This window comes from Mycolicibacterium sp. XJ662, assembly GCF_053484035.1.
In genome coordinates, this window is record NZ_JBEFTL010000001.1 from 568,480 (window position 1) to 626,150 (window position 57,671).

Sequence of the window (57,671 nt, forward strand, 5' to 3'; positions counted from 1 at the left end):
GAGTTCCGACGTCGACCGACTCACCGACGCTCGGCCCGTCGAGGCCGAGGCCCGGCATCATGCGTTCGCCCCAGGCGCCGATGCCGGGAAAGAAGCGTTCCAGGGTGTGGCCCTGCACCTGCCCGGCGGGATAGTCGACGATCGACCGGTCCAGTCCGGGGAACCAGTCGGCGCCGGTGCGCATGATGTATTCGTCGTAGGGGATCCCCGAGACGTGGGCGCCGCCCAGCGCATAGCCGCGCCCCGGGGTGCCCAGCGCCGGCTGACCATCAGAGGGTGCCGGGTCCGGCGGTTCGTCGGCCGATGCCACCCCGAGACCCAAACAGCCTGTGGCGCATAGAGTTACCAGCGCAGTGCCGAATGCCAGCCTTCGCTTCATGTCTGCCGCAGCCCTCCCCGCGCCACTCACCTGCACCCTACTCCGCCGCGTCCACACGGACCCCGTTTGCGGTATCGAGCCGGGGAAATCCGTTCTGCCGGTACTGCTCGACGCAGGCGGCACGTCGGATCTTGCCGCTCGTCGTCGTGGGGATCGAGCCGGGCGCCACCAGCACGAGGTCCTCGACGCTCAGGCCGTGCACGTTGGAGATCGCGGAGGTGACATCGCTTTTCACCGCGCTGTACCAGCGCATCGCGTCGCCGTCGGGATCCGCCGGTTTCTTGAGCTCGATGACGGTCACCAGCGTCTCGGTCCCGTTCACCGGCACCGCGATCGCCGCGACCCGGCCGCGGGTGAGTTCGTGCACGGTGGCCTCGATGTCCTCGGGATAGTGGTTGCGGCCCCGCACGATCAGCAGATCTTTGATGCGCCCGACGATGAACAACTCGCCATCGTGGAGGAAACCGAGGTCGCCGGTGCGCAACCAGGGCCCGTCCGGCGTCCCCGCTGATGGTTCGACGAGCGTTGCGCCGAAGCAGCTTTGCTCCGCGGGCGGTTTGCGCCAGTACCCTTCCGAAACGTTCTCCCCGTGCAACCAGATCTCGCCGACCTGGTCGGAGCCGCATTCGCGGTAAGTCTCGGTGTCGACGATCCGCAGCGTGGGGCCGTGCGGCACCCGATACCTGACCAGCGCCGTGCCTTTACCGGCGCAGGGGCGGACCCGGCCCGCGCCCAGTTCTGCGGTGTCGAAGTGCACCGCCGGTGCGGATTCGCTCCAAATGCCCGCCGCACCGAAAACCGTCGCTTCGGCCAAACCGTACGCGGGACGCATCATGTGGTCGCGAAAGTTGAAGTGCGCGAACCGGTCCACGAAGCGATGCAACGTGGCGGGCTCGACGCGTTCGGCGCCGCTGGCGATGCCCACCACGCCGCCGAGATCGAGCCCGTCCAGGTCTTCGTCGGTGGTCTTGCGGGCGGCCAGGTCGAACGCGAAGTTCGGCGCCGACGAGAACGCCGGGGTGTTCTCGGCCAGCGCGCGCACCCACCGGGCCGGCCGCTCCAGGAACGCCTCCGGGCTCATCAGGTGGGCCCGACGGCCGCACAGGATCGGTGCGCAGACGCCGAGCACCAGGCCCATGTCGTGGTAGAACGGCAGCCACGACACCAGCGTGGCGTCCTGCGGCAGCGGGAAGTCGGCGAACAGGCCACGCATCAGCTGCTCGAAGTTCACCGTCAGGTTGCGGTGCGAGAGCATGACACCCGCGGGTGTCCTGGTCGATCCCGAGCTGTACTGCAGGTAGGCGATGCTCGGCCACTGCGCCGGCGCGAAACCGGGCTCGGCGTCGGCCTCGGCGACATCCAGGTTCAGCGCGTCGACCGCGACGATCGTCGGCGTCGGCGCTGTGCCCGCGGCGACGAGACCGTCGACCCCGGTGGCGGCATCCGCGGTCGTCAGGATCACCGTGGGCTCGGTATCGGCGAGGACCGCGCTCACCCGTTCGTGCCCGGCGCCGGGATGCGGCAGCGGCAGCGGCACCGCCACCCGCCCGGCCTGCATGGCGCCCAGGAAGGCCAGCACATACTCCAGGCTCTGCGGCGCGAGGATCACCGCCCGGTCCCCGACCGACCCGTGCCGCGCGATCTCGCGGGCCAGGTTCATCGTTCGACGGGCCAACTGCGACCACGTCAGGCTCTCGGCGCGGCCCGCCGGGTCGCGGCGGTAGTCGGTGAACGTGAACGCGACCTCGTCGGGGCGCAGGCTGGCGCGCCCGTGCAGCATCGACAGGATCGACGACTCAGACGTTGTTGTTGTCACGCTATGTCCGTATCAGCTCGTCGGGCTCGGTTGCAGACGCTCGGCCCGGCGCGGCCCAATGCGCGACGGCCACCAGTTCGCACGCCCGACCAGGGTCGCGATCGCGGGAACCGTGATGGTGCGGACCACGAAGGTATCCAACAGGATTCCCACCCCGATCACGAAACCTCCCTGCACCACGACGCCGATGCTCGAAAACAGCAGACCCGACATCGAGGCGGCGAAGATCAGCCCCGCCGCGGTGATCACACCACCGGTCGAGCCCAGCGTGCGGATGACGCCGTAGCGCACGCTGTGCGGTGATTCGTCGCGTAGCCGCGACACGAACAGCATGTTGTAGTCCGCGCCGACGGCCACCAGCACCACGAACGCCAACGGCGGCACACTCCAATGCAGATCCTGACCGAGGACCACCTGGAACGCCAGCACCCCGAGGCCGACCGCCGCGAAGTAGGAGATCACGACGGAGCCGACGAGGTACAGCGGCGCGATGATCGCGCGCAGCAGCACCATCAGCGTCAACAGCACGACGATGATGGTCGCGGCGATGATGAACCGGATGTCCTGCTGGTAGTAGTCGCGGGTGTCGCGCAGCGCGACGGGAAACCCGCCCATCGAGATCGTGGCGTCGGCCAGCATGGTGTTGGGTTGGGCGCCCCGCGCGACGTCGTAGATCTGGTTGACCTGGTCCATCGCCTCGGGGCTGTACGGATTGAGCTCGGTTTGGATCAGGTACTGCACCGAGCGGCCATCGGGTGAGATGTAGGCCTTTGCGGCGTCCTTGAAGTTGGGCAGGTTCAGCACCTCGGCCGGAATGTTGAAGCCCGCCTGCGCCGGGTCGGCGGCGTTGGATCTCAGCGTGAGCAGGAACGTCGACGCCTCGTTGAGCCCGGCGGCGATCACCTTGACCTGCTCGACGAGTTGGTCGACGCCGCCCGCGACTTCGCGGCTTCCGTCGGCGAGCCGGTTGGCGCCCTGCTGCAGCTCGGTCAGCCCGGCTTCGGGGCCGCCGGGCTGATCCAGCCCCATCGCGTCGACCGCCTTGGCGACGTTGGCCATGGCCGCGTTGAGCTTGGCCACCGCCTCGTTGAGGGTCTTTCGGTCGTCGACATCCTGTAGCTGGTGGGCGAGATCGTTGATCTCGTCGAGGCTTCCGTCTTCCCGCGCGGCGACGAGGCGCTCAAACTGCATGCGGGTGTCCCGACAGGACGGGTTGGCGTCGCAGATCGCGTTGCCCTGCAGCGCGGCCAAGACCGGGCCGATCCAGGCGAACATGTCCTTGACGGCGTTGAAGTTGAAGCCCATGGAGTTGCCGAGTGCGTTGACGCTGGCGACCAGCTTGGCCGCGATCTCGACGTCGCGCACCAGCCTGTCTCCGCCGTATTCGGTCCGCATCGCAGAGAACGTCGTCACCAGGTCGCGGATGCTGGGCGCGATCGCGTTGATCTGGCCCCGTACGTCGGCGAGACTGTCGGCCAGCGTGTCGGCACCGTCGGTCAGCCGGTTGAAATCGCCGGCGTGATCGCTGATCCGGTCGGAGCCGTCGGCCAGCCGGTCGCCGACGAGGCCGGCCTGGTAGGTGGCCCGGAACTCGGCGGGCACTTCGCCGAGGGGCCGGGTGATGCCGCTGACCAAACCGACGCCGGGCAGTTGCGCGATGCGCGACGCCAGCTGTTCCAGATCCGCCAGCGCCCGCGGGTTGCGGAGATCGTGCGGGGACTGGATCAGCACGTATTCGGGAACGGACTGGCTGACCGGGAAGTGGCGTTCCAGTGCGGCGTAGCCGACCGAACTCGGCGCCGACGCCGGGAGGACCTTGCGGTCGTCGTAGTTGTAGCGCGCGATCACCGCGATCCCACCCAGCAGGGCCAACACGATCAGGCTGGTGACCAGATGCGTCACCGGTCTGCGCACGATCCGGATGCCCGAACGCCGCCAGAACCGCGCGGTCAGTTCGCGCCGCGGCTGAATCCAGCCGCGCGGTCCGGCCAACACCATGATCGCGGGAAGCAGGGTCACCGCGGCGAGGAAGGCGACGCCGATCCCGATCGAGGCCGACGCGCCGACGGTCTTGAACACGCCCATCTGCGCGAAGTTCAGGAGCAGAAAGGTGAGTCCGACGGTGGCCGCCGACGCGGCGATCACCTTGCCGATCGAGATCATCGCCGCCTTGACCGCGTGATCGTAATCGTCCCCGGATCGCAGATAGTCGTGGTAGCGGCTGATCAGAAACACCGCGTAGTCCGTTCCGGCCCCGGCCATGATCGCGCTGAGAAACACGACCGACTGGTTGGAGACGCCCGCGCCGGTCAGCTCCGACAACCCGGCCACCACCGACTGGGCGATCAGCAGCGACGATCCGATCGTCACCAGCGGCAGCAGCATCGTGACCACGTTGCGGTACACCAGCAGCAGCACGCCCAGAACCATGACGGCGATCGCGATCTCGATCGGCAGGCGATCCTTCTCACCGGCGACGGTGAGGTCCGCGACGGTGGCGGCGGGCCCGGTGAGGTGCACAGCCAACGGACCGTCGGGGATCTCGTGCCTGACGACGTCGGCCACCCGGTTGAACGCGTCGTAGGCCCGCGGCGTGCCCAGCTCCCCCGCGAGGCCCACCGGCAGCACCCAGGTCGTCTTGTCATCGCTGGTCAGGAACGGCCGCAGCTGCGGTGTGCTGACGAAATCCTGCACGGACACCACATCGGAGGTGTTATCGCGCACCACATCCACCACATCGCGGTAGACGGCTTCGTCGGCGGGCGTGAGACCGGTTTCGTTGATGAACGCGACGACCAGAAGGTTGTCCGAACCCGGCTCCGGGAAAGCCTCCGCCATTTTCGCCGCGGTGATGCTCGACGGTGCATCGCTGGGCAAGATGCTGAGCGGATGCTTCTGCGCCATCTCGCCGAGCGACGGCAGCGCCAGCGGCAGGGCGATCGCCATGGCGACCCAGACGCCGATCACCGCCCAGGGCCACCGCACCACTACGTCTGCTAACCGCCGCATGACGCCCTCACCACCGCACGGCCACCAAGTCGATCCACGCTATGCGACACGCCCCCAGTTGCCGCGGTCGGCGACCAGCCCGCACACCGACCGCATTGTCGCCATATAACGAGCAACCGACTTTTCGGCGACCGGATTGGCGGGATGCATGATCGCCATGACCGTGCCCTCGCCATACCGGAAGAGATAAATGGTGAGCTGATATGAATACCGGTCATCCGAATAGACCCCGATATTGTCCGCGATGCCCATGTCGGCGGCGGCCAGCACCGCGTTGAGCGGAGCGGCACCGGCATGAAAGAAATTCGACACGGGGAAATTCGGCTGCGGCCAACTCAGCCACGGCGCCAACTCCAGAACGCGGTAATAGGGCACCTTGGCCATGTTCAGGTTCGCGTCGAAGGAATCCTGTGCGAGCCAGGCGGCGTCACCGAATGCGGCCGCGCCTATCGGCACGGTGATCGGAATCAATCCGGTGAACCAACCTTGCGTCATGAAATTGTCCGCGGCGGAGCGGGAATCGCGTGGGGTGAGCCCGTAATACGTCAGCGCGCCGGTCAGTTCGTGCTCGACTTGGGCCAGACAGGCGAATAAACCGCCGACAAAGCGCGCACCGGATGCCGAACACGCCGCTTCGAAGCGTTCGGTCTGGGCCGGGTTCATCAGGATTTCGGTGGTGATGTCGCTGCTGGTCGACTCCGCCGGATCACCTAGCGGCAACGGGAATTCGGGAAATCCACCGCCATTGCTGTCTGCGAAATCAATCCATGCCTGTACATCAGACGAATCCACGGTCAGCGGCGAAGTGCGCTCTCGTTCGCGGATACAGAATTCGGCATAACTACCGGCGTCGGGCAGTGCGAGCGCCTCACCGCCGCCGCTGTACGCCGAATACATGCCGTTGGCTTCAAGCATTGTGGTGCCGATCAATGTGGCGTCTCCATGGACATGGTCCATGGCGGCAAAAAAGGTGAAGTGGTCTTCGTTCTGGATGATCCCGAAAGTGAAGCAGCCCCATTCCAACGGGCTCGGAATGTCGACCACATGCGCGCGAATCTCGTCCACGGTCAGCGCGCCGTGCTGGATGGGCACGAATTCGATGTCGGCCGGATTCTCGATGGCGTGCCGGATGAACTCACCGTCACCGCTGCGTTCGAACCAGCTGCGGAAGGTGTCGTGCCGACGCAAGTAGGCATTGACGGCTTGATCCATCGCCGAAATGTCACATTGCCCGTTCACCTCGCAGCTGGTGATCATCTGCCGCGAGAAACTCAACCCCGCAGCGGTGCGCTCGTAGTAGTTGCGCAGATGCTGACCCTGCATGTAGCTGACGGGTGTCGAACTGACCGGTGCGCGCAGCGCTTTCTGGGCGGCCGCAGGGGTCGGATGCCAGGACGTGAGACGACCCGGCTTCAACGTCCAATCGTCGAGTGCGCCGATCGTGATCTTGCCGATTTGCAACCCGGCCCCCAATCCATACTGCTTCTGCCGATTGCCGATCCGGCATCGAGTCGCTGCCGCACCAACATACGTCTGCAGGCGCCCGGCACCGACCGAATCCCAGTCGTTAGCGGATCCAACCATGCGGCGCGCCGACATGCCATAGTCTGCCGAGGGGCCACGCTCAATTGACGGGCACGACACTTTGCCAGGGGGGCGTGTTCTGGCCGCCGATCAAGGGAGGACTCTGACGGCATGGAATCTGCGGGACATCTCAACGAGCCGACTGCTCGCATCGCAATCGTCGGCTACGCAGCGCGGTTTCCAGGCGCCCAGGACGTCGACGACTTCTGGGACCTGCTACGCGAGGGCCGCGACGCGATATCGGAGGTGCCCGAGGATCGCTGGGACGTCGACGACTTCTTCGATCCGGAACCGGGAGCGCCCGGCAAGATCGTGACCCGTCGCGGCGGTTTTCTCGACGACCCCACCGGGTTCGACGCGCCGTTCTTCGGGATCTCCACCCGTGAGGCCAGACAGGTCGACCCGCAGCACCGGCTCCTGCTGGAGACGGCGTGGCGCGCGGTGGAGCACTCGGCCATCGCGCCCAGCGCCTTGGCCGAAACCACCACCGGCGTGTTCGTCGGCCTGTCCACCCACGACTACCTGGGCATGGTGTCCGACGGGCTGAACTATCACGAGATCGAGCCCTACACGTCCATCGGATCCTCCAACGCCGCGGCGGCCGGCAGGATCAGCTACCGGCTGGGGCTGCAGGGCCCGTCGGTCGCCGTCGACACCGCCTGCAGCTCGTCGCTGGTGGCAATCCACCAGGCGTGTCAAGCACTTCGCTTAAACGAATGCGATCTCGCCCTTGCGGGCGGCGCCAATTCGCTGCTCTCGCCGGCCACCATGGTCACCTTCTCCCTGGCCCGCATGCTCGCACCCGACGGCCGCTGCAAGACCTTCGACGCGGCCGCGGACGGCTACGTGCGCGGCGAGGGGTGCGGCGTCATCGTCCTCAAGCGCCTCGACGACGCGATCCGCGACGGTGACCGGATCCGTGCGGTGATCCGGGGCAGCGCGGTCAACCAGGACGGCGCGTCGGGCGGGTTGACGGTGCCGAACGGCGTTGCCCAGAAACGGGTTATCGCCGATGCGCTCAAGCGGGCCGGCCTCGACCCCAGCGCCGTCGGATACCTCGAGGCGCACGGCACTGGGACATCGCTGGGCGACCCGATCGAGGCCAAGGCCGCCGGCGAGGTGTTCGGCGCCGGCCGCAACGCCGACGATCCGCTGTTGATCGGGTCGGCGAAGACGAACATCGGGCACCTGGAAGCGGCCGCGGGCATCGCGGGCGTCATCAAGGTCATCCTGGCGCTCGAGCACAAGACGCTGCCCAAACATCTCAACTTCGAGAACCCGTCGCCCCACATCCCGTGGGACCGGCTGCCCATCGAGGTGGTCAAGGAGACCATCCCGTGGGAACGCGACGGGCGTTCCCGCATCGCGGGGGTCAGTTCGTTCGGGTTCGCCGGCACCAACGCGCACGTGATCCTCGAAGAGGCGCCGGCCATGGCCGACGCTGCCGCACCCGGCCCCGTCGTCGAACCCGTCGATCCTGCACGGTTTGCCCTCCTACCCCTGTCGGCCCGCACGCCCGCCGCGCTGGTGCAGTTGGCCGATCAGTACCGCGGCTGGCTGACGAAGAACACCGACGCCACCTTGGCCGACGTGTGCTTCACCGCCGGGGTGGCGCGCGCGCATCTGGAGCACCGGGCCGCGCTGGTGGTCAACTCGCGGGAGTCGGCCATCGAACTGCTCGGCGCGCTCGCCGACGACCGGCCGGCCCCGGGTCTGGTGCGCGGCGAAACGCAGGCCAAACCCAAGACGGCGTGGCTGTTCACCGGACAAGGCAGCCAGTACCCCGGTATGGCGCGGGAGCTGTTCGACACCGAGCCGGTGTTCGCCGAGACCCTGAGACGGTGCGCGACCGCGGTCGCCGACGTCGTTGAAAAGCCGTTGCTCGACGTGATCTTCGACGTGGACAGCCCCGACTGCGAAGAGACGCTTCGGCAGACCTCCTATGCGCAACCGGCCCTGTTCGCGGTGGAGATGGGTCTGGCCCGGCTGTGGCAGTCGTGGGGCCTTGAACCCGATGTGGTGCTCGGCCACAGCGTCGGCCAGTACGCGGCGGCCTGCGTCGCCGAGATCTGCAGCCTCGAAGACGGCGCGCTGCTGATGGCCGAACGGGGCCGGCTTTTCGCCAGCTTGCCTGCGGGCGGGCGGATGGCGGCGATCTTCACCGCGGCCGAGCGCGTCGAGAACCTGGCCGACGAGTACCCGATCCTGTCGGTCGCCGCGTACAACGGCACCAACACCGTATTGTCCGGGCCGGCAGCCGATTTGGAGAAGGTCGTTGCCACGCTGGAATCCGACGGGACCCGCTGCGACTGGCTCGACACCAGCCACGCGTTCCACTCCGCGCTGCTCGACCCGATCCTCGACGAGTTCGAGGCTTGTGCGGGCCGGTTCGAATTCGGTGCGCCGCAACGTATTCTGATCGACAACCGCACCGGGGCCGCGCTCGGCCAGAGCGTACGGCTCGACGGCTCCTACTGGCGCCGCCACGCGCGGCAACCGGTGGAGTTCGCCAAGAGCGTGCGCACCCTTGCCGAGATGAACTGCAAGCTGCTGCTCGAAATCGGCCCGCGGCCGGTGCTGACCGCCGCGGCCATGGGCGCCTGGCCCGATCCCGCCAGCGCGCCGCGCGCGATCGCCTCGCTGCGCCAAAACACCGCCGACCACCGGCAGATCACCGAAGCCCTCGCCGACGCCTACGTCCTCGGACACGTTCCGGACTTCACCGCGGTCGGGCCGGGACGCGCCCGCAAGGTCGATCTTCCGACGTATCCGTTCGAGCATCGGCAGTACTGGTTCCTGGACAACCGGCCGGAGCGCCAGACCGACGACCTGTCGGAGGCCGACGCGCCAAGGCATTTCGCCGCGCGCACACAGGCTTTGGGTCTTTTGGAGGACGGCCGCATCGAGGAACTCGCGGCCCTTCTCGACGGGTCCGGTGCCGATCAGCAGACCCGCGACGTGCTGGCCAGGTTCGCCGCACAGCACAACCGGCAGCTGTCGACGCAGACCATCGCAGACGACCGCTACGAGATCCGCTGGGCAGAGGCGCCCGCCCCACCTGCGGGTACCCCGCAAGCCGATACCGGCGAGGCGCCCACCTGGATCCTCGTCGGCGAGACCACCGCCGCCGTCACACCCCTGATGGACGAGTTGAGCGCCCGGGGTCACCGGTATGAGATCGTCGGCCTGCCGACCTGCGACGCCGACGAGACACAGTTCACCGACATGCTGCGCGCCGCGGCCCAAACCGATCTGCGGATCGTGCACGTCGCTGCCCTCGACACGGACCCGGCCCGTCGGCCCGCGGCCTCGATGCGCTCACTGCTGCGGATCCAGCACCGGGTGCTCGGCGGAACACGCCGGCTCTTCCGTGCTGCCGGCGCCGCAGAGCTTCGGGTGCCGATCTGGGTGGTGACCCGCGGCGCACAGCGCGTCACCGACGCCGACACCGTCGCACCGGATCAGAGTTGCCTGTGGGGCTTCGGCCGGGCCGCATCGTTGGAGCTGCCGCAGGTCTGGGGCGGGCTCGCCGACCTGTCCGAGGCGACCGGCGGGGAATGGTCCCGGCTCATCGACCGGATCGCCACCCCGCGCGACTCCGGGGTCGTCGAAGACCAGGTCGCGCTTCGCGACCGGGCCCTCTTCGTCCCGCGCTTGGTCCGGCGCACCTCGCCGCCAAGCACGGAACCGTTGCAAATGCGCGCTGACGCAACGTATCTGGTGACCGGCGGGCTCGGCTCCCTGGGTTTGGAGATCGCCGGCTACCTGGCCGCGCACGGCGCCAAACAACTGGTGCTGACCGGCCGACGGGCGCCCAGCGAGGCCGCCAAGCAGCGCATCGACGCGCTGACCGAACAGCACGGCTGCGAGTTCCGTGTCATCGCCGCCGACGTCGCCGACGCCCACGACGTCGCGCGGCTGCTGGATCGGGTGGCTGCCGAACTGCCCCCGCTGGCCGGCATCGTGCACGCCGCCGGCGAGGTCAGCACGATTCGGCTGAGCGACCTGGACGACGCCGAAGTCGACCGCGTGTTCGCCGGAAAGGTCTGGGGCGCATGGTATCTGAGCGAGGCCGCGCTGGACCTGCAGCTCGACTTCTTCATCAGCACGTCCTCGATCGCCTCGGTGTGGGGCGGGTTCGGTCAGACCGCATACGGTGCGGCGAACGCATTCCTCGACGGGCTGGCGTGGCGGCTGCGTGAGCAGGGCGTCGCCGGGATCAGCGTCAACTTCGGTCCGTGGTCGGCGGGCATGGCCGATGCGGAGTCCCGTGCGCGCCTTGACGAGCGCGGCGTCAAAACGATGTCACCCGCCGACGCCTTGACCGGCCTGGCCGATGTCATCTCGACGTCCGACGGCCCGGCCCAGGCGGTGGTGGCCCGGATCGATTGGGCCCGTTTCCTTCCGCTGTATCAGCAGGCGGGCCGGCGTGCCTTCCTCGCCGAGCTGGAGCCCGAGGTGCCCAGCCAGGCCGCGGGCGCAGACGTGGCACCGTCCGGCAAGACGCAGCTGGTCGAGCGGCTCAGCAACGCACCGGTGCAGCAGCGCAAGCGGCTGCTCACCAACTACCTGCGCGACGCTGTCGCCGAGGTGACCCGGGTGGAGGCCGCCGAGATCCGGGAGGACACCGGGTTCTTCGACCTCGGCATGGACTCGCTGATGGCCGTCGAGCTTCGGCGCCGCCTCGAAACAGCGACCGGCAAGGAGATACCCGTCACCCTGGTGATGGATCATCCCCGGCTGTCGGACGCGGCCGACTACCTGCTCGGCGAGGTGCTCGAACTGGCCGAGCCCGCGCCCGTCGACATCGAGCTCCAGCCCGGCGCTGTGGCGCCGACGCGTACCGACGAACCGGTCGCGATCATCGCGGTGTCGTGCCGCTTCCCCGGCGCATCCGATCCGGAAGCGTTCTGGGAGCTGCTTTCCGGCGGGGTCGACGCGATCCGGGAGGTCCCCGAGGATCGATTCGACATCGACGAGTTCTACGACGCGGACCCCGACGCCCGAGGTAAGACCTACACCCGCTGCGGCGGTTTCCTCGACGCAATCGACGAGTTCGATCCCGAGTTCTTCGGGATCTCCCCGCGCGAGGCGGTCTGGATCGAACCCCAGCAGCGGCTGATGCTCGAAACCGTGTGGGAAGGCTTAGAGCGAGCCGGATACGCACCGGCCGCCTTGCGGGGCAGTCGAACCGGGGTCTTCACCGGTGTCGCGGCCAACGAGTACGCGCATCTGCTGTCCACCGAGTCGATCGACAAGATCGAACCCCACTTCATCACCGGCAACGCGCTCAACGCCGTGTCCGGGCGGGTCGCGTTCGCGCTGGGCCTCGAGGGTCCCGCGGTCGCCGTTGACACCGCATGCAGTTCGGCGTTGGTGGCCGTCCACCAGGCTCGCCAGGCGCTGCAGTCAGGTGACTGTGATCTGGCACTGGCCGGCGGGGTGAACGTCTTGCTGAGCCCGGTGACCACCGTCGCCGCGTCACGGGCCCGGATGCTCTCCCCCGCCGGACGATGCAAGACGTTCGACGCCTCCGCCGACGGCTACGTGCGCAGCGAGGGCTGCGGTGTTCTGGTGCTCAAGCGGCTGAGCGACGCAGTGCGCGACGGCGACCGGATCTCGGCCGTCATCGTGGGCAGCTCGGTCAACCAGGATGGCGCGTCGAGCGGTCTCACGGTGCCCAACGGCGGTGCGCAGCAACGACTTATCGAGGCGACGCTGAACCGGGCCGGGTTGTCCGGTGGTGACATCGACTATCTCGAGGCGCACGGCACAGGTACGCCGCTGGGTGATCCGATCGAGGTGCAGGCCGCCGCGGCCGCCTACGGCGGCTCGCGCGATGCGGACCGGCCGTTGCTGATGGGTTCGGTGAAGACGAACATCGGTCACCTCGAATCGGCCTCCGGGGCCGCGGGTCTGATCAAGGTGGTGTTGTCCCTTCAGCACGGGCTGCTGCCGCAGAGCCTGCACTTCGACGAGCCGTCGCCGCACATCCCGTGGGATGCGCTGCCGGTGCGCGTCGTCGACGCGGCGCTGCCATGGCAGACCAACGGGCGAACCCGCCGCGCCGGGGTGAGCTCGTTCGGGTTCACCGGCACCAACGCGCACGTGTTGATCGAGGAGGCGCCGGCCGAGCCGAGCGCCGAACCCGATGCTGGGGACGAGAGGTCCGTGCACGTGCTTCCGCTGTCGGCCCGGTCGCCGGAAGCGTTGGTGCAGTTGGCACGACGCTACGAGGGGTGGTTGAGCACCCACGCCGACGTCGACCTCGCCGACGTGTGCCGGACTGCGGGAACCGGCCGTTCCCATTTCGAACACCGCGCTGCGCTGGTGGTCGATTCCGTCGACGCCGCGCGCCAGTGCCTGGCCGACGTCACCGAGAACCGCACCCGCCCCGGTGTGGTGCGCGGCGAGCACACCCACCCGCCGACGACCGCGTGGCTGTTCACCGGGCAGGGCAGCCAGTATCCCGGGATGGCGCGCGAATTGTTCGATGCCGAGCCCGTTTTCGCCGAGACGGTGACACGGTGTGCGGAAGCCGTTCAGGACATTCTGCCGCAGCCGTTGCTCGAGGTGCTGTTCGCCACCGACCGGGAGACCGCCGGCAAGTCCACCGAGCGGTTGCGGCACACGTCGTATGCGCAACCGGCATTGTTCGCCCTCGAGATGGGGTTGGCCCGGCTCTGGCAGTCGTGGGGTATCGAACCCGACGTGGTGCTGGGACACAGCGTGGGCCAGTACGCGGCGGCCTGCGTGGCCGGGGTGTTCAGCCTCGAAGACGGCGCACGGCTGATGGCCGAACGCGGCCGGATGTTCGGCAGCCTGCCCGAAGGCGGGCGCATGGTGGCGGTATTCACCGACGCCAAGCACATCGAGGAAGTCGCCACCGAGTTCCCGCGGGTCTCGGTCGGCGCCTACAACGGGCCCAACACCGTCCTGTCGGGCCCGGGCGAGGATCTCGAGCAGATCGTGGCCAGGTTCGCCGGCGAGGGGATCCGCTGCACCTGGCTGGAGACCAGCCACGCCTTCCACTCCGAGCTGCTCGAGCCCATACTCGACGAATTCGAGAGCTACGCCGGGCAATTCACGTTCGCCACGCCGACTTTGCCGCTGGTGTGCAACCGCACCGGCACGGTGCTCACGGCGCAGACTCCGCTCGACGCGTCGTACTGGCGGCGGCACTCACGCCAGCCCGTGCAGTTCGCCGAGAGCGTGCGCACCGTGGCGGCGCTGGGGTGCTCGGTCTTGATGGAGATCGGGCCGCAACCGGTGTTGACCGGTGCGGCGGTGCAGGTCTGGCCGGAACACGTGCCGGCGCCCAGGGCGATCGCGTCGCTGCGTAAGGGTGTCGGTGACCGGCGCCAGATCGCCGACGCGTTGGCCTCGGCCTACGTCGGTGGGCACCTGCCCGATTTCGCGGCGCTGCACCGGCGGCCACGCCGGCGGCTGGAGCTGCCGACCTACCCGTTCCAGCGCCGCCGGTTCTGGCCGCAGACCACCAGCATCGCCGTCGACGGCGCCCCGGTTTCGGGAATCCTCGGTAGCGCAAAGGAACTCGCATCCGGGGACATCGTCTACACCAGCAGGCTGTCGGTGAAATCACTGCCGTGGGTCGCCGACCACGTCATCTACGGCACGGTCGTCGTGCCTGGCGCGACGTACGCGACGATGGCGCTGGCCGCGGCCGGTCCGCCCGCGCGGGTGCAGAACATCTTCTTCTACGAGCCGATCATTCTGCCCGAGAAGAGCTCTCGTGAGGTGCAACTCACGTTGCATCCCCTGGATAACGCGGGCGAGAACGGTGGCGAGTGGAAGTTCCAGATCCACAGCCGCCCGTACGGGGACCGCGGCGGCGACTGGTCGCTGAACGCCGACGGCACCGTCACCCGCGACGCCGCAGGCATCGCCGGCGATCCGGCGTCGCCCGAGGAGTCGATCGAGGACATCGTCGAGCGGTGCACGCGTTCGCGTCCGCAGGAGCTGTTCGAACTCGTCGCCGATGCGGAGTTGGAGTGGGGCCCGACCTGGTCGGGCTCGCTGAAGTCGCTGTGGGTCGGCGAGGCTGAGGCGCTCGGCGACATCCTCGTCGGCGAGGAACTGGCCGAGCATCTGGGCACCGAACCCATGCACCCGGTGTTGTTGGACCTGTGCACCGGAATCACTTTCCCGGCATTCCCGACCCGCGAGGCGATGGACCAGGGCGTCGACGATCTGCTCTTGCCGCTGCGTTACGGGCAGCTGACCGTGCAGGAGAAGATGCCCCGGCGCTTCTACTGCCACACCAAGTGGCGGACCAGCGCCGTCGATGCCGAAACCCAGATCTTCGATTTGGATTTCTTGGATCGAGAAGGCCGCCGGCTGGGCGGAATCCGCGACTTCACCGTCAAACGCGCACCCCGCGAAGTGCTGCTGCGCGGGCTGGGCGGCGATGCCACCCGGACGCTGTACACCCTCGGCTGGCACGAGGTCCCGGCGCCGGAACCCGCAGCGGTGAACGGAACTTGGCTGGTGGCCGGCATGGACGAACTGGCCACCCTGCTGCCTGGCTGCATGCCGTTGGACCGCGACACCGACCAGCAGCCCCTGGGACAGCTGCTGACCCAGGCGCATGCGCGGGGTGAGGCGTTCTCCGGGGTCGTCTGGCGCTGCGCCCCGCAAGCGGCCGACGAGTCGAGCGCCGACGCCGCCGCGCGGATCGAGAACGAGATCGCCAACCTCCTCGACGCCGTGCACACGGTGCAGCAGAGGGAGGTGAAACTGCCTGGCGGGCTGTGGATCGTCACCGAGCAGGCGGTGGCCACCGACTCAGGTGAGCCGGTCGACCCGGTCCAGGCCGCGATGTGGGGCTTCGGGCGCACGGCCATCAACGAGGAACCGGCACTGCGGTGCAGGCTCGTTGACTGCGACGGATCACCGGAGGCTGTGCAGGTGCTCGCCGACCTGATCGCGGCGCCGGTGGACGAACCGGAACTGGCTGTGCGCCAAGGAAAGCTGCTGGCGTCGCGGTTGTTGCCGTGGGCGCGGGGCGGACATCTCACGGTGCCGCGCACCACCGACTACGTGCTGGCGCCCACCGAACGCGGTGCGATCGACAACCTGCGGCTGACCGAGACGGATGTGCCGCCGCCGGAGCCCGGCTGCGTCCAGGTCCGGGTGGAGGCCGCGGGCCTCAACTTCCGCGACGTGCTCAACGTGCTCGGGCTGTATCCGGGCGACCCCGGTCCGATCGGCGGCGACTTCGCAGGCGTTGTCACCCAGTTGGGTGCCAACGTCGAGGGACTCGAGGTGGGTCAGCGGGTGTTCGGCGCCATGCAGGGCGCGTTCTGCAGCCGGTTCAACGTGCCCGCGCAGTTGCTCGCGCCCACGCCCGAGGGCGTGGGCGCCGTGGAGGCCGCGACCGTCCCGGCTGCGGCGTTGACGGCCCGCCTGGCGTTCGACTGGGCGCAGTTGCGGCCCGGCGACCGGGTGCTCATCCACGCCGCCAGCGGCGGCGTCGGCATGGCCGCCATCCAGATGGCCCGCCAGCACGGCGCCACGGTCTTCGCGACCGCTAGCACCTTCAAACGCGCAACGCTGCGCAAGATGGGTGTGGAATACGTATATGACTCGCGCACCACGGATTTCGCCGACCAGATCCTGGCCGACACCGGCGGTGCGGGCGTCGACGTGGTGCTCAACAGCCTGACCAACGAAGGGTTCATCGAGGCCACCGTGCGGGCCACCGCACAAAACGGTCGCTTCGCCGAGATCGCCAAACGCGACATCTGGACACCGGAGCAGATGGCGGCCATTCGACCCGATATCGCCTACGAGATCGTCGCGCTGGACACCGTGACGTTCGACGACCCGGTGCGCATCCGCGGCCTGCTCGGCGAGATCTCGGAGGGGCTGGGCAAGGGCGAGTGGGCGCCACTGCCCGCCGAGGTCTACCCGCTGACGGAGGCCAGGGCCGCGTTCCGCCGCATGCAACAGGCACGCCACATCGGCAAGATTGTGCTGCAGATACCCGCTCCGTTGCAGCCGCGTTCGGACCGCACCTATCTGGTCACCGGCGGGTTGGGCGCGGTCGGTTTGCACACGGCCGCCCACCTCGCCCAACTCGGCGCCGGCGACATCGTGTTGACCAGCAGGCGCGGACCCGACACCCAGACACAACAGGCGATCGACGCGATCAGCGAACGGCACAAGTGCCGCGTCCACGTCAGAACAGCAGACGTCAGCGACGAATCCGAGGCGGCCGAACTGCTCGAGCGGATCCGCGCGGAGTTGCCGCCGCTCGCGGGGGTGGCTCACCTGGCCGGCGTGCTCGATGACGGGCTGTTATCGGCGCAAAGCGTCGAGCGGTTCCGGGTGACGTTGGCGCCCAAGGCGTTCGGTGCCCGCCATCTGGACCGCTTGACCAGGGACGACGACCTCGACTTCTTTATCGTGTCGTCGTCGGTGTCCAGCCTGTTCGGCTCGCCCGGTCAGGCCAACTACGCCACGGCCAACGGTTTCCTCGACGGTCTGGTCGCGCAGCGACGGGCGCAGGGGCTGCCGGCCACCGGCATCAACTTCGGCCCTTGGGCGCAGGGCGGGATGGCGTCCTCGGGTGCGGCCGACGCCAACATCAGAGCCCAGGGGCTGGTTCCGTTGGAGCCCTCGTCCGCGCTGCGGGCGATGGCCGAGGTCGTCGCGAACGGCACCGGGCAGGCGGCGGTCATCAACGCCAACTGGCAGCGCGCGGCGAAGATGCTGGGTGCCTCGCGGCCACCGATCCTGGACCTGGTGTTGCCGCGCGCAGGCGGGGACGCCGACGGTGACAGCGAGATGCTTGCGCAGCTGATCGAGATCCCCGCACCTCAGCGGGCCGGTTTCGTCACCGAGTTCCTCCAACGCGAGGTGCAGACCTTCCTGCGTCTGGCGCAACCGCCGGCGGCGACCAGCCGGTTCCTCGACCTCGGCACCGACTCCCTGATGGCGATCGAACTCCGCAACCGGCTGCACAGCCAGTTCGGCGATGCGTTCACGATCGACGTGACCGCGGTCTTCGACTATCCGACGATCGGGTCGCTCGCCGAGTACCTGGTGGGGCAGATGCCCGATGTAAAGCAGCCGCCGGAGGCCCAGTGACCTCAGTCGGCCCAACGCTGTGCCTCCACCTCCGGCGGTAGCGCCGACTGCATCGGCACATCGAGGCCGTCGTAGATACCGGGCTTCTGGTCGGCCAGCCAGTTCAGCGCGCCGAGCAGGCGGTTGGCCGCGGTCGTGTTGCCGCCGTCGGCGCGGGTGCCACCCGGCACGTCGGCGCGGCTCACGAGCGTCAACTGCGGGTCGCCGTCGATGATCACGCGGTGATCGCCTGCGCCCTCGTCGGGTTGGGGCCAGTCGGGTGCGCACGAGGGATGGATGCGGGTGATGTGGTCGATGACGATGCGTTCGCGCCCGTCGGCCTTGCCGATCACCTTGAGCCAGAACGCACCCTGCGTGCCCTTCTCGAACCGGCCCATCACGGTGTCGACGGACGATTCCAGCGGCCGGCGCTGGACGTCCTCGGCGATCTCGTCGATCTGCAGCCCCAGACCGCGCCCGATCAGCCGCAGGTTGCCACCCCACACCATCGTCGGGATGGACGGCAGCAGCATCATCGGCGTCTCCTCCATCGGGCCGCCGAAACCACAGAGCACCTTCACCGCGTGCGGCTGGTCATATGTCGAGTAGTCGAAGATCTCCTGGCAACGGATGGTCCGGATGCGCGTGCACAGCCCGGCCGCCAGGACGGCGAGGGCGTCATTACCCCAGCCGGGGTCCACGCCGCTGACCAACAGCGTGGACCCGCCGTCGGTGGCGGCCCTGGTCAACCGCTCGACCCAGTCCGGCGGCGCCGAACGCGGGTCGTAGAGGGAGTACAGCGACGGCGTCACCACGTGCTTGCCAGCGCGCAGGCAGCGCTCGATGTCGGTGACGGCGTCGTCGGGGCGGATGTCGCCGGAGGCCATGTAGGCCACCGCGTCGCATTGCGCAAGAACCGCGTCGACGTCGGTGCTGGCAGTGACGCCGGTCGGTCGATCCAGCCCGGCAAAGCTCGCCGCGTCCCGGCCGGCCTTGTCCGGTGACGAGGTGACGATCCCGCACAACCGCAACCCCGGAAACGCCACCGTCGACCTGATGGCCGCCGACCCCATGTTTCCCGTTCCCCACACCGCCACCCGCTGCACCCGCACACCCTAACGGGCGTGTCCGTGATGATCGTCACAGAGTGGTGAAACCGCAGGTGAAACACGTGTCAACTGCCACTTTGGCACCTCTGGAACCGGCCCGGACCACCAGCAGATTGAAATAGCTCACACCTGCTTTGTGTTGAAGTTACTGAACGGTATAGTTTGGGCCAGTTACTGGTGGGTAACTTAGGACTAAGTACCCAACCGCAAGTGGCCGTCTCGATGAGGAGGAACCGTGAGCCACTACAAGAGCAACGTTCGCGACCAGGTGTTCAACCTGTTCGAGGTATATGGCGTCGACAAGGCGTTCGGCGAAGGCGACTACGCCGACCTGGACCTCGACACCGCCCGCGAAATGCTGGCTGAGGTGGCGCGGTTGGCCGAAGGCCCGATCGCGGAGTCGTTCGCCGACGCAGACCGCAATCCGCCGGTGTTCGACCCGGAGACCCATTCGGTGACGCTGCCGGAGTCGTTCAAGAAGTCGATGCACGCGCTGTTCGAGGCCGGCTGGGACAAGGCCGGCATCGACGAGGAGCTCGGCGGTATGCCGATGCCCCGCGCGCTGCAGTGGGCGCTGATCGAGCACATCCTCGGCGCCAACCCGGCCGCGTACATGTACGCGATGGGTCCGGGCATGGCCCAGATCTTCTACAACCTGGGCACCGAAGAGCAGAAGAAGTGGGCCAAGATGGCCGCCGAGCACAACTGGGGCGCCACCATGGTGCTGACCGAGCCGGACGCCGGCTCCGACGTCGGCGCGGGCCGCACCAAGGCGGTCGAGCAGCCCGACGGCTCGTGGCACATCGAGGGTGTGAAGCGGTTCATCACGTCCGCCGACTCCGACGATCTGTTCGAGAACATCATGCACCTGGTGCTGGCCCGCCCCGAGGGCGCAGGCCCGGGCACCAAGGGGCTGTCGCTGTTCTTCGTGCCCAAGTTCCACTTCGACCCGGAGACCGGTGAGCTCGGTGAGCGCAACGGTGCCTTCGTCACCAACGTCGAGCACAAGATGGGCCTTAAGGTTTCGGCCACCTGTGAGTTGGCGTTCGGTCAGCACGACGTGCCCGCCAAGGGCTGGCTGGTCGGCGAGGTGCACGACGGCATCGCGCAGATGTTCGAGGTCATCGAGCAGGCCCGGATGATGGTGGGCACCAAGGCGATTGCCACGCTGTCGACCGGTTACCTCAACGCGCTCGAGTACGCCAAGGAGCGTGTGCAGGGCGCCGACATGACCCAGATGACCGACAAGACCGCACCGCGGGTGACCATCACGCACCACCCGGACGTGCGGCGGTCGCTGATGACCCAGAAGGCCTACGCCGAGGGTCTGCGTGCGCTGTACCTCTACACCGCCACCTATCAGGACTCGGCGGTGGCCAAGACGCTGCACGACGTCGACGCCGATCTGGCGGTGCGGGTCAACGACCTGATGCTGCCGATCGTCAAGGGTGTCGGCTCGGAGCAGGCCTACGCCAAGCTGACCGAGAGCCTGCAGACGTTGGGCGGTTCGGGCTTCCTGCAGGACTACCCGATCGAGCAGTACATCCGTGACGCCAAGATCGACTCGCTGTACGAGGGCACCACGGCCATCCAGGCGCAGGACTTCTTCTTCCGCAAGATCGTCCGCGACAAGGGTGTGGCGCTGTCGCACGTGTCCGGGCAGATCGAGCAGTTCGTCAAGAACGAATCCGGCAACGGGCGGTTGAAGGCCGAGCGCAAGCTGCTGGCGACCGCGCTCGAGGACGTCCAGGCCATGGCCGCCTCGCTGACCGGTTATCTGATGTCGGCGCAGGAGAACCCGGCCGAGCTGTACAAGGTCGGCCTGGGCTCGGTGCGCTTCCTGATGAGCGTCGGCGACCTGGTCATCGGCTGGCTGCTGCAGCAGCACGCGGCGGTGGCGATCGACAAGCTCGACGCCGGCGCCGAGGGCGATGAGCGCGCCTTCTACGAGGGCAAGGTCGCGGTGGCGTCGTTCTTCGCGAAGAACTACCTGCCGATGCTGACCAGCACCCGCCACATCATCGAAAACCTCGACAACGATGTGATGGAACTCGACGAGGCGGCCTTCTAAAGCCTTCCCAGTCGTCTCGTACCAAATGGCCCCCGGTCTCTTCCCGGGGGCCATTTGCGTTGCGGGGGTCTCCCCCGGTCGCCGAGTGTTGGGTTATGCCACGCGAAGCGCTCCAGGGCGTGACACAAGTCCACACTCAGCAAGCCCCGTGCGGCGTGTCGGCCGATCGTCGGAACCTATGATGGGCGGAAATCAACGACGAGGACGAGGCCAGTGCAGCAAGGGGGCAACGCCCGGGCCCGTAGGACCATCGAGCGGATCCGTCGGCGCATCAGCCGAGCCGCTCGCAGCCCGGCCGCCGGGGCCGGTGTGGTCGCTCGGATAGTCGTGACCAGCGCCGTCGCGACGGCGCCGAGCCTGCTCGTGGCCGTTCACGACGGCGTCGCGGTACGCCCGTTGGCCGCCGTCGCGCCGCAGCCCTTCATTCCGGGCGGTCCGCTGGTACCGGCGCGTTCAGAGGGCACGTCGACCGTTTCACATGTCATCGGGCCGCCCCCGCCTCCCGCCGTCAGCGCGCCCGGCGTCGTCAACATCCCCGCGATCGCGCTGACCGCGTACCGCAACGCCGACGGCCTGATGGCCCGCGCCGCACCGGGCTGCGGCCTCAGCTGGAACCTGCTGGCCGGCATCGGGCAGATCGAATCCCGGCACGCGTTCGGCGGCAAGGCCGATCACCGTGGCACGGCCGTCGAACCGATCTTCGGGCCGACGCTCGACGGTTCGCTGCCCGGCAACGAGATCATCGTCGCGGCCCGCAACAGTGGTCGCACGGTGTACGCCAGGGCGATGGGTCCCATGCAGTTCCTGCCCAGCACCTGGGACCTGTTCGGCGCCGACGGGAACGGCGACGGGCACGCCGAACCGCAGAACCTGTTCGACGCCACCCTGGCCGCCGCGCGCTACCTGTGCAGCGGAGGACTCGACCTGCGCGATCGGTCCCAGCTGATCACCGCGGTGTTGCGCTACAACAACTCGATGCCCTACACCCTCAACGTGCTGGGGTGGGCCGAGGCCTACGGCACCGGCGAGCCACCCGGTTACCTGCCGCCGATCAGCGGGCCGACACGGGCGGTCGGCAGCACCCGCGCGGTCGCCCGCCCGACCAACGCCGCTGCAGCCGGAAGCCCCTCCGGCGCAACGCAATCCGCCCCGGAGCAAGAGACGCGCACCGGAACCTGGGCCGAACGCAACGCCGGCAGCAGCCGCTCGGGTTCGATGACCAGCCCATCGGGTTCGTCTTCGGCGGGCTCGGACTTCTCCACCGGGTCCACGGGGTCCAGCGGCTCCACTGGCTCCGGCAGTGTGCGCTCGGGCAGCAGCGGTAGCTCATCGAGCGCCGGAACTGGGTCCGCCTCGACACCGCGGGTCAAGATCGGCAACGGCCGCACCGGCGGGGCACGCGGCGGCGACTAGTTCTCGACGCCGACTGCCCGCACAAATAGGGCGGGTTCGGGAGGACACTTAGGTGCGCCGCGTATTAGTCTCGCGCGACCGGCTTTCAACCTTTGCCAGCTCTTCGGATCAGTCACTCCCGAACCCGTCGTGCGACCGATCGTACGCCTGTGTCCGGCGTCACACCAGAGGCTATTTCGGGGCTTCAGGAGTCGATCGAGCGCAGCAGCGCGCGGGTGCGCGCGCGGCCCTCGGGGTCGGTGTCGAAGACGCCGCCGACGAACTCGTCGACGCCCGACGAGCCCAGTTCAGCCAGGCGGTCGGCCACCGTTTTCTCGTCGCCGATGATCGCCGCGTCCTCGGGTCCGGCGTATCCCTCCCGGTCGAGCATCGCCCGGTACGACGGCAGCTGCCCGTAGATCGCGAACTGTTCGGCGGCGACGGCCCGCACTGCGTCGACGTCGTCGGTGACCGCGACCGGCAGTGACGCGACCACCCGCACCGCGGACTCGTCGCGTCCGGCTTCCGCGGCCGCGGTACGCAGGGCCGGCACGATGTGGCCGGCCAACGTCTTGGGCCCGGTCATCCATGTCATCGTGCCCGCGCTGCGCCGCCCCGCCAGGCGCAGCATCTGCGGGCCAAGCGCGGCGAGGTAGACGTCGGGCGTCGGCGCACCGGGGATCTGCAGCGAACCACGCGTCGTCCAGAACTCCCCGGAGGCGTCGGCGGGCGCACCGGACAGCAGCGGCAGCAGCGCGTCGAGGTACTCGCGCATCTGGCGCACCGGCCGGTCATACGAAATGCCCCACACCCCTTCGGTGACCATCCGGTGGCTCAGGCCGACGCCGAGGTGAAAGCGGCCGTCGGCGATGGTGTTCAGCGTCAGCGCCCGTTGCGCCAACTGGGTGGGGTGCTGGATCTGGATCGGGATGACACCGGAGGCGATCTCGATCGTGTCGACCTCGCGGAACACGACCGCCAGCACGGTCAACAGGTCGGGGTCGTAGGGCAACTGCGCCATCCACACCCGACGAAACCCCTCGTCGCGCAACGACGCCAGCCGCGCCACGGTCGCGTCGATCGGGGAACGGCCGTCGGCGTCGGGTAGGAGTCCGGTGAGGGCGAGGCTGGTCTGCATCCCACCATCGAAGCACGGCCTGAAAAAGTTAAGAGCCCCGTATTGCCATCGGGTCGGGGGGTCAGACGGCAATACGGAGCTATCCGGACTATCGACCGACCCGACGGAAGCGTTACAGCCCCCGCGAAAACAATTTTCGATCTAGTTGTTTTACGCCTCGAGGATGGCGGTAACGCCCTGTCCACCAGCGGCGCAGATCGAGATCAGGCCGCGCACGGGCTGCCAGGTCTCCTTTTTCTTCTCGCTGAGCTGCTTGGCCATCTGCGCGACGATGCGCCCGCCGGTGGCCGCGAACGGGTGTCCCGCGGCGATGGAGGAACCGTTGACGTTGAGCTTGGAGCGGTCGATGCTGCCCAGCGCCTTGTCCAGGCCCAGCCGCTCCTTGCAGTACTCCTCGGACTCCCACGCCTGCATGTGCGCGAGCACCACCGACGCGAACGCCTCGTGGATCTCGTAGAAGTCGAAATCCTGCAGCGCCAGATTGTTGCGGGCCAACAGCCGCGGCACCGCATACGTCGGCGCCATCAACAGGCCGTCGCGGCCGTTGACGTAGTCGACCGCCGCGGTTTCCGCGTCGACCCAGTAGGCCATCGGTTCGATGCCGCGTTCGGCGGCCCACTCCGGCGTCGCGAGCAGCGCGACCGAGGCGCCGTCGGTCAGCGGCGTCGAGTTGCCCGCGGTCATCGTCGCGTCACCTTGTTTGGCGCCGAACACCGGCTTGAGCTTGGCGAGCTTCTCCGCCGAGGAGTCCGCGCGCAGGTTGTTGTCGCGGTACAGCCCGAGGAACGGGGTGACGAGGTCGTCGAAGAAGCCGCGGTCGTAGGCGGCGGCCATGTTGCGGTGGCTGGCCGCGGCAAGCTCGTCCTGATCGGTGCGCTTGATGCCCATCTCCTTGGCGGTGACGGCGGCGTGCTCACCCATCGACATGCCGGTGCGGGGTTCGCTGTTGACGGGGATTTCCACGCCGATCGCGGCGGGCAGCTTGCCGACCAGCTTGAGCCGTTCCAGGTTGGACTTGGACCGGCGCAGACCCAGCAGCACGCGCCGCAGGTCGTTGCCGAACGCGATCGGAGCGTCGGAGGTGGTGTCAACCCCGCCGGCAGCGGCGACGTCGTAGCGTCCCGCCGCGATGCCGTCGGCCGCCGAGATCGCGGCCTGCAGCCCGGTGCCGCACGCCTGCTGCAGGTCGAACGCCGGGGTATACGACGACAGCGCGCTGCCCAACACGCATTCACGCATCAGGTTGAAGTCGCGACTGTGTTTGAGCACGGCGCCGCCGATCACGGCCCCGAGTCTCTCGCCGTCGAGGTTGAACCGGTCGATCAGCCCACCCAGCGCCGCGGTGAACATGTCCTGGTTGGAGGCGTTTGCATAGGCGCCATCCGAGCGGGCGAAAGGAATTCGGTTGCCGCCGAGGATGGCGACCCGTCGGTGGGTATCACTAGCCATGAAACCCATAGTACCCACTCTTCTTACTCTGGAGTAAGTTCGTTCACATGGCTACCGATCTGTATTCGCAAATCGTCCATTCGACGCCCGGATCGTTCCTCGCCAAGCAGCTCGGCATCCCGCAACCCGAGACGTTGCGTCGCTACAAGCCGGGTGCGCCGCCGCTGGCAGGCACGCTGCTCATCGGCGGGGACGGCCGCGTCGTCGAACCGCTGCGCACCGCGCTGGCCGAGGACTACGAGGTGGTGTCGAACAACCTCGGCGGCCGGTGGGCCGACTCGTTCGGCGGGCTGGTGTTCGACGCCACCGGCATCACCGACCCGGCCGGGTTGAGGCAGCTCTACGAGTTCTTCACCCCCGTGCTGCGCAACCTCGGGCCGTCCGGGCGCATCGTCGTCGTCGGCACCATCCCCGAGGAGGCCGGCAGCCCCCATGAGCGCATCGCACAGCGCGCGCTGGAGGGGTTCACCCGCTCGCTCGGCAAGGAGTTGCGGCGCGGCGCGACGACGAACCTCGTGTATTTGTCAGCCTCCGCGAAACCGGGCGCCACGGGGCTGGAGTCGACGATGCGGTTCCTGCTGTCGGGCAAGTCGGCCTACGTCGGCGGGCAGGTGTTCTCAGTGGGCGCGGCGGATTCGTCGCCGCCGGCGGACTGGGACAAGCCCCTGGACGGCAAGGTCGCGATCGTCACGGGGGCGGCGCGCGGCATCGGTGCGACGATCGCCGAGGTCTTCGCGCGCGACGGCGCCCGCGTGTTGTGCATCGACGTGGAAAGCGCGCACGAGCCGCTTGGGGTGACGGCGACGAAGGTGGGTGGCACGGCGCTGACGCTTGACGTCACCGCCGACGACGCCGTCGACAAGATCACCGAGCACCTGCGGGAGAACTACTCCGATTTCGGGGGCCGCGCCGACATCCTGGTCAACAACGCCGGCATCACCCGCGACAAGCTGTTGGCCAACATGGACGAGAGCCGCTGGGACTCCGTCGTCGCAGTGAACCTGCTTGCGCCGCTTCGGCTTACCGAGGGCCTGGTGGGCAACGGGGTGATCGGCGACGGCGGCCGGGTCGTCGGGCTTTCGTCGATGGCGGGTATCGCGGGCAACCGCGGCCAGACCAACTACGCGGCCACCAAGGCGGGCATGATCGGGCTCACCGACGCGCTGGCCGAGGCGTACGCCGACAAGGCGGTCACCGTCAACGCGGTTGCGCCGGGTTTCATCGAGACCAAGATGACCGAGGCCATTCCGGTGGCCACGCGGGAGGTGGGCCGCCGGCTGAACTCGCTGTATCAGGGCGGCAAGCCGGTCGACGTGGCCGAGACCATCGCCTATTTCGCGAGCCCGGCGTCAAATGCCGTCACCGGCAACACGATCCGGGTGTGCGGACAAGCGTGGCTGGGGGCTTGATCAGGTGAACAACATGCTGCGCGCGGTCGTCGGCGCCCTGCCGTTCATCCCGCGCGACGACAAGCTGCCGGACCGCACGCTGACGGTCGAGGACGTGGACATCGACGCCGCGAACGTCGCGGCGTACGCGAACGTCACCGGGTTGCAGTTCGGTGACGCGGTGCCGCTGACGTATCCGTTCGCGTTGACGTTCCCGACCGTGATGGAGTTGATCACCGGCTTCGACTTCCCGTTTCCGGCAATGGGTTCGGTGCATATCGAGAACCACATCACGCAGTACCGGCCGATCAAGGTCACCGACACGGTGTCGGTGCGGGTGCATGCCGAGAACATGCGCGAGCACCGGCGCGGGTTGCTGGTCGACATCATCACCGATGTGAATGTCGGCAACGAACAGGCGTGGCATCAGGTGACGACGTTTCTGCATCAGCAGCGCACCAGCCTGTCCGATGAGCCCAAGCCGCCACCGCAGAAGCAGCCGAAGCTGGGCCCGCCGAATGCGGTGCTGCGCATCACGCCCGGCCAGATCCGGCAGTACGCGTCGGTCGGCGGGGATCACAATCCGATCCACACCAACGCGGTCGCAGCCAAGCTGTTCGGGTTCCCGACGGTGATCGCGCACGGGATGTTCACCGCGGCAGCGGTTCTGGCGAACATCGAGGGCCAGCTACCGGATGCGGTGAAGTATTCGGTGAAGTTCGCCAAGCCGGTGGTGCTGCCGGCCAGCGCGGGTCTCTACGTGGACCGGGTGTCCGACGGATGGGATCTGACGTTGCGCCACTTGAAGAAGGGTGACTTGCATCTGACGGGCACGGTCCGCTCGCTGTAGTCCTGCGCCGAGACTGCGTACAGATCGCGGTTCGGCTCAGTTCTGCGATCCAGCAGCAGTCTCGACGGCTGATGACGGCGATCCGTGCTCGATTGGATGATCGGACGGCGTGCCCTTCAGGCCCCGCCAGAACAGGTTGATCATCAGCTCGGCGGCTTCGTTGACATCGGCGTCGCCGGTGCTGACCCGGCTGGCCACCGCCTCACCGGCGCCCACCAGCGCGACGGCCATCATGTCGAAGTCGGTATCGGGCTCGGGGTTGCGGGTCCCCGAGGTGAGCAGCCGGCCGACGAGGTCGATGATGCGTTCGCGGCCCTCGCGCACGGTGTGGGCGAACGCCTGGCTGCTGGTCGCCTGGTTGTAGAGCACCATCCACGACGCCCGGTTGGCGTCGATGTAGGTCAAAAACGCCAGCACGGCGTTACGCAGCATGTCCTTGGGGCTCTGCTTGAAGTCGATCTGCCTGCGGACCTCGTCGACGAACCGTGACAGCTCCCGGTCGAGGCACGCGCCGAACAACTCCTCCTTTGAGCCGTAGTACAGGTACAGCATCGGTTTGGAGATCTGCGCCTCGGCGGCGATGGCGTCCATCGACGTCTCGTGGTAGCCGTTCACCGAGAAAATCTGCACGGCGGCGTCCAGCATCTGCTGTTCACGCACAGCGCGCGGCAAACGCTTGGTACCTCCGGCCATTACTCCAGAGTAAGCAATGGCCGTCACGCGGGAACTAACAGCGCGGATTCGGGCCCTTGACCCCGGCGATGCGCATCACCGAGGCGTCGACGTTGCCCATCGTCAGCTCGCCCGCCTCCAGCGCCTTCTCCAGCCGGTCCAGCACGGCGGGCACCTCGGCGCTGCTCACCCACAGCGCGGTGTCGGCCCCGGCCTGCAGCCCGCGCAGCACCGCCTCGGCCACCCCGAACTGGTCGGATATCGCCTGCATTCCCGACAGGTCGTCGGTGAAGATCGGCCCGTTGAACGCCGGGCCGCCGTACTCGCCGGTGCGCAGCATCCCGTAGACGGGCGGGCTCAGGCTGGCCGGGTCGCTGCCGGTCAGCCCGGGCACCTGCAGGTGGCCGACCATGACGCCGACGGGCGCCTGTCCGGCCAGGGTGCGGTACGGCACCAGGTCGACGCTCTGCAGTTCTTCGATCGGCGGTGAGGTGACGCTGCCGGTGTGCGAGTCGCCGGAGCCGCGGCCGTGGCCGGGGAAGTGCTTGAGCACGGGCAGCACACCCGCGTCGCGCAGCCCCCGCGCGTACGCCCCGGCGTAGTCGGTGACGGTCGCCGGGTCCGAGCCGAAGGACCGGTCGCCGATCACGGTGCTGTCGGCGGCATCGGAGACGTCGACCACCGGCGCGAAGTCGACGGTGATGCCCAGGTTGCGCATCGCCTGGCCGCGCTGGCGGGCGATGTCGTACACCTGCTCGGAGGTCTGCGTCTGCGCCAGCACCCGCGCCGACGGCTGCGTACCGATCAGCGGCGCCAGCCGCGACACCCGGCCGCCCTCCTCGTCGACGCTCACGGCCAGCGGCAATGGTCCCGCCGATCCGGCGATCTCGGCCAGCGAACCGTCGGTCAGCATCGACAGGTCGGTCCAGCTGCCGATCATGATGCCGCCGACGTGGTGGTTGTCGACGGCCGTGCGGGCCTCGCCCGCGTTGGAGACACCGACCATCAGCAGCTGGGCGAGCTTGTCGCGCGTCGACATCGCGGCCAGCATCGCCTGGGGGTCCCCACATGCAGGTGGCGCCGGTGCGAGCGGAACGTCGCCCTTATGCTGCGTCACCACGCTCGACGGTGGCGGCGCGGGCGGCTCGGCGGGCGAGCAGGCCAGCACCAGCCCGGACATCGTGACAGCGGCGCACAACGCGCGGGGCAGGGCCATGGGCCTCGACGATAGCGGACTGCGGTGGCCGTCCGTGGCAGCAGATCGGGCCACGTCGTATCGCGTGCTAGTTTTGGCCGCATGGATCGGTTCCTCGTGCCTGCCGGCGCCAGCATTGTCGTCGGCCTGCTGCTCGGCGCGGCTGCCGTATTCGGGGTGACGCTGATGGTGCAGCAGGACACAAAGCCTCCGCTGCAGGCGGGCGATCCGGCGTCATCGGTGCTCAACCGGGTTGAGTACGGCGACAGAAGCTAAGGTCACGCCGCTAAGGCGGCGCTGGCTGTGGTTGGCCGCTGCGGCGGCGCTGGTCCTGACGTTCGCCCAGTCGCCCGGGCAGATCTCACCCGACACCAAGCTGGACCTGACCGCCAACCCGCTGCGGTTTCTTGCTCGCGCGTTCAACCTGTGGAACAGCGAGTTGCCGTTCGGGCAGGCGCAGAACCAGGCCTACGGCTACCTCTTTCCGCACGGCACGTTCTTCCTGGCCGGTGACCTGCTCGGCATCCCAGGGTGGGTGACCCAGCGGCTGTGGTGGGCGCTGCTGCTGACGGCCGGGTTCTGGGGGCTGCTGCGGGTCGCTGAAGCCCTCGGTATCGGCAGCCGCACCTCCCGGGTGATCGCCGCGGCCGCGTTCGCGCTGTCGCCGCGGGTGCTCACCACGCTGGGCGCCATCTCCTCGGAGACGCTGCCGATGATGTTGGCGCCGTGGGTGCTGTTGCCGGTGATCCTCGCGCTGCAGGGCGACCCGCGCCGACGGGTGCTGGCCGGCCAATCCGCGGTGGCGATCGCGCTGATGGGCGCCGTCAACGCGGTGGCGACGTTGACCGGGTGTCTGGCGGCGGTGATCTGGCTGGCCTGCCACCGGCCGAACCGGCTGTGGCGGCGGTTCGCCGGATGGTGGGCGTTGTGCATCGCGCTTGCGGTGTCCTGGTGGGTGGTGGCGCTGCTGCTGCTGGGCCGCATCAGCCCGCCGTTTCTGGACTACATCGAGTCCTCCGGCGTCACCACCCGGTGGATGTCGTTGACGGAGATGCTGCGCGGCACCGATGCGTGGACTCCGTTCGTGGCCCCCAACGCGACGGCGGGTGAGTCGCTGGTGACCGGTTCGGTCGCGGTGTTGGCGACGACGTTGGTCGCCGCGGCGGGACTGGCCGGGCTGGCGATGCGGTCGATGCCCGCGCGTGGACGGCTCATCACCATCCTGTTGGTCGGTGTCGTGCTGCTGGCGACCGGATACTCCGGCGGCCTGGGATCGCCTGTGGCGCACTACGTGCAAGCCTTCCTCGATGACGCCGGAACACCGCTGCGCAACCTGCACAAGCTCGAACCGCTGCTGCGGCTGCCGTTGGCGTTGGGGCTGGCACACCTCCTTGGCCGCATCCCGCTGCCCGGTAGCGCACCGCGCGAGCAGTGGACCGATTCATTCGCGCATCTGGAACGGGACAAACGCGTCGCCGTCGGCCTCGTGGTGCTGACCGCGTTGGCCGCCGCCACGTCGCTGGCCTGGACCGGACGTCTGACCCCGCCCGGCGCCTTCGACGCGATCCCGCAGTACTGGCATGAGACCGCCGCCTGGCTCGACGAACACAACACCGAAGGCCGGGTGCTGGTAGCGCCCGGTGCACCGTTCGCCACCCAGGTGTGGGGTAACAGCCACGACGAACCGCTGCAGGTGCTTGGCGAAAGCCCATGGGGGGTACGGGATTCGATTCCGCTGACCCCGCCGCAGACCATCCGGGCGCTGGATTCCGTGCAGCGACTGTTCGCCGCGGGCCGGCCCTCCGCCGGCCTCGCCGATACCCTTGCCCGACAGGGCATTTCGTATGTGGTGGTGCGCAACGATTTGGACCCCGAGACTTCGCGGTCGGCGCGGCCGGTGTTGGTGCACCGGGCGGTGGAGGGTTCGCCCGGGCTGACCAAGGTCGCGCAGTTCGGCGATCCGGTCGGACCGGGCACGCTGGCCGGGTTCGTCACCGACAGCGGGTTGCGGCCGCGCTATCCGGCCGTGGAGATCTATCGGGTCGAGGCCACCACGCCCGTCGTGCCCTACCTCGTCGACGCCGACGCGATGGCCCGCGTCGACGGCGCGCCCGAGGCGCTCTTGCGCCTCGACGAACGGCGCCGGCTGCTCGACCAGCCGCCGCTGGGCCCGATGCTGCTGACCGGTGACGCCGAACGCGCGGGCCTACCCGTTCCGGTCGTCACGGTGACCGACACGCCGCTGGCCCGCGAAACCGACTACGGCCGCGTCGACGACCATTCGTCGGCGATCCGCACCCCCGACGATGCGCGTCACACCTTCAACCGCGTGATCGACTATCCCGCTCCCGGCGCCGATCTCGTGTACGGGCAGTGGAACGGCGGACAGATCTCGGTGTCGAGTTCGTCGGCCGACTCCACCGCGCTGCCACACGTCGCACCCGCGAGCGGTCCGGCCTCCGCGGTGGACGCCGACTCCTCCACGGCCTGGGTGTCCAACGCGCTGCAGGCGGCGATCGGCCAATGGCTTCAGGTCGACTTCGACCATCCCGTCACCAACGCCACGATCACGATCACGCCGAGCGCCACGGCCGTCGGCGCCCAGGTCGACCGCATCGAGGTGTCCACCGTCAACGGCACCAGCACCCTGCGCGTGGACGAACCCGGTAAGCCGCTGACCGCGGCGCTGCCCTACGGGGAGTCACCGTGGGTGCGCATCACCGCGGTGGGCACCGAGGACGGTTCCCCCGGTGTGCAGTTCGGCATCACCGACTTCGCGGTCACCCAGTACGACGCCAACGGCTTCGCCCATCCCGTCACACTTCGGCGCACTGTTTCCGTGCCCGGCCCGCCTGCGGGTTCGGCTGTGGCGCAGTGGGATCTGGGTGCGGAGCTGTTGGGCAGGCCGGGCTGCGCGCCGAGCCCGACGGGCGTGCGGTGTGCGGCGACGATGTCGCTGGCGCCGGAGGAGCCGGTCAGCATGAGCAGGACACTGACTGTGCCCGAACCGATCTCGGTGACGCCGACAGTGTGGGTGCGCGCCCGGCAGGGGCCCAACCTCGCGGATCTGATCAGTGCACCCGGCAGCACGCGCGCCATGGGCGACTCGGATGTGATCGACGTGCTCGGGTCGGCCTACGCCGCCACCGACGGTGACCCCGAGACGGCGTGGACCGCGCCGCAGAGCGTCGTTCAGCACCGGACCGCGCCGACGCTGACCGTGAAACTGCCGCAGGCCAGCGAGGTCGCCGCGCTGCGGGTGACGCCGAGTTCGTCGGTGCTGCCCGCGACGCCGACGCTGGTGGCCGTCGACCTCGGTGACGGACCGCAGGTGCGGCGCCTGGCCGGCGACGCGGGCGGGCAGACACTGGAGCTCACCCCCCGGGTCACCGACACGGTGACGCTGTCGATCCTGGACTGGGACGACATCATCGACCGCACTGCGCTCGGCTTCGACCAGCTCAAACCTCCCGGCCTGGCCGAGGTCGTCGCACTCGACACCGACGGCATGCCGATCGCCGCGGCCGACGCCGCGCGCAACCGGGCCCGCACCATCGAATTGACTTGCGGCCGTGGGCCGATCATCGGGGTGGCCGGACAGTTCGTGCAGACCTCGGTCACCACCACGGTCGGTGCGCTGCTCGACGGTGAGCCGGTGCGCGCCCGGCCCTGCGGGGACGGGCCGATCGATCTGCCTGCGGGACAGCAGGAGTTGGTGATCAGCCCCGGCGACGCGTTCGTCGTGGACGGCGTGCAACTGGCCGGGCCGTTGGCCGCCGAAGTCCGTTCGGCCGACACCGTCCGCGCGCAGACCGGGGTCTGGGACGCCGATCACCGCGAGGTGACGGTGTCCTCGGCGCCGCAGCCGCGGGTGCTGGTGGTACCCGAAAGCGTCAACCCGGGTTGGACCGCGCGCAGCGCCGACGGTTCCGCGCTGACCCCGGTCACCGTCAACGGCTGGCAACAGGGCTGGGTGCTGCCCGCGCACACCGACGGCACCGTCACGCTGACATTCGACTCCAACACCGTCTACCGCGCCGGCCTCATCGGCGGCCTGGCGTTGCTGCCCGTGCTCGCGCTGCTGGCGTTTGTGCCGGTGCGCAGGCGGCTCGAGCCCGACGACCCGGCCCGGGTGTGGCAGCCACGCCGAGCTGGGGTCACCGTCGCCGTGCTGGGCGTCGGCGCGGTGGTGTCCGGGGTGGTCGGCGTCGTCGTGGTCGGCTCTGCGCTGCTGGTCCGCCATGCGCTGCGCAACCGCGAAAAGCTCTGCGACGACGTCACAGTCGGGGTGTCGGCCGGTGGCCTGATCCTAGCGGGGGCGATCCTGAGCCAGAACCCGTGGCGCTCGGTCGACGGCTACGTCGGCCACTCGGCGGGGGTGCAGTTCCTGGCGCTCACCTCGCTGGCGATGGTCGCGGCGTCGGTTGTGGTGCCGCCGGCGAACGTTCCTTACCGCTCGAAACTGCGGCGGATTTTCGAGTGGTAAGGAACGTTCGGCAGGGATTCGGCAGGGAAACGCCCTAGCATCGGCGGGGTGGCAACGCTCAACACCGTCCGGGGTCCCGTCGACACCACCGACCTCGGCGTCACCCTCATGCACGAGCACGTGTTCATCCTGTCCCCCGACATCACCGCCAACTACCCCGAGGTGTGGGGTGATGAGGCCAACCGGGAAGCCGATGCGATCGCCCGGCTCAACGAGTTGAAGGCGGTCGGCGTCGACAGCATCGTGGACCTGACCGTGATCGGGATGGGCCGCTACATTCCGCGCATCGAGCGCGTCGCGGCGGCCACCGAAATCAACATCGTGGTCGCGACGGGCGTGTACACCTACAACGACGTCCCGATGTATTTCCACTTCACCGCGCCCGGCGGGATGCTCGGCGACGTCGAGCCGATGGTCGAGATGTTCGTCCGCGATATCGAGGTCGGCATCGCCGACACCTCCGTGAGGGCCGCGATCCTCAAGTGCGCCACCGACGAGCCCGGTCTGACCCCGGGCGTGGAGCGGGTGCTGCGGGCAGTGGCCCAGGCGCATCGGCAGACCGGCGTGCCGATCTCCACGCACACCCACGCAGCGACGCGCCGCGGCCTCGAACAGCAACGCATCTTCGCCGACGAAGGTGTGGACCTGTCGCGCGTCGTGATCGGCCACTGCGGCGACACCACCGACCTCGCCTACCTGGAAGAGCTGATCGCCAACGGGTCCTACATCGGCATGGACCGGTTCGGCGTCGACGTCTTCCTGCCGTTCGAGGAGCGGGTGAACACCGTCGCCCAGATGTGCGAGCGCGGCCACGCTGACAAGATGGTGCTCTCCCACGACGCGTCCTGTTTCATCGACTGGCTGCCCGAAGAAGTTGTGCCCGCGGTGATGCCGAACTGGCACTACCTGCACATCCACCACGACGTCATCCCCGCGTTGAAGCAGCGCGGCGTCACCGATGAGCAGCTCACCACGATGCTCGTCGACAACCCGCGCAAGATCTTCGAGGCGACGGGCGGTTACTGACGATGACTGAGATGTCCGAGACCCCACCGATCAGCACCCAGGTGAGCCGGCTCGCGCAGCAGGCGCCCGACGCACCGGTCGTCACCTGCCAAGGGCGCACCCTGACCCGCCGCGAGTTTGACGAGTCGACCAACCGGCTGGCCCGCGCTTACGCCGAACTCGGTGTGCGCCATGGTGATTACGTGACGATCGTGCTGCCCAACTCGATCGAGTGGGCGCAGGCGGTGGTGGCGACGTGGAAGCTGGGCGCGGTGCCGCAGCCGCTGTCCCCGCACCTGCCCGACGCTGAGCTGGCCGGGCTGCTCGCGCTGCGGCCACGCGCGCTGATCGTGGGCCGTGCCGACCCGGCCGGCGAGATCCCCAGCGTGTCAGCGGATTTCGTGCCGAACCCGCAGCTGTCGGATACGCCGCTGCCCGAGGCGGTGTCGCCGGTGTTGAAGGCGATGGCCTCCGGCGGCAGCACCGGGCGGCCGAAGTTGATCGAGGCAGGCGGTGACAGCCGCTTTCCGGCCCTGGTGGGTTATGCGATGGGCACGCAGGACGACGACGTCAACCTGTTCTCGGTGCCGTTGAGCCACAACACCGGGTTCACCACGTTCGCCATCGGCCTCGTGCAGGGCCATCACAACGTGTTGATGCCACGGTTCGACCCACAGGAGTTCCTCCGCCTGGTCACCGAGTACCGGGTGACGTATCTGGCGACGGTGCCCACGATCGTGCAGCGCCTGTTGCCGGTGTACCGGGTCGACCCCGACGCCTACGACCTGTCGTCGATCCGACGGTTCTGGCATGTGGGTGCGCCGTGCCCGCCGGCGGTCAAGCAGGCATGGATCGATCTGCTTGGGCCCGAGGTGATCTGGGAGCTCTACGGGGGCACCGAACTGCAGGCGTTGACGTTCATCTCCGGTGAGCAGTGGCTGGCCCACCCCGGTTCGGTCGGGATCGTCGTCGCCGGCGAGATGAAGGTGCTCGACGACGACGGCAACGAGTGCCCGCCTGGCGTCGTCGGCGAGGTCTACATGCGCCCGGCACCCGGCAGCGCACCCACCTACCGCTACGTCGGCGCGACGGCGAAAAGCCGCGACGGCTGGGACTCGCTCGGCGACCTCGGCTATTTCGACGCAGACGGCTTCCTCTACCTCAACGACCGCCGCGTCGACATGTTCACCGTCGGCGGCCGCAACGTCTACCCCGCCGAGATCGAGTCGGCGCTGGCCGCCCACCCGCAGGTGTTGTCCTGCCTGGTGGTCGGGATTCCCGACGACACAGGCGATCTCGGCCAGGTGCCGCACGCGATCGTGCATGCCGACGGTGATCTCGACGAGGCCGCCGTCGTCGCGTTCCTGACCGAACGCATCGAGCGCTACAAGGTGCCGCGCAGCGTCGAGTTCACCGACACCCCGTTGCGCGACGACGCGGGTAAGGCGCGCCGCTCGGCGGTCCGCGACGAGGTGATCTCGCGGCGGGCCGCGCAATTCAGCTAACGCGCGGCGGGCCGCGCAATTCAGCTAACGCGCGACCGGTTCCGGAACGCTGTCGACCGAGGAATCCAGCGGCGGCACCGGCCGCTTGCGGCGGAACTCCCAGCGTCGCAGCGCCTCTCGGCACGGCGACTCGATAAGACCGTAGCTGACCGCGGCGATCGCCCAGCCGAACACCAGCGTCAGCACCAGCACGATCGGCATATGCCCGTTGAACGCGAACTCGCCGATGACGGGAAACACCATCGCCAGGGCGGCGAGGTGCCAGATGAACAGCCCGTAGGACCAGCGCCCCAGCGTCACCATCGTCGGGCTGCCCAGCAACCGGTGTGAAGTGTCGGGCCGGTCCAGCACCAGCGGCGCGACCAGGGCGCCGGCCACCACCGCGCCCATCGCAATCTTGACGATGAACTGGTCGACCGTGCCGGGGGTGAGCCCTTCAGGACCGGCGATCGGCGAGGCCGCAACCAGGAACGCCGCCACCGCGACGACGGCCATCAGCACGCGGCGCCGCGCCAACCGGTGCGCCCACCCGATCGGAGCCACGGTCAACTCGGCGAGCAGCATGCCCGCGGCGAACCAGGAAAAGAAGGCCGGCGGCCAATTCAGCGCGTTGACCCCGTACGCGGTGTCGAACGGGATCAGCCCCCAGGCCAGGCTGGCCACCGCCGCCGTCGCGATCACCGGTACCCGGGCGCGCACGGGCACCCACCGCACCCCCAGCGCCAGCAGCGGCAACACCAGGTAGAACGCCACCTCCACCGAAAGGCTCCACATCTGGGTGAGGCCCGCCGTCAGCGTCAGCGGCACATAGATCTGCGTGAGCGTGAGGTTGGCCAGCCACACCGTAAGGTCGGCCTTGGCGTCGGGCAGCAACAGCAGGATGACCACGACGGCCACCAGATAGCCCGGCATGATGCGGACCACCCGCGACCGCAGGTAGTGCCCGGTCGGCGGAATCGGTCGCAGCCCGCGCGCCGCGGCGGCATGGCCGCGCCAGAGCAGAAAGCCTGAGAGCGCGAAGAACACCGCGACGGCGAGGTCGAACCGGCCGAACAACCGCCCGGCGATACCGCCGGTGTGACCGGTCTGGAAGGCGACGTGAGTGACCACCACACCCATTGCGGCGCAGGCCCGCATGCCCTCGACCGCGGGCAGAAATCCGCGCGTTCCGCCGACCCCGGAGGATTCCGTCACGGCGACCAGTGTGCCGCGCGAGCGGGAAATGGTCGAAAATAGGTCGTCACACGGTGGCCGTCCGATGCGGTCGTAGTAAGCGACGACCTTAAACCGGGCTGTTAGTGTCGAACGGGTTTGCGGGTGACCGCAGGTGAAGGAGGCACGGTTTGAACCGCGCAGTGGCGCTGCGAATCGCGGCATGCGGGATCATGGGGCTCGGCGCTGCGTTGTTGATCGCCGCGCTGTTGCTGTCCACCTACACCGAGGGCAAGATCGCCAAGATCCCGTTGGACCTCGACGCCACACTGGTCAGCGACGGCACGGGAGCAGCGTTCGACCCCGCCTCGCTCAACGAGCCGGTGTTCGTCGTCGACCGTGACGTGCCGGTGGTCCAGCAGCAGCAGATGACGGTGGAGTCGCCGTCCAACGCCGACGTCGTCACCCTGCAGGTCGGCACCACGCTGCGCCGCACCGACAAACAGCAGGACACCGGCCTGCTGTTGGCGATGGTCGACACCGTCACGGTGGACCGGCACACCGCCGAGGCGGTCTCCAGCGAGAGCAATCCCGGCGGCGCCGTGCAGAAGCCGCGCGCCATCGAGGACGAGCAGCCGCCGACCAACATCGCGCTGCCCCACGAGGGGCTGGCCTACCGGTTCCCGTTCGACACCGAGAAGAAGACCTATCCCGTCTTCGACCCGATCGCGCAGAAGGCGTTCGACGCCAACTACGACGGCGAGGAGGACGTCAACGGGTTGACCGCCTACCGGTTCAGCCAGAACGTCGGCTACGACGCCGACGGCAAGCTGGTCGAACCGGTGCGGTATGCGTCGCTGTTGGACGACGAGGCCGACGCCGAGGTCACCGCGACCGCCGCGATGTGGGGCGTCCCCGGCGAGCCGGAAGAACCGATCACGATGTCGCGCTATTACGCCGCCCAGCGCACCTTCTGGGTGGACCCGGTGTCGGGGACCATCGTCAAACGCGAAGAGCACGGCTATCACTACTACGCCCGTGAGCCGCTCAACCCCGAGGTGACGTTCGTCGACTACAAGATCGCGTTCAACGAGGAGACGGTCGAATCCCAGGTCGCCAGCGCGCGTGACGAGCGCGACCGGGTGGCGTTGTGGGGCCGCATCCTGCCGATCACCTTCACCGCGATGGGGCTGGTGTTCCTGGTCGGCGGCGCGCTGCTCGGATCGTTCAGCCTGCGCGCCGAATCCACGCTGATCGACCCGGGTCTCGACGAGGCCGACCACCGCTTCTTCGGTACGCGCGGATCCTCCGCTGAACCCGTGCCCGGCGCCGAGGCCCAGACCGAGAAGCTACCCGCGCCGCGCCCGTCCGATCTGCCGCCGGACAGACCGGTCTGACCCCGCGACTCCAGGCGCCTGCACGGGCGCTGATGGCTGCCGGCTACGCGCTGGCGCTGTCCATCGCGGTGACCGCGCCGCTGTTCGCCCCGGGCTACCTGCTGTTGCGCGACGCGGTGTCGACGCCGCGCTCGTATCTGTCGGATGCCGCGCTGGGCCTGAGCGAGGCGGCACCCCGCGCGCTGCCGCAGGATTTCTTTGTCGCGATCACGTCGTCGGTGCTCGACGGCGGCGTGGTCGTCAAGGTGCTGTTGACCGCCGGGCTGTGGCTGGCCGGCTGGGGCGCCGCGCGGCTGGCGGCCCAGGTGCTGTCCTCCGGTTTGGCCGGCCAGAGCGTCGCGGTGACGGTCGCGGTGTGGAATCCGTATGTCGCCGAGCGTCTTCTGCAGGGGCACTGGAGCTTGTTGGTGGGCTACGGCTGCCTGCCGTGGGTGGCGGCTGCGATGCTGCGGTTGCGGGAGTCGACGTCGTTGGCGCCGATGTGGGCGCTGGTGTTCTGGCTGGCGTTGGCGGGGCTCACCCCGACCGGTCTGCTGCTGGCGGCGACGGTGGCGCTGGCGTGTGTGTTCGCCCCGGGTGCGGGGCGGTCGCGCTGGCTGTGCGCGACGCTGACGTGTGGCGTCGCGGTGCTGGTCGCGCTGCCGTGGCTGCTGGCGGCGGCGGTCGCCGGTTCGTTGTCGTCGTCGCAGGCCGACGGGGCGGCGGCGTTCGCGGCGCGCGCCGAACCGGGCCTCGGCACGCTGTTCAGCCTCGCCGGGCTGGGCGGCATCTGGAACGGTGAGGCCGTACCCGACTCGCGCACAACGCTTTTCGCCCTGGTCGCGACGGCTGTGCTGCTGTTGATCGTGGCGCTCGGACTTCCCGTGTTGATCCGGCGCCCGGCCGCGGTGCCGCTGGTGGTGCTGGCCGTCGTCGCGGTGGTGGTACCGGCCGCGATGGCGACCGGGCCGGGGCTGGCGCTGGTGGAGGCGACGATCCGGATGTTCCCGGGCCTCGGGGTGGTGCGCGACGCGCAGAAATGGGTGGCGTTGGCGATGCCCGCCTACGCGCTGGCCGCGGCGGGTGCGGTCATCACGTTGCGGCGGTGGCTACCTGCCGCGGCGACGGCGGCGTTGTGCTGTGCGGTGCTGATCGCCACGCTGCCGGACCTGGCGTGGGGCGTGGGCGGCAAGGTGGTCGCGGTGCAGTACCCGCCGGGCTGGGCGACGGTCGCGGAGATGATCAACGCCGACCCGCGGCCGGTCGCGGTGCTGCCGGTAGACAGCATGCGCCAGTTCGCGTGGGCCGGTGAGGTGCCCGTGCTGGATCCGCTGCCGCGCTGGGTGCGCGCCGACGTGCTGTCCACCGGTGATCTACAGATCGGCGAGCGCACGGTGTACGGGGAGGGTCAACGCGCGCGCGACGTGCAGGAAATCCTCGTCGAGAGCGCGGACCAGAACCTGCTCGCCGAGGCCGACGTGGGCTGGGTGGTCGTCGAATCCGGCGGTGCGACAGAGCGTTTGCCGTTGCCCGTCGCCTACACCGACGACCACCTGACCCTCTACCGCGTCGGCGGCGACCACCCCGGCGCGTCGGCGCGCCCGCTGCTGATTGCGGCGCACACGGTGTGGCTCGCGACGCTGCTGGCCGGCCTGGCCGGGATGACGGTGGCGCGGTTGCGCCGGGCTACACCACGCCGCTGACGTAGCCGCCTGCGTGCACCGAATCGAGCACAGCGTGCATGGCCTCGGCGCTCTGCCGCCAGGAGAACTCGCCGCTGCGGGTCTGGGCCTTGGCGCCCAACTCCTCGCGCAGCACGGGATCGGACAACAGCTGTTCGAGGCCGTCGACCAGCTCGTCGTGGTCGTCGACGAGCATTCCGGTGACGCCGTCGATGATCGAGTCGGTCAGCCCGCCGGAGGACCGGTAGCCGATCGTCGGCACCGCGTGTTGGCCCGCTTCGGTGACCGCCAGCGCCCAACCTTCCTTGCGTGACGGCAGCACATGCACCCAGCACCTCTGCAGCACATGGTGTTTGGTGTCATCGTCGACGTGTCCGTGAAAGGTCACTGCGTCGGCGATGCCCAGCAGCGCAGCGTGGTCGACGAGCCGTTGCCGCCACCAGCCGTCGCCGAGAATGTCCATGTGCACATCGGGGATCCGCTTGCGCAGTTCGGCGATCGCATCCAGGGCGTCCTCGATCTGCTTGTGCGGCACCAACCGGGACAACACCGCGACCCGCGGCGCTGCCGAGCGCGGCACGCTCAACGTGTCCGGGGGTGCCTCGTCAAGGCCGTTGCGCACCACCGCGATCCGGTCGGGATGCACACCGAGGCCGACGAGGTCGCGTGCCGAGGGCAGCGACACGGTGACGTACTGGTTGCGGCGGTTGACCCACGGCGACAGCCTCGACTCGACGAACCATCCGACCCGCCCCAGCACCGGACCCGCCACCGGCCACTGCTCGCGGTGGCAGTGGTGCACGAGCACCGCGACGCGCCGCCCGTAGGCCAGCCGCGCCAAAAACGGGATGCCGTTCTGGGTGTCGATCACCACGTCGGGCCTGGCCTTGCGCAGCGGCCCGAACCCGATGCGGGCCAGCACCATCGCCAGCCCAGCCCAGATGTACACGGTGTGGCGGCCCCCGCCACGGCTGATCTGCACGCCGTCGACCGTCTCGCGTCGCGGGGCACCGTCGTAGCGCGCCGTCCGCAACGTCACCGCGACGCCGGCCTGGGCCAGTTGCGCGCCGATGCGCTGCAGATAGGCCTCGCTGCCGCCGCCTTGCGGGTGCCCGGTGTCGCGCCAGCACAGCAGCAACACGGAGCGAACGCGGCGGTCAGACATCCGTGCCAGCGTAGCGGCTGGATATGGTCGCTCGGATGGCCGTCACCGATGTCACCGATGTGTTGGCCCGCCGCGCGACGCTGACCCGGTCGATCAAGCTGCTCGGCGAGTTCCGGTTCGAGCAGCGCGATCCCGCGCGGTTCTACGGGGCGCTGGCCTCCGACACCGCGGCGATGGTCGCCGACCTGTGGCTCGGGGTGCACGGCACCTCGCCGGCCGGCTGCACGCTGCTCGACGTCGGCGGTGGACCCGGCTACTTCGCGTCGGCGTTCGCCGACGCCGGGGTGCACTACATCGGCGTCGAACCCGACCCCGGCGAGATCCATGCGATGCACGCCGCGCCCGAGGCGACGACACCGGCCACCTACGTGCGGGCGTCCGGTACGGCACTGCCGTTCGCCGACGCCAGCGTGGACATCTGCCTGTCCTCCAACGTCGCCGAACATGTGCGTGAGCCGTGGCGGCTGGGCCGGGAGATGCTGCGCGTCACCCGGCCCGGCGGGTTGGTGGTGCTGTCCTACACGGTGTGGCTCGGCCCCTTCGGCGGACACGAGACCGGGCTCTGGCACTACCTGGGCGGGGCCCGCGCGGCCGCGCGCTACACCCGCAAGCATGGCCATCCACCGAAGAACAACTACGGCTCGTCACTGTTCGCGGTGTCGGCGGCCGCCGGGCTGCAGTGGGCCGACGCCACCGGCGCCGTGCTGGCCGCATTCCCCCGCTACCACCCGCGATGGGCATGGTGGCTGACGCGGATGCCCGGGCTGCGGGAATTCCTGGTCAGCAACCTGGTGCTCGTTCTGATGCCGCCGACTGGAACAGGTTCTACTTTCCCGGGTGGGTAGGTAATGTGACGAGCATGACTCAGACCGTGGCTTACAAAACCGAATGGGACAAACTCTTCATCGGGGGCAAGTGGGCCGAGCCCGCATCCGACGAGGTCATCGAGGTCCATTCGCCGGCCACCGGCGAACTGGTCGGCAAAGTGCCGCTGGCCGTCGAGGCCGACGTCAACGCCGCCTGCGCGGCCGCCCGCAAGGCCTTCGACGAGGGGCCGTGGCCGCACATGTCGCCCGAGGAGCGGGCCAAGGTGCTCGGCGCCGCGGTCAAGCTCATGGAGGAGCGCGCCGACGAGCTGAAGTACCTGCTGGCCGCCGAGACCGGCCAGCCGCAGACCATCGTCGACATGATGCAGTACGGCGCCGCGATGTCGGCGTTCCAGTACTACGCCGGCGCGGCCGACAAGTTCGCGTGGAAAGAGGTCCGCGACGGGGTCTACGGCCAGACCATGGTGGTGCGCGAGCCGATCGGTGTCGTCGGCGCCGTCACCGCGTGGAACGTGCCGTTCTTCCTCGCCGCCAACAAGCTCGGCCCGGCCCTGCTGGCCGGCTGCACCATGGTGCTCAAGCCGGCCGCCGAAACCCCGCTGTCGGTGTTCGCGATGGCGGAGATGTTCGCCGAGGCCGGCCTGCCCGAAGGGGTGCTGTCCATCGTGCCGGGCGGCCCGGAAACCGGCCGCGCGCTGACGGCCAACCCCGAGCTGGACAAGTTCACCTTCACGGGCAGCTCCGCGGTGGGCAAGGAGATCGCCAAGATCGCCGCCGAGAAGCTCAAGCCGTGCACGCTCGAGTTGGGCGGCAAATCGGCCGCGATCATCCTGGAGGACGCCGACCTCGACGCGACGCTGCCGATGCTCGGCTTCTCGGGTGTGATGAACAGCGGTCAGGCCTGCGTCGCGCAGACCCGCATCCTGGCGCCACGCTCGCGGTACGACGAGATCGTCGAGAAGGTCGCGAACTTCATCTCGGCGATGCCGGTCGGGCTGCCCGATGACCCGAACGCGGCGATCGGGCCGCTGATCAGCGAGAAGCAGCGCGAGCGGGTCGAGGGCTACATCAAGAAGGGCGTCGATGAGGGGGCGCGCCTCGTCACCGGCGGCGGCCGCCCCGAGGGTCTGGACAACGGCTGGTTCGTCGAACCCACCGTGTTCGCCGATGTGGACAACTCGATGACGATCGCCCAGGAGGAGATCTTCGGCCCGGTGCTGGCGGTGATCCCCTACGACACCGAAGAGGACGCGGTGCGCATCGCCAACGACTCGGTGTACGGCCTGGCGGGCAGCGTGTGGACGACCGACAACAAGAAGGCGATCGAGATCGCGTCGAAGATCCGCACGGGCACCTACGCGGTGAACATGTACGCCTTCGATCCGGGTTCGCCGTTCGGCGGGTACAAGAACTCCGGCATCGGGCGTGAGAACGGGCCGGAAGGCATCGAGGCCTACGTCGAACACAAGAGCGTGCTGCTGCCGTTCGGCTACAACCCGGAAGACTGACGTTCCCGGATTATGGTTTGGAGCATAATCCGCTGACCGTTTGCTCGGTGCTACAACGGGCTGATCAGCGTCTCAGTGTGATCGGGAATACATAAATTGCCAACCGGTGTTACGCAATTTATGCTTCACGTCATACAAAGGAGGCGCTCGATGTGGATCGTTGAGGTCAACTTCGCTGGACGCCGGTTCACCTATCGCGTGCCTGATAGCCGTCGGCCCCTCGTGCGTTTCGGGTCGCGCGGGTTCGGCCGGCTTACGTCGCAGCTGCGGCCCACGCGCGCGGTCTGACCGTTCGCTCCGGAGGTCTCTGCTGTCTGCCACCCCGGCCAAGGGCCGCACCAAGCGCGGCTCCACCAGAACCAACATGCTCGTCAGCGCCGCACAGGTGCTGCGGGAACGCGGCGCCGCGGGCGTCACGATCGACGAGGTACTGGCGCGCAGCGGCGCGCCGCGGGGTTCGGTCTACTACCACTTCCCCGGCGGCCGCAACCAGATCCTGACCGAGGCGCTGCAGTACGCCGGCGAGGCGATCACCGAGGTGATGGACGACGCCGTCGCGCACGGCGGGATGTATCTGGTGCGGCAGTTCGTCGAGTTCTGGGAACAGTTGCTGGTCAAAAGCTCGTTCAGCGCCGGCTGCCCGGTGGTCGCCGCCGCGATCGGGTCGGCCGACGACGAGCCGGCGCTGAGCTCGCTTGCCGGCGGCATCTTCACCCACTGGCGCGACGCGCTCACCCGCGCGTTCGTCTCGGACGGGTTCGACGAAGCCCAGGCCGCGTCACTGGCGATCATGTGCATCGCCTCGCTGGAAGGTGCGGTGGTGCTGTGCCGGTCCACCCGCAGTGTCGATCCCCTGCATGACGTCGCCCAGCAGGTCGAATTCTTGATCAGGTCAAGGGAATTCATCCGTCGTCACGGTGTTCCCGACCAGCGCTAACCCTTGCGCCACCGCGCACACACGAAGTCCCCGTTGACCGCGGACTCCGACAGCACCCATTCCGAACGGACCGGCAGCACACGGGAACCCGCGCCCAGCGAGCACGGGGCGTAGCTCACGATCATGTCGTCGATCAGGCCCGCGGCGACGAACTGCGCGGCGACGTCGCCGCCGCCGACCACCCAGACATCCTTGCCGGCCGCGGCGGCCACCAACTTCGGGTGCAACTCGGTGACGTCGCCGTCGAACGTCTGCACGGGATGGCCCTCGATGACGATGTGGGGACGGCTGGTCAGCACCCAGCACGGTTGCTCGTACATCCATTGGCCCGGTTGGTTTTTCCCGATCCACTCGTAGGTGGCCGATCCCATCACGATCGCGCCGACGGACTCGATGAAGGCGTCGTAGCCGAACGGCCCGGACTGGTCGATGGCGCGTGACGTCAGCCAGTCCAGGCTGTCGGCCTCGTCGACGATGTAACCGTCGAGGCTGGACGCGGTGTAGTACACGGTCGCCATGTCAATTGCCTCTCATCCATTCGAGCGGATCGCCGTGGTCGGTGCGCACCCCGTGGCGCGCGAGCATCGCGCGGGCGAGTTGGCGTCGGTGCGCGGAGTAGGTGAGCACGTGCGCGATAATGCCGTACAGCTGAAAGGATTCCGGCGGGTCACACAGCGCATCGATGATGGTGTCGTTTAACCTGCCTTCGGCGGTGTACGTGGAAACCATTGCTGCCCAGCGTTTTCCAATGTCGTCATGGTGGTCGGTTAGCTTTTCGGGTGTGGCTGACTCGGGTCGGGTCGCGGCGCGGTCCGGGAAGTCGCGGCCGTCGATCGTGGCCAGCCAGACCTGCTTGGTCCACACGATCGCGCCGAGCACCGCGCCGACGCTGGGCTCCGGACCGTCCCAGTCCAGGACCACCTGACCGGGCGAAATCGGTTCGCACCATTGGTCGTTGGACAGCTGCGCGGCCTGATTGATCAGATACGCCGTGTCGGCGATGTCGTGCGCCACCATCAGTTGCGAGATGTCGGGCTCCTTGGTGTCACCGTCGCTGTCCAGCCACAGCGACTGGGGCGGATGGAAGTGCAGTCCGTTGGGCGCCGCAACCCGAAACGGCAGTTCGGGGGCCCGAGACGGCGGTACGCCGAAGGTGCGCCGGAAGGCGCGCGAGAACACCTCCGTTGACGACCAGCCTTCGTCGGCGGCGACGGCCGATACGGTCTCGCCGTTGTGCAGGCGCCACGCGGCCCGCTCGAGCATGATGCGTCGGCGCAGCGCGGCGGGCGACTCCCCGGTCAGCCGGCGCACCTCGCGGGAGAAGTGGAATTCGGAGGCGTAGCTGCTGCGCGCCATATCGCCGACCTCGGTGTTGTCGGCGTCGACGACGGCGTCGAGCAGTTCGCGCAGCCGGTCCCGGTGTGATCGCTCGCCCACGTTGAATGAGTATGGTCGCGCACCTGCCGGTTGGACATGACAATTCCTGCTGTCCACCGGCGCTCAGGCTTCGAGTACCTCGCTGACGCGGGCCTCGACGTCGCCCAGCCCCGTCAGGTCGATGCCGAAGCGATCGGTCAATGCGGTCAGCACGTCGGCGGCACTATCGAAGCGGATCCGTTCGGTGTCGCCGGCGTTGTGGATGGCGAGGTCACGGTCGCGCAGGTTGCAGCGGGCCTCGTCGGTCACGATCGCCGCGGACAGGCCGGTGACGAATTTCGACTCGGGATGCGTTGAGACATACCAGCTTGCGACCACGCGGTCGATCTGGGGCTGCGGTCGCGTGTCGAACAGGTACACGGGTTGCCACTCGTTGCGGATCTGGGTGTCCAGCACATAGCCCTGTTCGTGTTCACGCAGCCGGTAGGGCTCAAGGCGGGTCTGCTGCACCGGGCCGGCTTCCAGCCGGATCGGCGAGGGCGGCGTCTGACCGCCGAAGCCGACGTGGACCAGCCAACGCCCGTCGTCCCCGGGCACGGTCACCGCCAGCGCCTCGTGCGTCTGAGCGGGCAGCTCGTCGGACTCGCGCATCCACACCACCCGCCCGCCGAGCCGGTCGACGTCGAAACCCAGCTGCGCCAGCGCATAACCCATCAGGCCGTTCTGCTCGAAGCAGTAGCCGCCGCGACGCCGACGCACCATCTTGTCATCGAGGGCCGAGGCGCTGAGATCGGCCACCGGAATCCCCATCAGCGGGTCGAGGTTTTCGAACGGGATGGATCGGAGGTGCGCAGCGACCAGCCCGTGCAGTGTGTCGACGGTCGCTGCGGTCGAGCCGGTGTACCCGATCCGGTCGAAGTAGGCAGCCAGGTCGAATGCGGGGATCACGTCGGCAGTCATGACAACATCCTCCGGGCTCAACCCAAGTTGAGGTCAATTTCTGTCGTGGGCCTCTGGCAGTATCGAACGTATGTTCGCTTCGGAGTTTCGGTCGGCCGGTGAGGCCGCGCTGGTCGCCGAGATTCAAGCGTGCACGCGTGCTGAGGCGGTGACGGCGGCGCGGCGGTTTGCCGCGATCGGCGAGCTCGCCGCGCGCGCCGACGCGCCCGAGCTAGATGAGCGCCAGCAGTGGGCGGTGGATCTGTGGGCGTGTGCGGCCGCGGAGGTGGCCGCGGCGATGGGTATCAGCCAGCGCAAAGCCTCCGGGCAGATGAGGATCGGATTAGCGCTGCGCGAGCGCCTGCCCAAGCTGGCCGCCCGGTTCAGTGCCGGTGAGATCAGCGCCAAGCTGGTCTCGGCAATCACCTGGCGCACCCACCTGGTGATCGATGCCGAGCTGATGGCGCGCATCGATGACGCGGTCGCCGAACGCGCCGTGGCCTGGGGGGCGTTGTCAGAGGAACGCCTGGAGTTGGCCATCGACGCGATCGTGGAAACCCACGACCCCGATGCCCGGCGGCGCTTTCATGAGTCCGCGCTTGATTGTGATGTGCGGCTGGGCAAGCCCGATGATGACACCGGCACCGCGTCGTTGTGGGGGCGGTTATCGGCCGTCGATGCCGAACTGCTCGACAAGCGCATCGCCGCGATGATCGCCGGGGTGTGTGCGGCCGATCCGCGCACCGAGGGCCAACGCCGCGCTGCCGCGTTGGGAGCCATCGCCGTTGGAGCCGAGCAGTTGGCCTGCCACTGCGGGGGCGCGCAGTGCCCGCGGGCCGGGGCGGCTGACGCACGCGCGGCGGCCTTCGTCATCCACGCCATCACCGACACCACCCCCACTCCGACGAAGGCCAAGGCCAAGGCCAATTTGTCGCGCCCCGCCAACACCAACGCCGAATCATCGGAGCCCGCGTCACCGCAACCTCCGGTGGCGTTGATCGTCGGGGGTGGGGTGATTCCGCCGGCGTTGCTGGCCGAGTTGATCGACAACGGGGCCACTGTGCGCCCGGTGTATCGGCCGTACGACATCGCCGATCCGGGCTATCGGCCGTCGCGGGCCTGTGAACGCTTCGTGCACATGCGCGATATGACGTGTCGGTTCCCCGGCTGCGACCGCCCCGCCCAAAACTGCGACATCGACCACAGCACGCCCTACCCCGCTGGGCCCACCCATCCGTCAAACAACAAGTGCTTGTGCCGTTTACATCACTTGCTCAAAACTTTTTGCGGCTGGCGCGACCAGCAGTACCCCGACGGCACCATTGTGTGGACCGCGCCCAGCGGACATACCTACCGCACCTACCCGTTTAGCCGGGTGCTGTTTCCGAACTGGGACACCACCACCGCCGACCTACCCCCACCGGCCAACGCGCCCCCGCCCTCGGCGCAACGCGCCTTGAAGATGCCACGACGACGACGCAGCCGCGCCGCCGACAACCAAGCACGCATCAACGCCGAACGCGAACTCAACCACCGCGACGCCCCACGCGATGTACCGCCGATCTGACACCGACGCGGCCCGTCGCCTACGGCTTGCCGCGAGACGGCGTCTGGGAGGCCACCCCGTGGCGCAACGGCGTCCCCGGCTCGGCCGCGGTCGACTCCTGCACGGGTGAGCCACCCGACGCTCCGCTGACGCTCGGCGCGTTGTCCGGGTCACCGCCGGATGGCTCGGCGCCGTGGGTGAGCTCTCGCAACCGGGCGTTGAGAAGCTCGAGCACCGGAATGCGGTTGCCGTGCTCGGTTTCGTGCTCGAACAGGGTGCGCAACTGCGGCTCGTCAAGCGACCGGATGCGGTGGCGCAATTCCGTCAGGGGTAGCTGGTCGTAGTCGGTCAGCGGAAGTTCCATACCCCCCGGTTGCCCATCGCGGCGCGACGGAAAACCGTCAGGTGCCCGTCCAGTTCGGCGGCCGCTTCTCGGCGAACGCGATCGCGCCTTCCTTGGCGTCGTTCGACGCGAACACGGGCCCGAGGATCTTCATCTGCTCACGCCACATCTCGTCGGGGCTCCAATTGCGCGACTCGACGATGATCCGCTTGGTCGCTGCCACGGCCAACGGCCCGTTGGCGGTGATCTTCTCGGCCAGCGCGATCGCCGCCTCGAGCGCCTGCCCGGGTTCGGCGAGCACGTTGACCAGGCCGAGGTCGTGGGCACGCACCGCGGTCAGGTTCTCCCCCGTCAACGCCAGTTCCATCGCGATCGCGTACGGGATGCGCTGCGGCAGCCGCAGCAGCCCACCGCCACCGGCGACCAGGCCGCGCTTGACCTCGGGAATGCCGAACGCCGACTCCTTCGAGGCCACGATCAGATCGGTGGCCAGTGCCAGCTCGGTCCCACCGGCCAGCGCGAAGCCCTCCACCGCCGCGATCAGCGGCTTGACCGGCGGCCGCTCGGTGAAACCCATGCCGCGGCCCTCCACCACGACGTTCTCGCCGCGCGCGAAGGCCTTGAGGTCCATCCCGGCGCAGAACGAGCCACCCGCGCCGGTTAGCACCGCCACCGACAAGCCCGCGTCGTCGTCGAGCCGGTCCATCGCGGCGGCCAGGCCGCGGCTGACCTCGGCGTTGACCGCGTTCTTGGCCTCGGGCCGGTTGATGATGATAATCAGGATCCGGTCACGCTGCTCGACAAGAACTGCTTCTTTGGTTCCACTGGTTTCGTCGCTCACGCGGGTGATCGTAACGGCCGCGAAAGCGCGCGTCGCGGCCGCCAAGCTAAACTAGAACACGTTTCAGTTTTCCATCGAAGGGGGCCGCATGGCCGCGACCGAGACCGAGAACATGCCGTCGGAGCTCGCCAAATGGGACCCCGGGCTGACCGAACGCGTCATGGGCGTCACCCGCCCCCTGCTCAAGCGCTACTTCCGCTCGGAGGTGCACGGCCTCGACAACGTCCCCGCCGGTGGTGCGCTGGTGGTCAGCAACCACTCCGGTGGCTTGTTCCCGATGGACGTGCCCATCCTGGCGGCCGACTTCTACGACCGCCACGGTTACCACCGGCCGATGTACACGCTCAGCCACGACATGCTGCTGACCGGTCCGACGGGGGATTTCTTCCGGCGGATCGGCTTCATCAGCGCCAATCACGAAAACGCCGACGCCGCATTGCGTTCGGGCGGTCTGGTCGTGGTGTTCCCCGGTGGTGACTACGACGTGTACCGGCCGACGTTCTCGGAGAACGTGATCGACTTCGGCGGCCGCACGGGCTATGTGAAGGCGGCGTTGAACGCCGGCGTGCCGATCGTGCCGACGGTGGGCATCGGCGGGCAGCAGACCCAGATCTTCCTGTCGCGGGGCACGTGGTTGGCCGAGCGTCTCGGGCCGATCGCGCGGCTGGCCCGCACGAAGATCATGCCGATTTCGTTCGGCTTCCCGTTCGGGCTGTCGCTGGTGATCCCGCCCAACATTCCGCTGCCGGCCAAGATCGTGATGGAAGTGCTGCCGCCGATCCACATCGAGGACGAGTTCGGCACGGATCCCGATATCGACGAGGTCGACGCCCATGTGCGCCGGGTGATGCAGCGCGCCCTGGACGAGCTGGCAGCACAGCGTCGACTTCCAGTACTCGGCTAGCGTGGGTTTGAATCTGCACGCTCCCCGAGAGAGACCGACCTTGTCCAAGCTCCCCCGCTACCCGCTGCTGCGCGCCGTCGCCGAACTCGTCAACGCCGCCAACGGGGTGCGCCCCCTGGGCCGCGAGGGCTACATCACCATTCCGGTGTTCGCGTTCGGCTGGCCGACCACCGAGATGTCCCCGCTGTACCTGGCCGCGTCGGTGCTCGACGCGATACGCCGTGGCTGGCGCGGTGACTTCCGCGGCGCCGGCGGGCGTATCGCGTTGCTGCTCACCGCGATCGCGTGGGCGCTGCTTGGCCTCATTCACTACCGAAACCTCAACTCGCAGCCCTACTTTGAGGAGCCGCTGCGCAAGGAGCTGGGCGACGACTACAAGGCGATTGCCGCGCAGTCGCAGCCCGCGGTGCGCCGACGCATGATCGGCGTGTGGCCCAACGAGTTGGTGCGCCGCCGCTATGTCGGGAAGGCGAACACCGTTGTCTACGGCCCACATTCGCGCGTCAACCGTGCCGACATCTGGCGCCGCGCCGACCTGCCCCTCGACGGGAAGGCGCCGGTGCTGCTCCAAGTGCCCGGCGGCGCGTGGGCGATCGGTATGCGACGGCCACAGGCCTACCCGCTGCTGAGCCATCTGGCCGAACGCGGTTGGGTGTGCGTGTCGATCGACTACCGCGTCAGCCCGCGCCACACGTGGCCGGACCACATCGTCGACGTGAAACGCGCGCTGGCCTGGATCAAGGACAACATCGCCGACTACGGCGGTGATCCGGACTTCGTGGCGATCACGGGCGGTTCGGCCGGCGGTCACCTGTCGTCGCTGGCCGCGTTGACGCCCAACGACCCGCAGTGGCAGCCCGGGTTCGAGGACGCCGACACCTCGGTGGCGGCCGCGGTGCCGATCTACGGCCGCTATGACTGGGTGTCGGCGCGCGGATCCGGACGCAGGGAGTTCATCTCGTTCCTGCAGAAGTTCGTGGTGAAGAAACGCATCGTCGAACACAAGCAGACCTACGTCGACGCATCCTCGATCATGCGGCTACGGCCCGACGCGCCACCGTTTTTCATCCTGCACGGCCAGGACGACTCGATCATCCCGGTGCAAGAGGGACGCGATTTCGCCGACGCGTTGAGCAAGGTGTCGACGTCCACCGTCGCCTACGCCGAGATCCCGCACGCGCAGCATGCGTTCGACTTCTACTACGGCTCACCGCGGGGCCACTACACCGCACAGGCGGTCGAGAAGTTCCTGTCGTGGGTGCACGCCAAGCGCACCAAGGTCCAGCCAGTCAGGCAATAACGGAATCGATGACCGTCAGCTCTTCGGAAAGCCCTGCGGCACGACGGATCTCGGTGAACGCCTCGACCATCGCATCGGTGAGTTCGTGTGGGTCCGAGAGCGTGGCGCCATCGGAGAGCACCGAAATGTTGAGCTGGTCGACGTAGCTCCACACCGTGATGTTCAACCCGCTGCCGGTCGTCAGCGGACCTACGGAGTAGATCTCGGTCACCAGCGCGCCACCGACCCGGCCGTGCACACGTGGGCCGGGCACGTTGGAGATCGGGATGTTGAGCACCTTGTTCTGGCCGTCCTTTTCGCCCAGCCAGGCAAACAGCCGCTCGGCGGGTGCGGGCGGTAGATAGGCCGACCACCTGCTGACGAGTTCGGGGCCGAGCAGGTGGTGGGTTTCCTTGGCGCTCACCGCGCCGTCGTGCACGGCCTGCACCCGCTCGAGGGGGTCGGCGAGGTGGATCGGCACCGTCATCATCACACCGCTAAAGCAATTGCCCGAGATGCGTTCGGCGGAGAAGTCGAAACTGACTGGGACAGAGGCCAACAGCGGGTGATCGGCATGTCGGTCGTACTTCAGCGACAGCTGCCGCAGCGCCCCGGCGGAGATCGCGAGGACCATGTCGTTGATCGTGACGTTGAGGTGCTTGCCGGTCTCCTTGATATCGGCCAGCGCCAGGGTGGCGGTCGCGAACCGGCGTTTGGCGTCGACGCGGTGGTTGATGAACGACGGCGGCGGCGTGAACGGGCGCGTCAGCTCCGGCGACAGCTTGTAGGTGCTCTTGCGCACCCGCCGCACACCCTGCGCGGTGTAGCGCATCACGGCGGGTAGCCGCCCGATCTGGCGCATGTGGTCGCCGAAGGCGGTGCGCACCAGTTCGGCACGGGTGGGCGCGGGATCGGTCGCATACGAGTCCCGGTCCTGCGGCCCGGCCTGCAGGTCCATCCCCCGCGCCAGCAGGTTGGCCGAGGCCACGCCGTCGGCCAGGGCGTGATGGATCTTGCCGAGCACCGCGATTCGGCCGTCGGCCAGCCCCTCGATGAAGTACATCTCCCACAACGGCCGGCTGCGGTCCAGCGGTGTGCTGGCGATCTCGCCGACGGCCTCGTCGAGTTCGCGCCGCCCACCGGGACTGGCCACCCGGTGGGGGCGCACGTGGTATTCGAGGTCGACCTCGCAGTTCTCCCGCCACATCGGATGGTGGAACTTGAACGGGATGTCGACGAGCTCGTAACGGAACGGGTCGAGCTTGTAGAGCCGGCCGTGGATGACCTTGCGAAAGTCCTCGATGCCGAACTTGCGGCCCTTCAATTCGGAAAGGTCGATCACCGCGAGCTTGAGGGTGTGCATATGCACTTCGGGTGTCTCGCTATAGAGAAGTACCGCGTCCCAGCCGCTCAGCCTCTTCAAAAGCCACCCCCTCTCCGGAGCAGCAGCCCCCTAAATGACTTCCTTGGCCCCGATCAACGCCCGGTGCCGGTGAATATGGTTGAGGAACAACGAGATCGCGGTCGCCATCGAACCGGTGCGGGCGCCGTCGGTCATGTCGAACCCATGGCCTGCGCCAGGCAGTTCAAGATAGCTCACCGGGGCCCGCGACACCCCGCGCAGCCGTTCGACGAACGCGCGGGCCTGCGCCACCGGTATCACCGTATCCCCGGATCCGTGGATCACCAGGAACGGCGGCGCGTCCGGGTGCACCTGCGCGATCGGCGACGCCTTGCGAAAGACCTCGGGATGCTTGGCGATCTTGCGTTTGACGACCACCCGCTCCAGGAAGTCCACGAACCGCACCCGCTCGGGCGTCGAACGATCCTCCCAGTCGTAGCGGCCGTAGATGCCGACCACCGCGTCCACCGACGTGTCCGAGTCCTCGGGCAGTTCGTCCTGCATCTCGGGGTCGTTGACGGTCAGACCGGCCAGCGCCGACAGGTGCCCGCCCGCCGAGGTTCCCGCGATCGCCACGAAGTTGCGGTCGCCACCGAACTTGTCGACGTTGGCGCGGGCCCACGCGATCGCGGTCTTCACATCCGTGATGTGGGCGGGCCAGCGATGGTGCGGTGCAACGCGGTAGTCGATGGACAGGCACACCCAGCCCTGCTGGGCCAGATGCGACATCAGCGCGTAGCCCTGCAGCATCCTGCTGCCGTGCACCCAGGCGCCGCCCGGCACGAAGATCAGCACCGGCGCGGGTTGGACCGGCAGGTCCTTGGGTCGCCACACGTCGAGCAGCTGGCACGGCCGTGGCCCGTAGCGCACCGAGGTGCGGTAGACGCTGCGGCGGTGCTCGCGCATGTTCCACAGCGGCGGCACCCGTTGCGGTGCCGGCCAGTCGATGTCGAGGTCACGGGGATTGACGACGCCGCGCAGCGCGGCCGCGGTGACGGTGTGCGTGCTGTCGCGTTCGCTGCGCTTCAGCTCCGCGTTGCCCGGGCTCAGCCAGGACTTGGCCGCCGCACCGAAGAAATCCGGAAGATGACGGGACCCCCACACGCTCATGGCGGTCGCAGCACCAAGGGGCTCAAGGTGTTTCCCGATCACGGGCAGCGACGCCGACGCGACGCTCATGGCCAGCATGTAGTCGGAGGGCCCGGCGTTGAGAAACCACCTGGCACGTTTCCACATCGTCGCGCCGGGATTCCGGGCCTCGGGCCGTACCGCCATTGCCGAACTGTACCCCGCAGTCCGATTCTCAAACGGCGACATGACGAAGATGTCGGCGCCCGGTTCGGGTCAAGATCAGTGTGATCGGCGTCACGTATGCGTTGAGCTGGGCAAAGGGGTTAGCGTTACTTTTCGAGTGCCAAAACTAAGCCAAAATGTAAACGAGGACTCCCACTGTGAGTAAGTCAGCCCTGGCCATCACCGAAGAGCACAACGACCTGGCAGATGCGGCGTTTGGCCAGCTCAACCGGCTGAACAGCCGCGCCGCCGCGCGCGCCACGCTCGAAGACGCGTCCTCGCATCCGGCTGACATCTGGTCGGCGGCCGGCGAGATCGGCTGGACCGGGCTGGCCATCGCCGAAGAGCACGGCGGATCCGGGTTCGGTCTGGCCGAACTGGCGGTGGTGCTGGAAGCCCAAGGCCACGAATTGTGCCCCGGCCCGTTTCTGCCGAGCGTTGCCGCCGCGGTGGTGATCGACCGCTGCGCACCCGATTCGGTTCGCGCGCAACTGCTTCCAGGCTTGGCCGACGGGTCCACTGTCGGCGCGCTCGCGATTTCGGGGGAGGTGGCCGGCGGCTCCGACCTGGTGGTGACCGGCGAGTGCCGCGCGGTGCTGGGCGCTCCCGACGCGGACGTTCTGGTTGTCGTCGCGGATGAGGACGTCGTGGTGGTCGACGCGGGCGCCGACGGGGTCACCGTCACGGCGCTGGAATCCTTGGACACCACCCGCAGCGTCGGCGCCGTCGCGTTGCAGGGCGTGTCGGTGTCCGAGGACCGTGTGCTGCGCGGCGCCGCACGTAAGGCACGCACCGTGTTCCGGACGCTGGCGTCGGCCGAAGCGGTCGGCGTCAGCTGGGCGAGCCTGGAAATGGCGGTCGAGTACGCCAAGGTGCGTGAACAGTTCGGCCGCACCATCGGCACGTTCCAGGCCGTCAAACACCACGCCGCCAACATGCTGGTGAACGCGGAGGTGAGCACCGCGGCCACCTGGGATGCGGCCCGCGCCGAGGACCTCGAAGGTGCCTGGTTCCCCGCCGCGGTGGCCGCCTCACACGCTGTCCGCACACAGATCTTCAACGCGCAGAACAACATCCAACTGCACGGCGGTATCGGCTTCACGTGGGAGCACGACGCCCACCTGTATCTGCGTCGGGCCCGCACCCTGGCCGCGTTGATGGCCGAAGCCGGTGACCCGCTGCTGGATATCGTCGAGGCCCAGCGCAGCGGCCAGGCCCGCGGCGCGTCGTTCGGCCTGCCCGCCGAGGCGGAGAAGTACCGCGAGCAGGCCCGCGAAGCCGTCAAGACGTTGCAGTCGCTGCCCGCCGAGAAGCGCCGCGATTTCCTCGTCGACTCGGGATACCTTGTGCCGCATTGGCCTAAGCCCTGGGGGCGCGCCGCCGACGTGCTCGAACAGCTGGTCATCGAAGAGGAGTTCGGCGGCATCGAACGCCCCGATATGGGCATCACCGGCTGGGTGACGCTGACCATCGCCCAGGCCGGCACCGACGACCAGCGGGAACGCTGGGTGGAGCCGGTGCTGCGCGGGCAGGTGATGTGGTGTCAGCTGTTCTCCGAACCGAGTGCAGGCTCGGACGCCGCCGCGGTGCGGACGTCGGCCAAAAAGGTCGACGGCGGTTGGCGCGTCACCGGCCAAAAGGTGTGGACCAGCCTGGCGCACGAGTGCCAGTGGGGGCTGGCCACCGTGCGCACCGACCCCGACGCGCCCAAGCACGCCGGGGTGACGATGATGGCGATCGACATGAAGGCGCCGGGGGTGACCGTCAATCCGCTCAAGGGCCTGACCGGGCACTCCCATTTCAACGAGGTCTTCTTCGACGACGTCTTCGTACCCGACGCCGACGTGGTGGGCGACGTCAACAAGGGCTGGCTGGTGGCCCGCGCGACGCTGGGCAACGAGCGCGTCTCGATCGGCGGAGGTTCCGGCGGCACAACCGGTTTCACGCCACGGGATCTCGTCAAGCTGCTCGACGATGCGCCCGCCGAGACCGCTGCCCATTACGTGCGTAGCGTGGGAGAGGTGATCGCGGAAACCCACACGCTGCGGCTGCTGAACCTGCGCCGGGTCACCCGCGCGATCGCAGGTTCGGAAGCCGGTCCGGAGGGCAACGTCACCAAACTGCTGGTCGCCGAGTCCGGGCAGCGGATGACCGAGTTGGCCATGGAACTGGCCGGTCCGGCACCAGTTGTCGGGCAGACGCCGGTGCTGACGTTGGCCTACCTCGGCAACCGCGCGATGACGATCGCGGGCGGTACCTCGGAGATCACCCGCAACACGATCGCCGAGCGCATCCTCGGTCTGCCCCGTGATCCGCTGCTGAAGTAGCGCCTCACGGCCGGGGGTCGATCAACCGGCCGAGCGCGGCGCGCGACCGGATGCCGAGCTTGCGATAGATCTGGGTCAGGTTCGCCTCGACCGTCTTGACGCTGATGAACAGCTTGGCCGCGATATCGCGGTTGGTCATGCCCGACGCGGCCAGTTCGGCAACGCGTTGCTCAGAGGGCGTCAGGTCGACGGCGCGGTTGGCGCCGACGTTGGTGCGCGCCAACTCCGCACGGGCCCGCTGGGCCCACAGCGGGGCGCCGAGACCCTCGAACCCGCACAGCGCATCCTCGAGAGTCGTTGCGGCGGTGCGCTTCTGTCGTCTACGACGCTGAAGCTGACCCAGCAGCAGCTGGGTACGCGCCCGTTCGAACGGCATCGCGAGCCGGTCGTGGTGCGTCATCGCGCGTAGCGCCACCTGTTCGGCGGTCTCGATATCGCCGTCGGCGGCGAGCACCATCGCCCGACACCGATCCCCGATCGCCAGCATCCAGGCCCGGTTCAGGCGGGCGCCGTTACGTTCCAGCGCTTCGATCATGGGCTCGGCCTCACGCTGACGGCCCAGGGTGACCAGCGCCTCGACCGCATCCGGAACAAACCCGGCCTTGATGATCTCGGTGCAGCGGAGACCGTCAGT

The 57,671-nt window shown here is 68.5% G+C and carries 37 protein-coding genes (2 of these 37 only partly in view); 18 read left to right on the plus strand and 19 right to left on the minus strand.

The window, feature by feature from the left end; all coding sequences use genetic code 11:
• The 4 genes in view from pe to ABQE93_RS02700 are tightly spaced (at most 48 nt apart) and all read right to left on the minus strand, a layout consistent with a single transcriptional unit that may run on beyond the window.
• On the minus strand, positions 1–379 hold the beginning of the coding sequence (gene pe, locus ABQE93_RS02685; protein WP_448405722.1) for an acyltransferase PE. It extends 755 nt beyond the left edge of the window; the window shows 379 of its 1,134 coding nt (coding positions 1–379); the start codon lies at positions 377–379; its stop codon lies off the left edge, out of view.
• Positions 380–416: 37 nt separating this feature from the next.
• The gene (locus tag ABQE93_RS02690; RefSeq protein WP_448406500.1) at positions 417–2,159 is read right to left on the minus strand and encodes an AMP-binding protein; all 1,743 of its coding nucleotides are present in this window, start codon (positions 2,157–2,159) and stop codon (positions 417–419) included.
• Between the two features lie 48 nt (positions 2,160–2,207).
• The gene (locus ABQE93_RS02695) at positions 2,208–5,204 is read right to left on the minus strand and encodes an MMPL/RND family transporter (protein WP_448405723.1); all 2,997 of its coding nucleotides are present in this window, start codon (positions 5,202–5,204) and stop codon (positions 2,208–2,210) included.
• A 39-nt stretch (positions 5,205–5,243) separates the two neighbouring features.
• Positions 5,244–6,665, minus strand: coding sequence for a condensation domain-containing protein (locus tag ABQE93_RS02700; RefSeq protein ID WP_448406501.1), 1,422 nt, complete (start codon positions 6,663–6,665; stop codon positions 5,244–5,246).
• Between the two features lie 234 nt (positions 6,666–6,899).
• Here ABQE93_RS02700 and ABQE93_RS02705 point away from each other — a divergent pair, with 234 nt between their 5' ends.
• Complete coding sequence (locus ABQE93_RS02705) at positions 6,900–17,900, plus strand: SDR family NAD(P)-dependent oxidoreductase (protein WP_448405724.1); 11,001 nt, start codon at positions 6,900–6,902, stop codon at positions 17,898–17,900.
• 2 nt (positions 17,901–17,902) lie between these two features.
• On the opposite strand, the gene ABQE93_RS02710 is transcribed toward ABQE93_RS02705, so the two are convergent.
• The gene (locus ABQE93_RS02710) at positions 17,903–18,985 is read right to left on the minus strand and encodes an NAD(P)H-dependent amine dehydrogenase family protein (protein WP_448405725.1); all 1,083 of its coding nucleotides are present in this window, start codon (positions 18,983–18,985) and stop codon (positions 17,903–17,905) included.
• Positions 18,986–19,223: 238 nt separating this feature from the next.
• Here ABQE93_RS02710 and ABQE93_RS02715 point away from each other — a divergent pair, with 238 nt between their 5' ends.
• Together ABQE93_RS02715 and ABQE93_RS02720 are read left to right on the plus strand one after the other, a co-directional pair.
• The gene (locus ABQE93_RS02715) at positions 19,224–21,059 is read left to right on the plus strand and encodes an acyl-CoA dehydrogenase (protein ID WP_448405726.1); all 1,836 of its coding nucleotides are present in this window, start codon (positions 19,224–19,226) and stop codon (positions 21,057–21,059) included.
• 327 nt (positions 21,060–21,386) lie between these two features.
• Positions 21,387–22,472, plus strand: coding sequence for a lytic transglycosylase domain-containing protein (locus ABQE93_RS02720; RefSeq protein WP_448405727.1), 1,086 nt, complete (start codon positions 21,387–21,389; stop codon positions 22,470–22,472).
• 184 nt (positions 22,473–22,656) lie between these two features.
• Here ABQE93_RS02720 and ABQE93_RS02725 read toward each other — a convergent pair whose 3' ends face one another.
• A complete protein-coding gene (locus ABQE93_RS02725; protein WP_448405728.1) occupies positions 22,657–23,589 on the minus strand; it encodes a TIGR03564 family F420-dependent LLM class oxidoreductase in 933 nt (310 codons plus the stop codon).
• Between the two features lie 150 nt (positions 23,590–23,739).
• On the minus strand, positions 23,740–25,038 hold the full coding sequence (locus ABQE93_RS02730) for an acetyl-CoA C-acetyltransferase (RefSeq protein WP_448405729.1): 1,299 nt from the start codon (positions 25,036–25,038) through the stop codon (positions 23,740–23,742).
• Positions 25,039–25,085: 47 nt separating this feature from the next.
• Here ABQE93_RS02730 and ABQE93_RS02735 point away from each other — a divergent pair, with 47 nt between their 5' ends.
• Positions 25,086–26,447: a 3-oxoacyl-ACP reductase gene (locus ABQE93_RS02735; RefSeq protein WP_448405730.1), complete on the plus strand. Its 1,362-nt coding sequence runs from the start codon at positions 25,086–25,088 to the stop codon at positions 26,445–26,447.
• Positions 26,448–26,460: 13 nt separating this feature from the next.
• On the plus strand, positions 26,461–27,276 hold the full coding sequence (locus ABQE93_RS02740) for a MaoC/PaaZ C-terminal domain-containing protein (protein ID WP_448406502.1): 816 nt from the start codon (positions 26,461–26,463) through the stop codon (positions 27,274–27,276).
• 36 nt (positions 27,277–27,312) lie between these two features.
• Here the strand turns inward: ABQE93_RS02740 and ABQE93_RS02745 are convergent, their stop codons facing one another.
• A complete protein-coding gene (locus tag ABQE93_RS02745) occupies positions 27,313–27,969 on the minus strand; it encodes a TetR/AcrR family transcriptional regulator (protein WP_448405731.1) in 657 nt (218 codons plus the stop codon).
• A 34-nt stretch (positions 27,970–28,003) separates the two neighbouring features.
• Complete coding sequence (locus ABQE93_RS02750; protein ID WP_448405732.1) at positions 28,004–29,164, minus strand: glycoside hydrolase family 3 N-terminal domain-containing protein; 1,161 nt, start codon at positions 29,162–29,164, stop codon at positions 28,004–28,006.
• A gap of 81 nt (positions 29,165–29,245) precedes the next feature.
• Here ABQE93_RS02750 and ABQE93_RS02755 point away from each other — a divergent pair, with 81 nt between their 5' ends.
• The 4 genes from ABQE93_RS02755 to ABQE93_RS02770 are packed head-to-tail and all read left to right on the plus strand — an operon-like array spanning position 29,246 to position 36,139.
• Positions 29,246–29,419, plus strand: coding sequence for a DUF2613 domain-containing protein (locus tag ABQE93_RS02755; protein WP_064890250.1), 174 nt, complete (start codon positions 29,246–29,248; stop codon positions 29,417–29,419).
• Positions 29,397–33,629 carry a DUF3367 domain-containing protein gene (locus ABQE93_RS02760; RefSeq protein WP_448405733.1) on the plus strand — a complete coding sequence of 1,411 codons (4,233 nt, stop codon included), beginning with the start codon at positions 29,397–29,399 and terminating at the stop codon, positions 33,627–33,629. The genes ABQE93_RS02755 and ABQE93_RS02760 overlap by 23 nt, the downstream gene beginning before the upstream one ends.
• A gap of 48 nt (positions 33,630–33,677) precedes the next feature.
• Positions 33,678–34,655, plus strand: coding sequence for a phosphotriesterase family protein (locus ABQE93_RS02765; RefSeq protein WP_448405734.1), 978 nt, complete (start codon positions 33,678–33,680; stop codon positions 34,653–34,655).
• An 11-nt stretch (positions 34,656–34,666) separates the two neighbouring features.
• Positions 34,667–36,139, plus strand: a complete 1,473-nt coding sequence (locus tag ABQE93_RS02770; RefSeq protein WP_448405735.1) for an AMP-binding protein — start codon at positions 34,667–34,669, stop codon at positions 36,137–36,139.
• A gap of 24 nt (positions 36,140–36,163) precedes the next feature.
• Here the strand turns inward: ABQE93_RS02770 and ABQE93_RS02775 are convergent, their stop codons facing one another.
• Positions 36,164–37,276 carry an acyltransferase family protein gene (locus ABQE93_RS02775; RefSeq protein WP_448406503.1) on the minus strand — a complete coding sequence of 371 codons (1,113 nt, stop codon included), beginning with the start codon at positions 37,274–37,276 and terminating at the stop codon, positions 36,164–36,166.
• 206 nt (positions 37,277–37,482) lie between these two features.
• Here ABQE93_RS02775 and ABQE93_RS02780 point away from each other — a divergent pair, with 206 nt between their 5' ends.
• Together ABQE93_RS02780 and ABQE93_RS02785 are read left to right on the plus strand one after the other, a co-directional pair.
• The gene (locus ABQE93_RS02780) at positions 37,483–38,688 is read left to right on the plus strand and encodes a cell envelope lipid trafficking protein PgfA (protein WP_448405736.1); all 1,206 of its coding nucleotides are present in this window, start codon (positions 37,483–37,485) and stop codon (positions 38,686–38,688) included.
• A gap of 32 nt (positions 38,689–38,720) precedes the next feature.
• On the plus strand, positions 38,721–40,370 hold the full coding sequence (locus ABQE93_RS02785) for an MmpA family trehalose lipid delivery protein (RefSeq protein ID WP_448405737.1): 1,650 nt from the start codon (positions 38,721–38,723) through the stop codon (positions 40,368–40,370).
• Here ABQE93_RS02785 and ABQE93_RS02790 read toward each other — a convergent pair.
• The gene (locus ABQE93_RS02790; protein ID WP_448405738.1) at positions 40,354–41,514 is read right to left on the minus strand and encodes a glycosyltransferase family 4 protein; all 1,161 of its coding nucleotides are present in this window, start codon (positions 41,512–41,514) and stop codon (positions 40,354–40,356) included. The two genes, ABQE93_RS02785 and ABQE93_RS02790, sit on opposite strands and share 17 nt — an antisense overlap.
• A 35-nt stretch (positions 41,515–41,549) precedes the next feature.
• Here ABQE93_RS02790 and ABQE93_RS02795 point away from each other — a divergent pair, with 35 nt between their 5' ends.
• The 3 genes from ABQE93_RS02795 to ABQE93_RS02805 all read left to right on the plus strand — a co-directional run bounded on the left by ABQE93_RS02795 (position 41,550) and on the right by ABQE93_RS02805 (position 44,786).
• A complete protein-coding gene (locus tag ABQE93_RS02795) occupies positions 41,550–42,359 on the plus strand; it encodes a class I SAM-dependent methyltransferase (protein WP_448405739.1) in 810 nt (269 codons plus the stop codon).
• 14 nt (positions 42,360–42,373) lie between these two features.
• Positions 42,374–43,849 (plus strand): aldehyde dehydrogenase, encoded by a 1,476-nt coding sequence (locus ABQE93_RS02800; protein ID WP_448405740.1) that lies wholly within the window; start codon positions 42,374–42,376, stop codon positions 43,847–43,849.
• A 364-nt stretch (positions 43,850–44,213) separates the two neighbouring features.
• The gene (locus ABQE93_RS02805; protein WP_448405741.1) at positions 44,214–44,786 is read left to right on the plus strand and encodes a TetR/AcrR family transcriptional regulator; all 573 of its coding nucleotides are present in this window, start codon (positions 44,214–44,216) and stop codon (positions 44,784–44,786) included.
• On the opposite strand, the gene ABQE93_RS02810 is transcribed toward ABQE93_RS02805, so the two are convergent.
• From ABQE93_RS02810 to ABQE93_RS02820, 3 genes are all read right to left on the minus strand, one after another.
• Positions 44,783–45,304 (minus strand): dihydrofolate reductase family protein, encoded by a 522-nt coding sequence (locus ABQE93_RS02810; RefSeq protein ID WP_448405742.1) that lies wholly within the window; start codon positions 45,302–45,304, stop codon positions 44,783–44,785. The genes ABQE93_RS02805 and ABQE93_RS02810 overlap by 4 nt on opposite strands.
• A 1-nt stretch (position 45,305) precedes the next feature.
• Positions 45,306–46,223: a helix-turn-helix domain-containing protein gene (locus tag ABQE93_RS02815; protein WP_448405743.1), complete on the minus strand. Its 918-nt coding sequence runs from the start codon at positions 46,221–46,223 to the stop codon at positions 45,306–45,308.
• Between the two features lie 63 nt (positions 46,224–46,286).
• Positions 46,287–47,123, minus strand: coding sequence for an arylamine N-acetyltransferase family protein (locus tag ABQE93_RS02820; RefSeq protein WP_448405744.1), 837 nt, complete (start codon positions 47,121–47,123; stop codon positions 46,287–46,289).
• Between the two features lie 70 nt (positions 47,124–47,193).
• On the opposite strand from ABQE93_RS02820, the gene ABQE93_RS02825 reads away from it, so the two are divergent.
• Complete coding sequence (locus ABQE93_RS02825) at positions 47,194–48,669, plus strand: HNH endonuclease signature motif containing protein (RefSeq protein WP_448405745.1); 1,476 nt, start codon at positions 47,194–47,196, stop codon at positions 48,667–48,669.
• 19 nt (positions 48,670–48,688) lie between these two features.
• On the opposite strand, the gene ABQE93_RS02830 is transcribed toward ABQE93_RS02825, so the two are convergent.
• Together ABQE93_RS02830 and ABQE93_RS02835 are read right to left on the minus strand one after the other, a co-directional pair.
• On the minus strand, positions 48,689–49,012 hold the full coding sequence (locus ABQE93_RS02830; RefSeq protein WP_448405746.1) for a DUF8129 domain-containing protein: 324 nt from the start codon (positions 49,010–49,012) through the stop codon (positions 48,689–48,691).
• 37 nt (positions 49,013–49,049) lie between these two features.
• Positions 49,050–49,832, minus strand: coding sequence for a crotonase/enoyl-CoA hydratase family protein (locus ABQE93_RS02835; protein WP_448405747.1), 783 nt, complete (start codon positions 49,830–49,832; stop codon positions 49,050–49,052).
• 88 nt (positions 49,833–49,920) lie between these two features.
• On the opposite strand from ABQE93_RS02835, the gene ABQE93_RS02840 reads away from it, so the two are divergent.
• Positions 49,921–50,736: a lysophospholipid acyltransferase family protein gene (locus ABQE93_RS02840; RefSeq protein ID WP_448405748.1), complete on the plus strand. Its 816-nt coding sequence runs from the start codon at positions 49,921–49,923 to the stop codon at positions 50,734–50,736.
• Positions 50,737–50,776: 40 nt separating this feature from the next.
• The gene (locus tag ABQE93_RS02845) at positions 50,777–52,036 is read left to right on the plus strand and encodes an alpha/beta hydrolase (protein ID WP_448405749.1); all 1,260 of its coding nucleotides are present in this window, start codon (positions 50,777–50,779) and stop codon (positions 52,034–52,036) included.
• On the opposite strand, the gene ABQE93_RS02850 is transcribed toward ABQE93_RS02845, so the two are convergent.
• Entirely contained in the window at positions 52,026–53,438 is a 1,413-nt protein-coding gene (locus tag ABQE93_RS02850) for a WS/DGAT/MGAT family O-acyltransferase (RefSeq protein ID WP_448405750.1), read from the minus strand. The genes ABQE93_RS02845 and ABQE93_RS02850 overlap by 11 nt on opposite strands.
• 30 nt (positions 53,439–53,468) lie before the next feature.
• Complete coding sequence (locus ABQE93_RS02855) at positions 53,469–54,692, minus strand: alpha/beta hydrolase fold domain-containing protein (protein WP_448405751.1); 1,224 nt, start codon at positions 54,690–54,692, stop codon at positions 53,469–53,471.
• Positions 54,693–54,868: 176 nt separating this feature from the next.
• On the opposite strand from ABQE93_RS02855, the gene ABQE93_RS02860 reads away from it, so the two are divergent.
• Entirely contained in the window at positions 54,869–57,037 is a 2,169-nt protein-coding gene (locus ABQE93_RS02860; protein WP_448405752.1) for an acyl-CoA dehydrogenase family protein, read from the plus strand.
• A gap of 4 nt (positions 57,038–57,041) precedes the next feature.
• Here ABQE93_RS02860 and ABQE93_RS02865 read toward each other — a convergent pair whose 3' ends face one another.
• Positions 57,042–57,671: the final stretch of a helix-turn-helix transcriptional regulator gene (locus tag ABQE93_RS02865; protein ID WP_448405753.1), read on the minus strand. 2,124 nt of this gene lie beyond the right edge of the window; the window shows 630 of its 2,754 coding nt (coding positions 2,125–2,754); the start codon falls outside the window, past its right edge — the gene reads right to left on this strand; its stop codon occupies positions 57,042–57,044.

Excerpts from the sequence above, each read along its gene's own strand:
- ABQE93_RS02690 (WP_448406500.1), bottom strand. The coding sequence starts at position 2,159 with ATGCTGCACGGGCGCGCCAGCCTGCGCCCCGACGAGGTCGCGTTCACG.
- ABQE93_RS02695 (WP_448405723.1), bottom strand. The coding sequence starts at position 5,204 with ATGCGGCGGTTAGCAGACGTAGTGGTGCGGTGGCCCTGGGCGGTGATC.
- ABQE93_RS02705 (WP_448405724.1), top strand. The coding sequence starts at position 6,900 with ATGGAATCTGCGGGACATCTCAACGAGCCGACTGCTCGCATCGCAATC.
- ABQE93_RS02725 (WP_448405728.1), bottom strand. The coding sequence starts at position 23,589 with ATGCAGACCAGCCTCGCCCTCACCGGACTCCTACCCGACGCCGACGGC.
- ABQE93_RS02730 (WP_448405729.1), bottom strand. The coding sequence starts at position 25,038 with ATGGCTAGTGATACCCACCGACGGGTCGCCATCCTCGGCGGCAACCGA.
- ABQE93_RS02735 (WP_448405730.1), top strand. The coding sequence starts at position 25,086 with ATGGCTACCGATCTGTATTCGCAAATCGTCCATTCGACGCCCGGATCG.
- ABQE93_RS02740 (WP_448406502.1), top strand. The coding sequence starts at position 26,461 with ATGCTGCGCGCGGTCGTCGGCGCCCTGCCGTTCATCCCGCGCGACGAC.
- ABQE93_RS02745 (WP_448405731.1), bottom strand. The coding sequence starts at position 27,969 with ATGGCCGGAGGTACCAAGCGTTTGCCGCGCGCTGTGCGTGAACAGCAG.
- ABQE93_RS02750 (WP_448405732.1), bottom strand. The coding sequence starts at position 29,164 with ATGGCCCTGCCCCGCGCGTTGTGCGCCGCTGTCACGATGTCCGGGCTG.
- ABQE93_RS02755 (WP_064890250.1), top strand. The coding sequence starts at position 29,246 with ATGGATCGGTTCCTCGTGCCTGCCGGCGCCAGCATTGTCGTCGGCCTG.
- ABQE93_RS02770 (WP_448405735.1), top strand. The coding sequence starts at position 34,667 with ATGTCCGAGACCCCACCGATCAGCACCCAGGTGAGCCGGCTCGCGCAG.
- ABQE93_RS02775 (WP_448406503.1), bottom strand. The coding sequence starts at position 37,276 with ATGCGGGCCTGCGCCGCAATGGGTGTGGTGGTCACTCACGTCGCCTTC.
- ABQE93_RS02785 (WP_448405737.1), top strand. The coding sequence starts at position 38,721 with ATGGCTGCCGGCTACGCGCTGGCGCTGTCCATCGCGGTGACCGCGCCG.
- ABQE93_RS02790 (WP_448405738.1), bottom strand. The coding sequence starts at position 41,514 with ATGTCTGACCGCCGCGTTCGCTCCGTGTTGCTGCTGTGCTGGCGCGAC.
- ABQE93_RS02795 (WP_448405739.1), top strand. The coding sequence starts at position 41,550 with ATGGCCGTCACCGATGTCACCGATGTGTTGGCCCGCCGCGCGACGCTG.
- ABQE93_RS02800 (WP_448405740.1), top strand. The coding sequence starts at position 42,374 with ATGACTCAGACCGTGGCTTACAAAACCGAATGGGACAAACTCTTCATC.
- ABQE93_RS02805 (WP_448405741.1), top strand. The coding sequence starts at position 44,214 with ATGCTCGTCAGCGCCGCACAGGTGCTGCGGGAACGCGGCGCCGCGGGC.
- ABQE93_RS02810 (WP_448405742.1), bottom strand. The coding sequence starts at position 45,304 with ATGGCGACCGTGTACTACACCGCGTCCAGCCTCGACGGTTACATCGTC.
- ABQE93_RS02820 (WP_448405744.1), bottom strand. The coding sequence starts at position 47,123 with ATGACTGCCGACGTGATCCCCGCATTCGACCTGGCTGCCTACTTCGAC.
- ABQE93_RS02825 (WP_448405745.1), top strand. The coding sequence starts at position 47,194 with ATGTTCGCTTCGGAGTTTCGGTCGGCCGGTGAGGCCGCGCTGGTCGCC.
- ABQE93_RS02830 (WP_448405746.1), bottom strand. The coding sequence starts at position 49,012 with ATGGAACTTCCGCTGACCGACTACGACCAGCTACCCCTGACGGAATTG.
- ABQE93_RS02840 (WP_448405748.1), top strand. The coding sequence starts at position 49,921 with ATGGCCGCGACCGAGACCGAGAACATGCCGTCGGAGCTCGCCAAATGG.
- ABQE93_RS02855 (WP_448405751.1), bottom strand. The coding sequence starts at position 54,692 with ATGGCGGTACGGCCCGAGGCCCGGAATCCCGGCGCGACGATGTGGAAA.